Annotated in this window: 54 protein-coding genes and 2 pseudogenes (1 of these 56 running past the window's edge); 22 read left to right on the forward strand and 34 right to left on the reverse strand. The window is 73.2% G+C overall.

Going from position 1 to position 54,707, the window contains the following annotated elements:
* Positions 1-78: 78 nt before the first annotated feature.
* Both AB0J69_RS33325 and AB0J69_RS33330 read right to left on the reverse strand, forming a co-directional pair.
* Positions 79-1,149 (reverse strand): iron-siderophore ABC transporter substrate-binding protein, encoded by a 1,071-nt coding sequence (locus AB0J69_RS33325; RefSeq protein ID WP_364125472.1) that lies wholly within the window; start codon positions 1,147-1,149, stop codon positions 79-81.
* Between the two features lie 151 nt (positions 1,150-1,300).
* Positions 1,301-2,074 carry an AraC family transcriptional regulator gene (locus AB0J69_RS33330; RefSeq protein ID WP_364125474.1) on the reverse strand — a complete coding sequence of 258 codons (774 nt, stop codon included), beginning with the start codon at positions 2,072-2,074 and terminating at the stop codon, positions 1,301-1,303.
* Between the two features lie 85 nt (positions 2,075-2,159).
* Here AB0J69_RS33330 and AB0J69_RS33335 point away from each other — a divergent pair, with 85 nt between their 5' ends.
* The gene (locus AB0J69_RS33335) at positions 2,160-2,792 is read left to right on the forward strand and encodes a pyridoxamine 5'-phosphate oxidase family protein (RefSeq protein WP_364125477.1); all 633 of its coding nucleotides are present in this window, start codon (positions 2,160-2,162) and stop codon (positions 2,790-2,792) included.
* 399 nt (positions 2,793-3,191) lie between these two features.
* On the opposite strand, the gene AB0J69_RS33340 is transcribed toward AB0J69_RS33335, so the two are convergent.
* Together AB0J69_RS33340 and AB0J69_RS33345 are read right to left on the reverse strand one after the other, a co-directional pair.
* The gene (locus tag AB0J69_RS33340; RefSeq protein WP_364125479.1) at positions 3,192-4,211 is read right to left on the reverse strand and encodes a serine hydrolase domain-containing protein; all 1,020 of its coding nucleotides are present in this window, start codon (positions 4,209-4,211) and stop codon (positions 3,192-3,194) included.
* 66 nt (positions 4,212-4,277) lie between these two features.
* Positions 4,278-4,847, reverse strand: coding sequence for a hypothetical protein (locus AB0J69_RS33345; protein WP_364125482.1), 570 nt, complete (start codon positions 4,845-4,847; stop codon positions 4,278-4,280).
* Between the two features lie 181 nt (positions 4,848-5,028).
* Here AB0J69_RS33345 and AB0J69_RS33350 point away from each other — a divergent pair, with 181 nt between their 5' ends.
* Positions 5,029-6,933: an aconitate hydratase gene (locus tag AB0J69_RS33350; protein WP_364125485.1), complete on the forward strand. Its 1,905-nt coding sequence runs from the start codon at positions 5,029-5,031 to the stop codon at positions 6,931-6,933.
* Between the two features lie 140 nt (positions 6,934-7,073).
* Positions 7,074-8,633: a nitrilase-related carbon-nitrogen hydrolase gene (locus AB0J69_RS33355; RefSeq protein ID WP_364125488.1), complete on the forward strand. Its 1,560-nt coding sequence runs from the start codon at positions 7,074-7,076 to the stop codon at positions 8,631-8,633.
* A 210-nt stretch (positions 8,634-8,843) separates the two neighbouring features.
* Here AB0J69_RS33355 and AB0J69_RS33360 read toward each other — a convergent pair whose 3' ends face one another.
* From AB0J69_RS33360 to AB0J69_RS33395, 8 genes are all read right to left on the reverse strand, one after another.
* Entirely contained in the window at positions 8,844-9,860 is a 1,017-nt protein-coding gene (locus AB0J69_RS33360; protein WP_364125491.1) for an AraC family transcriptional regulator ligand-binding domain-containing protein, read from the reverse strand.
* A gap of 53 nt (positions 9,861-9,913) precedes the next feature.
* Positions 9,914-10,660 carry a hypothetical protein gene (locus tag AB0J69_RS33365; protein WP_364125494.1) on the reverse strand — a complete coding sequence of 249 codons (747 nt, stop codon included), beginning with the start codon at positions 10,658-10,660 and terminating at the stop codon, positions 9,914-9,916.
* Positions 10,661-10,752: 92 nt separating this feature from the next.
* Positions 10,753-11,721 (reverse strand): M48 family metalloprotease, encoded by a 969-nt coding sequence (locus AB0J69_RS33370; protein WP_364125497.1) that lies wholly within the window; start codon positions 11,719-11,721, stop codon positions 10,753-10,755.
* On the reverse strand, positions 11,718-12,083 hold the full coding sequence (locus tag AB0J69_RS33375) for a BlaI/MecI/CopY family transcriptional regulator (protein ID WP_364125500.1): 366 nt from the start codon (positions 12,081-12,083) through the stop codon (positions 11,718-11,720). The genes AB0J69_RS33370 and AB0J69_RS33375 overlap by 4 nt, the downstream gene beginning before the upstream one ends.
* Positions 12,080-13,387 (reverse strand): MFS transporter, encoded by a 1,308-nt coding sequence (locus tag AB0J69_RS33380; protein WP_364125503.1) that lies wholly within the window; start codon positions 13,385-13,387, stop codon positions 12,080-12,082. Before AB0J69_RS33380 ends, AB0J69_RS33375 begins: the two co-directional genes overlap by 4 nt.
* Positions 13,388-13,489: 102 nt before the next feature.
* Complete coding sequence (locus AB0J69_RS33385; RefSeq protein WP_364125505.1) at positions 13,490-13,669, reverse strand: hypothetical protein; 180 nt, start codon at positions 13,667-13,669, stop codon at positions 13,490-13,492.
* Positions 13,670-13,687: 18 nt separating this feature from the next.
* On the reverse strand, positions 13,688-15,505 hold the full coding sequence (locus AB0J69_RS33390) for an aromatic amino acid ammonia-lyase (RefSeq protein WP_364125508.1): 1,818 nt from the start codon (positions 15,503-15,505) through the stop codon (positions 13,688-13,690).
* A 157-nt stretch (positions 15,506-15,662) separates the two neighbouring features.
* Entirely contained in the window at positions 15,663-16,670 is a 1,008-nt protein-coding gene (locus tag AB0J69_RS33395; protein ID WP_364125511.1) for a nucleoside hydrolase, read from the reverse strand.
* A gap of 105 nt (positions 16,671-16,775) precedes the next feature.
* Between AB0J69_RS33395 and AB0J69_RS33400 the strand changes: the two genes are divergently transcribed.
* Positions 16,776-17,870, forward strand: a complete 1,095-nt coding sequence (locus AB0J69_RS33400) for a serine hydrolase domain-containing protein (protein ID WP_364125513.1) — start codon at positions 16,776-16,778, stop codon at positions 17,868-17,870.
* A gap of 263 nt (positions 17,871-18,133) precedes the next feature.
* On the opposite strand, the gene AB0J69_RS33405 is transcribed toward AB0J69_RS33400, so the two are convergent.
* The 7 genes and pseudogenes from AB0J69_RS33405 to AB0J69_RS33435 all read right to left on the reverse strand — a co-directional run bounded on the left by AB0J69_RS33405 (position 18,134) and on the right by AB0J69_RS33435 (position 23,207).
* Positions 18,134-19,312 carry a glycosyltransferase family 4 protein gene (locus tag AB0J69_RS33405; protein WP_364125516.1) on the reverse strand — a complete coding sequence of 393 codons (1,179 nt, stop codon included), beginning with the start codon at positions 19,310-19,312 and terminating at the stop codon, positions 18,134-18,136.
* Positions 19,309-20,175 carry a sulfotransferase gene (locus tag AB0J69_RS33410; RefSeq protein WP_364125519.1) on the reverse strand — a complete coding sequence of 289 codons (867 nt, stop codon included), beginning with the start codon at positions 20,173-20,175 and terminating at the stop codon, positions 19,309-19,311. The genes AB0J69_RS33405 and AB0J69_RS33410 overlap by 4 nt, the downstream gene beginning before the upstream one ends.
* Before the next feature lie 73 nt (positions 20,176-20,248).
* Positions 20,249-20,818, reverse strand: coding sequence for a CocE/NonD family hydrolase (locus tag AB0J69_RS33415; RefSeq protein ID WP_364125755.1), 570 nt, complete (start codon positions 20,816-20,818; stop codon positions 20,249-20,251).
* A 172-nt stretch (positions 20,819-20,990) separates the two neighbouring features.
* Positions 20,991-21,290, reverse strand: a pseudogene (locus AB0J69_RS33420) (DUF3237 domain-containing protein); the annotation flags it as partial.
* Entirely contained in the window at positions 21,287-21,640 is a 354-nt protein-coding gene (locus AB0J69_RS33425; protein ID WP_364125522.1) for a hypothetical protein, read from the reverse strand. The pseudogene AB0J69_RS33420 and the gene AB0J69_RS33425, both read right to left, overlap by 4 nt.
* Before the next feature lie 141 nt (positions 21,641-21,781).
* Positions 21,782-22,192 (reverse strand): ATP-binding protein, encoded by a 411-nt coding sequence (locus tag AB0J69_RS33430; protein WP_364125524.1) that lies wholly within the window; start codon positions 22,190-22,192, stop codon positions 21,782-21,784.
* Positions 22,193-22,298: 106 nt separating this feature from the next.
* Positions 22,299-23,207 (reverse strand): NAD-dependent epimerase/dehydratase family protein, encoded by a 909-nt coding sequence (locus AB0J69_RS33435; protein WP_364125527.1) that lies wholly within the window; start codon positions 23,205-23,207, stop codon positions 22,299-22,301.
* A 125-nt stretch (positions 23,208-23,332) separates the two neighbouring features.
* On the opposite strand from AB0J69_RS33435, the gene AB0J69_RS33440 reads away from it, so the two are divergent.
* A complete protein-coding gene (locus tag AB0J69_RS33440; protein ID WP_364125530.1) occupies positions 23,333-24,037 on the forward strand; it encodes a TetR/AcrR family transcriptional regulator in 705 nt (234 codons plus the stop codon).
* Positions 24,038-24,107: 70 nt separating this feature from the next.
* Here the strand turns inward: AB0J69_RS33440 and AB0J69_RS33445 are convergent, their stop codons facing one another.
* The 6 genes and pseudogenes from AB0J69_RS33445 to AB0J69_RS33470 form a co-directional block, all read right to left on the reverse strand.
* Entirely contained in the window at positions 24,108-26,285 is a 2,178-nt protein-coding gene (locus tag AB0J69_RS33445) for a xanthine dehydrogenase family protein molybdopterin-binding subunit (protein ID WP_364125532.1), read from the reverse strand.
* Entirely contained in the window at positions 26,282-27,265 is a 984-nt protein-coding gene (locus tag AB0J69_RS33450) for a xanthine dehydrogenase family protein subunit M (protein ID WP_364125535.1), read from the reverse strand. The genes AB0J69_RS33445 and AB0J69_RS33450 overlap by 4 nt, the downstream gene beginning before the upstream one ends.
* Positions 27,262-27,714: a (2Fe-2S)-binding protein gene (locus tag AB0J69_RS33455; RefSeq protein WP_364125757.1), complete on the reverse strand. Its 453-nt coding sequence runs from the start codon at positions 27,712-27,714 to the stop codon at positions 27,262-27,264. Before AB0J69_RS33455 ends, AB0J69_RS33450 begins: the two co-directional genes overlap by 4 nt.
* A 270-nt stretch (positions 27,715-27,984) precedes the next feature.
* Positions 27,985-28,248 (reverse strand): annotated as a pseudogene (locus tag AB0J69_RS33460) (Dabb family protein); the annotation flags it as partial.
* A gap of 215 nt (positions 28,249-28,463) precedes the next feature.
* A complete protein-coding gene (locus tag AB0J69_RS33465) occupies positions 28,464-28,925 on the reverse strand; it encodes a VOC family protein (RefSeq protein WP_364125538.1) in 462 nt (153 codons plus the stop codon).
* Entirely contained in the window at positions 28,922-29,509 is a 588-nt protein-coding gene (locus AB0J69_RS33470; RefSeq protein ID WP_364125541.1) for a DinB family protein, read from the reverse strand. The genes AB0J69_RS33465 and AB0J69_RS33470 overlap by 4 nt, the downstream gene beginning before the upstream one ends.
* A gap of 62 nt (positions 29,510-29,571) precedes the next feature.
* Here AB0J69_RS33470 and AB0J69_RS33475 point away from each other — a divergent pair, with 62 nt between their 5' ends.
* Positions 29,572-30,552: a YafY family protein gene (locus AB0J69_RS33475; RefSeq protein WP_364125543.1), complete on the forward strand. Its 981-nt coding sequence runs from the start codon at positions 29,572-29,574 to the stop codon at positions 30,550-30,552.
* An 18-nt stretch (positions 30,553-30,570) separates the two neighbouring features.
* Here the strand turns inward: AB0J69_RS33475 and AB0J69_RS33480 are convergent, their stop codons facing one another.
* From AB0J69_RS33480 to argG, 3 genes are all read right to left on the reverse strand, one after another.
* A complete protein-coding gene (locus AB0J69_RS33480; protein WP_364125546.1) occupies positions 30,571-31,380 on the reverse strand; it encodes an SAM-dependent methyltransferase in 810 nt (269 codons plus the stop codon).
* Positions 31,381-31,586: 206 nt separating this feature from the next.
* Positions 31,587-32,471, reverse strand: a complete 885-nt coding sequence (locus AB0J69_RS33485) for a hypothetical protein (protein WP_364125549.1) — start codon at positions 32,469-32,471, stop codon at positions 31,587-31,589.
* A gap of 252 nt (positions 32,472-32,723) precedes the next feature.
* A complete protein-coding gene (gene argG / locus AB0J69_RS33490) occupies positions 32,724-34,172 on the reverse strand; it encodes an argininosuccinate synthase (RefSeq protein WP_364125551.1) in 1,449 nt (482 codons plus the stop codon).
* A 113-nt stretch (positions 34,173-34,285) separates the two neighbouring features.
* Here argG and AB0J69_RS33495 point away from each other — a divergent pair, with 113 nt between their 5' ends.
* The 4 genes from AB0J69_RS33495 (at position 34,286) to AB0J69_RS33510 (ending at position 37,162) form a co-directional block, all read left to right on the forward strand.
* A complete protein-coding gene (locus AB0J69_RS33495) occupies positions 34,286-34,861 on the forward strand; it encodes a helix-turn-helix domain-containing protein (RefSeq protein ID WP_364125554.1) in 576 nt (191 codons plus the stop codon).
* 161 nt (positions 34,862-35,022) lie between these two features.
* Complete coding sequence (locus AB0J69_RS33500; protein ID WP_364125557.1) at positions 35,023-35,712, forward strand: TetR/AcrR family transcriptional regulator; 690 nt, start codon at positions 35,023-35,025, stop codon at positions 35,710-35,712.
* Entirely contained in the window at positions 35,709-35,954 is a 246-nt protein-coding gene (locus AB0J69_RS33505; protein ID WP_364125559.1) for a ferredoxin, read from the forward strand. Before AB0J69_RS33500 ends, AB0J69_RS33505 begins: the two co-directional genes overlap by 4 nt.
* Positions 35,951-37,162: a cytochrome P450 gene (locus tag AB0J69_RS33510; protein ID WP_364125561.1), complete on the forward strand. Its 1,212-nt coding sequence runs from the start codon at positions 35,951-35,953 to the stop codon at positions 37,160-37,162. The genes AB0J69_RS33505 and AB0J69_RS33510 overlap by 4 nt, the downstream gene beginning before the upstream one ends.
* A gap of 3 nt (positions 37,163-37,165) precedes the next feature.
* Here AB0J69_RS33510 and AB0J69_RS33515 read toward each other — a convergent pair whose 3' ends face one another.
* Together AB0J69_RS33515 and AB0J69_RS33520 are read right to left on the reverse strand one after the other, a co-directional pair.
* A complete protein-coding gene (locus AB0J69_RS33515; protein ID WP_364125563.1) occupies positions 37,166-37,591 on the reverse strand; it encodes a hypothetical protein in 426 nt (141 codons plus the stop codon).
* A gap of 136 nt (positions 37,592-37,727) precedes the next feature.
* A complete protein-coding gene (locus AB0J69_RS33520; protein ID WP_364125565.1) occupies positions 37,728-37,880 on the reverse strand; it encodes a hypothetical protein in 153 nt (50 codons plus the stop codon).
* Positions 37,881-38,016: 136 nt separating this feature from the next.
* On the opposite strand from AB0J69_RS33520, the gene AB0J69_RS33525 reads away from it, so the two are divergent.
* The gene (locus tag AB0J69_RS33525) at positions 38,017-38,364 is read left to right on the forward strand and encodes a metalloregulator ArsR/SmtB family transcription factor (RefSeq protein WP_364125568.1); all 348 of its coding nucleotides are present in this window, start codon (positions 38,017-38,019) and stop codon (positions 38,362-38,364) included.
* Between the two features lie 372 nt (positions 38,365-38,736).
* Here AB0J69_RS33525 and AB0J69_RS33530 read toward each other — a convergent pair whose 3' ends face one another.
* Together AB0J69_RS33530 and AB0J69_RS33535 are read right to left on the reverse strand one after the other, a co-directional pair.
* Positions 38,737-40,233, reverse strand: a complete 1,497-nt coding sequence (locus AB0J69_RS33530; protein ID WP_364125570.1) for an alkaline phosphatase PhoX — start codon at positions 40,231-40,233, stop codon at positions 38,737-38,739.
* A 178-nt stretch (positions 40,234-40,411) separates the two neighbouring features.
* Positions 40,412-41,065: a hypothetical protein gene (locus tag AB0J69_RS33535; RefSeq protein WP_364125573.1), complete on the reverse strand. Its 654-nt coding sequence runs from the start codon at positions 41,063-41,065 to the stop codon at positions 40,412-40,414.
* Between the two features lie 147 nt (positions 41,066-41,212).
* Here AB0J69_RS33535 and AB0J69_RS33540 point away from each other — a divergent pair, with 147 nt between their 5' ends.
* From AB0J69_RS33540 to AB0J69_RS33565, 6 genes are all read left to right on the forward strand, one after another.
* The gene (locus AB0J69_RS33540) at positions 41,213-42,448 is read left to right on the forward strand and encodes a sensor histidine kinase (RefSeq protein WP_364125576.1); all 1,236 of its coding nucleotides are present in this window, start codon (positions 41,213-41,215) and stop codon (positions 42,446-42,448) included.
* A complete protein-coding gene (locus tag AB0J69_RS33545; protein ID WP_364125578.1) occupies positions 42,448-43,125 on the forward strand; it encodes a response regulator transcription factor in 678 nt (225 codons plus the stop codon). Before AB0J69_RS33540 ends, AB0J69_RS33545 begins: the two co-directional genes overlap by 1 nt.
* Positions 43,126-43,156: 31 nt before the next feature.
* Complete coding sequence (locus AB0J69_RS33550; protein ID WP_364125581.1) at positions 43,157-43,888, forward strand: class I SAM-dependent methyltransferase; 732 nt, start codon at positions 43,157-43,159, stop codon at positions 43,886-43,888.
* A 118-nt stretch (positions 43,889-44,006) separates the two neighbouring features.
* Positions 44,007-45,281 carry an erythromycin esterase family protein gene (locus AB0J69_RS33555; protein ID WP_364125584.1) on the forward strand — a complete coding sequence of 425 codons (1,275 nt, stop codon included), beginning with the start codon at positions 44,007-44,009 and terminating at the stop codon, positions 45,279-45,281.
* A 101-nt stretch (positions 45,282-45,382) separates the two neighbouring features.
* The gene (locus AB0J69_RS33560) at positions 45,383-45,925 is read left to right on the forward strand and encodes a dihydrofolate reductase family protein (RefSeq protein ID WP_364125586.1); all 543 of its coding nucleotides are present in this window, start codon (positions 45,383-45,385) and stop codon (positions 45,923-45,925) included.
* Between the two features lie 213 nt (positions 45,926-46,138).
* Entirely contained in the window at positions 46,139-47,434 is a 1,296-nt protein-coding gene (locus AB0J69_RS33565; protein WP_364125589.1) for a BtrH N-terminal domain-containing protein, read from the forward strand.
* A gap of 118 nt (positions 47,435-47,552) precedes the next feature.
* Here the strand turns inward: AB0J69_RS33565 and AB0J69_RS33570 are convergent, their stop codons facing one another.
* On the reverse strand, positions 47,553-47,927 hold the full coding sequence (locus AB0J69_RS33570; RefSeq protein ID WP_364125592.1) for a BlaI/MecI/CopY family transcriptional regulator: 375 nt from the start codon (positions 47,925-47,927) through the stop codon (positions 47,553-47,555).
* Positions 47,928-48,080: 153 nt separating this feature from the next.
* Here AB0J69_RS33570 and kstD point away from each other — a divergent pair, with 153 nt between their 5' ends.
* The 5 genes from kstD to AB0J69_RS33595 all read left to right on the forward strand — a co-directional run bounded on the left by kstD (position 48,081) and on the right by AB0J69_RS33595 (position 54,410).
* Positions 48,081-49,847: a 3-oxosteroid 1-dehydrogenase gene (gene kstD, locus AB0J69_RS33575; protein WP_364125595.1), complete on the forward strand. Its 1,767-nt coding sequence runs from the start codon at positions 48,081-48,083 to the stop codon at positions 49,845-49,847.
* Positions 49,848-49,992: 145 nt separating this feature from the next.
* Positions 49,993-51,282 (forward strand): MFS transporter, encoded by a 1,290-nt coding sequence (locus tag AB0J69_RS33580; protein ID WP_364125598.1) that lies wholly within the window; start codon positions 49,993-49,995, stop codon positions 51,280-51,282.
* Between the two features lie 20 nt (positions 51,283-51,302).
* A complete protein-coding gene (locus AB0J69_RS33585; protein ID WP_364125601.1) occupies positions 51,303-51,644 on the forward strand; it encodes a hypothetical protein in 342 nt (113 codons plus the stop codon).
* Positions 51,645-51,683: 39 nt separating this feature from the next.
* Positions 51,684-53,912 carry a protein translocase subunit SecD gene (gene secD, locus AB0J69_RS33590; protein ID WP_364125603.1) on the forward strand — a complete coding sequence of 743 codons (2,229 nt, stop codon included), beginning with the start codon at positions 51,684-51,686 and terminating at the stop codon, positions 53,910-53,912.
* A gap of 111 nt (positions 53,913-54,023) precedes the next feature.
* Complete coding sequence (locus tag AB0J69_RS33595; protein ID WP_364125606.1) at positions 54,024-54,410, forward strand: VOC family protein; 387 nt, start codon at positions 54,024-54,026, stop codon at positions 54,408-54,410.
* 18 nt (positions 54,411-54,428) lie between these two features.
* Here the strand turns inward: AB0J69_RS33595 and AB0J69_RS33600 are convergent, their stop codons facing one another.
* Positions 54,429-54,707, reverse strand: the end of a protein-coding gene (locus AB0J69_RS33600) for a DUF2071 domain-containing protein (protein ID WP_364125609.1). Its footprint extends 429 nt past the window's final position; only the last 279 of its 708 coding nucleotides appear in the window; the start codon falls outside the window, past its right edge; its stop codon occupies positions 54,429-54,431.

Here is a 54,707-nt window from a genome sequence, read left to right on the forward strand (position 1 = left end):
GACGCCGCACGTGGGCGGCGTCCGGCGCGCGGTCGGTGTCGGCCGTGCGTTCGGGAGCGGGCGGGGGAGCGGGCAGGGTCACTTGACCTTGTCCGCGGCCTCGGCGAGCGCCTTGACGTAGTCCTCCAGCACCCACGAGATCGACAGCGGGGTCGGGTTCGCGGCGGTGCCCAGCGGCTTGCTGTCGGGCAGCAGGTAGACCGAGCCGCGCTCGACGGCGGGGATCTTCGACAGCAGCGGGTCCTTGCGGATCTTCGCGAGCAGCTCGCCCTTCTCGTCGCCGTACCCGGTGATGATGTCGACGTCGTCGAACACGTCGATCTGCTCGGCGCTGCGGCTCAGGGCGAACTTCTCCGTGCCCTTGGACGCCTCGGCGATGCTGCCCGGGATCGTCAGCCCGAGGTCCTCGAAGAACAGCGTGCGGGTGTCGTGCGTCGTGTAGAAGCCGATCTCGCTCACGTCGTTGGGGTCGACGTGCGTCATGAACATCGCCGACTTGCCCTTGAGCTGCGGGTACTTGGCGACGACCGCCTTGATGTCGGCCTCGATGTCGCCGATGAGCTTGTCGCCCTCGGCGGCCAGGCCGATGGCCTTGCTGTTCATCCGGATGATCTCGCGCCACGGGGTCGCCCAGGCGGCGTCCGGGTAGGCCACCACGGGCGCGATGTCGCTCAGGGTGTCGTAGTCCTGCTGGGTCAGGCCCGAGTAGGCGGCCAGGATGACGTCCGGCTTGGTGTCGGCGACGGCCTCGAAGTCGATGCCGTCGGTCTCGTCGAAGAGCACGGGCTTGCCGGCCTTGAGCTCCTCCAGGCGCTCCTCGACCCAGGGCAGGAGCCCGTCGCCGTCGTCGTCGCCGAAGTTCGCGGCCGCCATGCCGACCGGGACGACGCCCAGGGCCAGCGGGGCCTCGTGGTTGGCCCAGTTGACCGTGGCCACCCGCTGCGGCTTGGCCTCGATGGTGGTGGTCCCCAGCGCGTGCTTGATCGTCATGGGGAAGGTGCTCGCGCTGTTGCCGGCGCCGGCGGTGGCACTGGCGCTCGCGCCGGCGCCCGTGGTCTCGTCCTTGGTCTCCGAGGTGCCGCCACAGGCCGTGATGCCCAGCAGGACGGCCGCCACGGTGAGGATGCGAAGGCTAGGTGGACGCTTCAATCCCGTACTCCACTTCAGAATCCGCTGGTGCCCGGCCCTCGGATTAGTTAGGTAAGGCTTGCCTTTTCTATGGGCACCATAGGAGTAATAGGCGACTTGTCGCAATCAATCATTTGAGACATCGACTGTCGCGATCGGGACACGTGGGGCCTCAACGTGCCCGGAACGCCCCCGGTGTGAGCCCGGTCGTCCGGCGGAAGGCCGCGCCGAACGCGCTCGCCGAGCGGTAGCCGACCTCCTCGGCCACGGCGTCGACGTCCCACCCCCGGGTGAGCAGGCCGACCGCGTGCTGGGCGCGTACCGCCGCCACCCAGCGCGCGAAGCTGGTGCCCGTCTCCGCGTTGAAGGCCCGGCTGATCGTGCGGGCGCTCACGCCGAGGCGGGACGCCCAGTCCGCCAGCGTGCGCTGGTCGCCCGGGTCGTCGCGCACGGCGTCGGCGATCGGGCGCAGCAGGGCGGAGGTGGGCACCTGCAGGAGCAGCTCGTGCGAGGAGGGCGTGAGCACGTCGAGCACCATCGCCTCGGTCACCGCCCGCGAGCCGGAGGGCAGCTCGGTGTCGGTGAGCCGCTCCAGCAGCAGCCGCAGCAGCGGGGTGATCTCGACGCCGACGGGCGTGGGGGAGATCGGGGTGACGGCGCCGAAGGCGAGGAAACCGGCGCGGCACCAGGTGCCGGCCGTGGCTGACCCGGAGTGCAGGGTGCCGGCGGGCATCCACAGGCCCAGCGTGGGCGTGATCGTCCAGACCCGCGCCCCCACCACGGCGGTGGACGCGCCGCGCTCGTTCCAGAGCAACTCGTGCCAGGGGTGGGAGTGCTCGTTCCACGTAGTGTCGTGGACGAAGGTCTCGCTCCAGCTGAGGATCGTGTACGGCATCTCGGCCGGCCCGGCGGCCAGGGCGGGCAGCGTGCGGATCTGCCTGGTCATGGGAGGACGAGGTCCGGCACGGGCGGCATCGCCCCAGCTTAGTACCGCCCTGACAGTCCTGGTTAGGCTCACCTAAGATCGAGTGATGAACGCTTCTGAGATCCGTACGGTGGGGACCCAGGCCGAGCTCCGGGAGATCGTGAAAGAGCCGCCGCAGCCCATCTGGGACAAGGACATCGCCCGGATCGACGAGCACGCGCGCACGATCATCGCGCATTCGCCGTTCGTGCTGCTGGCGACCTCGAACTCCGACGGCACCTGCGACGTCTCGCCCCGGGGGGATCCGGCCGGGTCGGTGCTGGTCCTCGACGACCACCGGCTGGCGCTGGCCGACCGGCCCGGCAACCACCGGCTTGACAGCCTCCGCAACGTGCTGGACAACCCCCACGTCGGGCTGCTGTTCATCGTGCCGGGGATGAACGAGACCCTGCGGGTGAACGGGCGGGCGACGCTCGTGTCGGACGCGCCGTTCTTCGACGACCTGGTGGTCCAGGGCAAGCGGCCGCGCCTGGCGGTCCTCGTGGAGGTCGAGGAGCTGTACATGCACTGTGCGAAGGCGTTCCTGCGCTCGTCGCTGTGGAAGCCCGAGACCTGGCCGGACCGCAAGAGCCTGCCCACGCTCGGCCGGATCGCCAAGGACCAGCTGGGCCTCAAGGGGGTCTCCGCGAAGGAGCTCGACGCGGGGCTCGACCTGGACGCCGAGACGAACCGGTACTGACCTCTAGCCGGCCGCCGCCCTGGGACGCATCCGGACGGCCACGACCAGCGAGGACGACGACCGCGGCCATGACCAGGAAGGCGTCGGAGTAGGCGGCGCCCTCGTGCCCGGGAAACAGCGGGTTGACGGCGCCCGCGCCGCTCTGCTGTCTCGCGATCACCAGCGCGCCGAGCAGGGCCGGGCCGGTGCCGGCGCCGAGGTACTGGGCTCTCTGGAGACCCGATGCCGACGCCGACCCGGTCGGCCGGCAGCGTGCCCGCCGCGGCACTGGTGATCGGGGTCAGCACGAAGATGAAGCCGACGCCGAGCCCGAGGACCCCCGATCCCCGCGGGGACCACCGACGTGCCTCCCGCGCAGGCCGACAGGAACACGGCGAACAGCCTCCCGCGCCCGGGAGCTCATCGGGTGGGACGTGCCTTCTTCGGGCCGCCGGACAGCTCGGTCAGGAGGTTGAACCCGGGACGGTCCACGGAGGCCGCGGTGGCGGACAGCACGACCACGCCGGTCCCCGAGGCGCGGTGGAGCCCGAGCCAGGAGCGGAAGCCGCCCGTGCCGCCATTGTGCAGGGTGAAGCCGCTCCCGACCGTCAGGACGAGCCAGGCGGCACCGATGTGCACCCTGCCCTGGAAGGGGGCGACCGGGTCGAGCGCGGCGACGCCGGGTGCCGTGCCGTTCAGCAGCGCGCCGGTCAGCAGGGCCATGTCCCGGATGGCGGCGCGGGCGCCGCCGGCGGGCCCGAGTGCCTCGCCCGTCCACGGCTCCCGTGGCCGCCCCCGCTTGCTCCGGCCGGTCAGGGCCGTGGGGCGGAGCCGCTCCGGGTTCGCGGGCACGTAGAGGCCGCCGAGCTTGAGGGGGCCGGCGATCCGGTCGCGCACCAGGTCGGCGTACGTCGTGCCGGCGGCGCGGGCGATCGCGTGGCCGAGCAGCTCGAACCCGAAGTTCGAGTATCGCGGCGCCGGCTTGCCCACCTTGGCCCCCCGCGCCTGGGCCAGGAGCTGTTCGAGGTCCTCCCCGTACGGGTTCGTCCCGTGCCGCCACAGGGCGATGGTCCGCCGTAACGGGTGCATGGCGGCGGGAAGCCGGGGCAGCCCGGATCGATGCGTGCTGAGGGCGGCCAGGCTGATCCGCGCGGCGGGGACGTCGCCGATCGGCAGCACCTCGCCGAGGAGCGTGTCACGGCTGATCTCGCCCCGTGCCAGCGCGTCGACGTAGAGCAGCCCGGTGATCCCCTTCGTGATCGACCCGATCTCGAAGTCCGCCTCCATCGGGGCGCCGCGGCCGGCCACGGTCATCCCGGAGGACGTGACCGTGGCGACGGCGGCCACGGGGTGGCGGGCGGGGTCGAGCACCTCGTTCAGCTTCGCCGCGAGCCGATCGTCACCGTACGTCTCCGGCGTCATGCGCCGCGCCTCTTCCATAGAGGTCAACCTAGCTTGACCAAGGGCCGTCCGCGCTGGAGCGGATCCGGCCCGGAGGCCCGGCGGTCAGAAGCGGCGGCACTGGCCTTCCTTGTCGCCGCGCACGGAGTTCCCGCCACCGGTGACCTTCGAGCGGTTGTCCTCGCACTCCAGGTCGCCCTTGACGGCGTTGCGGTGGACCCGCAGGCCCCGGCGGTTGTCCTTGAGCTGGATGTTGCCGTCCACCCGGTTGCCGTCGACGCGTACGTAGCGGCGGTTGTCCTCGATCTGGATGTCGCCGTCGACCCGGGTCGAGGTCACCGTGACGCTGCCGCCGTCCTTCACCTGGATGTTGCCGTCCACCTTCGAGCCGCTGGTGACGGAGATTGCGCGGGCGCCCTCCGCCTGGATGTCGCCGTCGACCCGGACGCCGCGCGCCACGAGGGCGGCCCCGTCGCCGACCTTGACGTTGCCGCTCACCCGGGTGCCGAGGAGGGTGCAGGTGGCGCCGCCGGGCACGCGTACGTCGTCGACGCTGGTGGCGCGGATCGTGCCGGCACAGGTGCGCGTGTCGGCCGCGGCCGGTGTGGCCAGGGTGAGGCCGCCGAGGACGGTGCCCAGCACGGCGCCGGCCACGGTCAGTCCGATCTTGTTCATGTCATTCCCCTCGTCAGTCCCGGTGCGGGCCGTCCGCCCGGTCATGAGAAGGCTCTCGATCGGCCGTGGCTCCCACGTGAGAGGGACATTAGGGATTTCTCATGAAAGATCAGGACATCTTCCACGTCGTCGGCGAAGATCCGGTGAGTCGTCCGGCCCCGTCCGGGTAGCGGAGCCCCTCGTGAGCCAGAACGTGACCGAGAAGCTGATCGCCGCGCACCTGACCAGGGGCGAGATGCGGCCGGGCGAGGAGATCGGGCTGCGGATCGACCAGGCGCTGATCCAGGACGCCACCGGCACGATGGTGATGCTCGAACTGGAGGCCCTCGCCCTGGACCGGGTACGCACCGAGACGGCGGTCCAGTACGTCGACCACAACCTGCTGCAGACCGACGAGCGCAACATGGCCGACCACGTGTTCCTCCGCTCGGCCTGCCGGCGGTTCGGGATCTGGCACTCGCGCCCGGGCAACGGCGTGTCCCATCCCACCCACATGCAGCACTTCGGCGTGCCGGGCAAGACGCTGGCCGGCTCCGACTCGCACACCTGCGCCGCCGGCTCGCTCGGCATGCTGGCCATCGGCGTGGGCGGGCTCGAGGTGGCCATGGCCATGGCCGGGGAGCCGCTGTTCGTCACGATGCCCGAGGTCTGGGGCGTGCGGCTCACCGGTGAGCTGCCGCCGTGGGTGAGCGCCAAGGACGTGATCCTGGAGATGTTGCGGCGGCACGGCGTACGGGGCGGCGTGCACCGCGTCATCGAATACCACGGACCCGCGCTCGCCACGCTGACCGCGATGGACCGGCACGTCATCGCCAACATGGGCGCCGAGCTGGGCGCGACCACCACGGTCTTCCCCTCCGACGAGCGGGTGCTGGAGTTCCTGCGGGCCCAGGGCCGGGCCGGCGACTTCACCGAATGCGTGGCCGATCCCGGCGCCGGTTACGACGTGCACGAGGAGATCGACCTGTCCGCCCTGGAGCCGCTGATCGCCCGGCCCGGCTCACCCGGCAACGTCATCCCGGTACGTCACGCCGCGGGCGAGCCGGTCCACCAGGTCGTCGTGGGCTCCTCGGCCAACCCCGGCCTGCGCGACTTCGCCGTGGTGGCGGAGATCCTGCGCGGCAGGCAGGTGCACCCCCAGGTGTCCCTGGACGTGAACCCCACCTCGCGGCAGATCCTCATCGACCTCACCAAGATGGGCGCGATCACCGCGCTGATCGAGGCCGGCGCGCGCATCCACCAGACCGGCTGCCTGGGCTGCATCGGCATGGGCCAGGCCCCGGCCGTCGGCCGCAACAGCCTGCGTACGTTCCCCCGCAACTTCCCCGGCCGCTCCGGCACCCACGACGACTCCGTCTGGCTCTGCTCACCCGAGACCGCGGCCGCCGCGGCACTCACCGGCGCCATCACCGACCCGCGCGACCTGGGCCTCGACCCGCCGCGCGGGGAGCTGCCGGGCACGGTCAGCGCGGGCGCGGCGCTCCTGGAGCCGCCCCCGCCCATCGACCAGGCCCGCGAGGCGGAGCTGGTCAAGGCCCCGAGCATCGGCACGCTGCCGGAGCTGGATCCGCTGCCCGACTCGCTCACCCTGCCGGTCGTGCTCAAGGTGGGCGACGACATCTCGACCGACGAGATCATGCCGGCGGGTGCGCGGGCGCTGCCGTACCGCAGCAACATCGCGGCGCTGGCCGACTTCGCCTTCACCCAGATCGACGAGGACTACCCGCGACGGGCCCGCGACACGGGACCGCACGCCATCGTCGGCGGCCGCAACTACGGCCAGGGCTCCTCCCGCGAACACGCCGCCATCGTCCCCCGCTACCTCGGGCTCCGGGTCGTCGTCGCCAAGTCCTTCGCCCGCATCCACTGGCAGAACCTGGCCAACTTCGGCGTGCTCGCGCTCGAGTTCGCCGACGAGTCCGACTACGACAGGATCGGCCCCGAGCTGCGTTTCGAGGGCCTGCGCGACGCGGTCGAGCACGGCACGGAGCTGGCCGTGAACGGCATCGTGCTCAGGCACCGCCTCTCCGCCCGCCAGCGCGCCATGGTCCTGGCGGGCGGCTGGATCCCGCTGTTCAGGCAATGAGCGGCTGCTCCCGTCGAAGGTGAACCCGCGGGCCGCCCTTGACGCGTCAGGAGCCCTCTGCCCGGGCCGATCGGCTCGGTCATGGATGAGGAGAGCCTCGGTCACAGCCGCCGGGGCCGGGGCGAAAATAGCGTCGGCGCATGCATACAGAGCAGGTCGTACGTGGAAGCGGCACGGGTGACGGCACCGCCGGCGTGCCACCGGTCCCCGGCGCCGATCGGTGGCGCCGGGCCTGGCTGGCGGCGGGAACGTTGCTGTGGCTCCTCGCCGTCCACGGTCGTTACGACGTCGCGGTGGCGGCCTGGCTGTCGCCCGTTCTCCTCCTCAGGTTCGTCAGGACCGGCCCGGCCCCCGCCGGCCTGCTCGCGGTGTGGGCGGGGTCCGCGCTGGCGGGCCTGTTCTGGATGGTCGAGACCGCGGTGCCGATGACGCCGATCACCGTGCTCGGGATCATCGCCCTGGGCACCCTGACCGTCGTGCCGTACGTCGCCGACCGGCTCGTCACCCCGCGGGCGGGCATCGTGACGCGGCTGCTGCTGTTCCCGGCGGCGCTGGCGGCGTGCGAGTTCCTGATGACGCTCCTCAGCCCCTTCGGCACCGCGTTCGGCGTGCCGGCCGCGACCCAGCACGACAACCTGGCGCTGCTGCAGGCCGTGGCCGTGACGGGTCCGTACGGGGTGGGCTTCCTGATCGGCTGGTTCGCCACCGCGGCGAACCACGTCTGGGCGAACCCGCGGGCGCCGCGCGTGCTGTGGTCGTACGCCGCCGTGACCCTGGCCGTGCTGCTGGCGGGCGGGATCAGGCTGGCCTTCCCCGCGCCGGACGCCACCACCGTGCGGGTCGCGGGCATCAGCCCGGACACCTCGGCCACCCGCGAGCTGCGCGGCGTGATCGGCGAGAACCACACCCCCGAGGGGGTGGCCGGGCAGGATCAGGCGGCCGTGCGGGCCGCCTTCGACCGGGTCAACGTCAACCTGCTGGCACGTACGCGGGAGGCGGCGCAGGCGGGGGCGAGGATCGTGGCGTGGTCGGAGCAGGCGGCCAACGTCCTGGCGGCCGACGAGCCGGCCTTCCTGGCCCGGGTGGCCGCCGCCGCGCGGGAGAACCGGATCTACCTGCAGGCCGCCGTGTCCCTCTTCCTGCCGCGGGCCCCGTACGCCGCCAACCGGGTCTACCTGTTCGGCCCGGAGGGCGAGCGGGTCTGGGCGTACGACAAGGCCCATCCCATTCCGGGCCTGGAGGCGTACCCGGCGGGCGACGGCGTGGTGCCGGTCGCGCGGACGCCCTACGGCCGGCTGGCCACCGTGATCTGCTTCGACGCCGACTTCCCCGAGCTCATGCGCGTGGACGCGGACATCATGATCGTGCCCGCGCGCGACTGGGCGGAGATCGGCCCCGTGCACAGCCAGAAGGCCGGCCTGCGCTCGATCGAGAACGGCTACGCGATGGTCCGGCAGGCGGAGTTCGGCGTGTCGGGGGCCTTCGACGCGCAGGGGCGGGCGCTGGCCGTGCACGACTACGCCGGCGGCGACCGGCACGTCGTCTACTCCGACGTGCCCACGCGCGGAGCGGCCACGGTCTACCGCGTGATCGGCGACGTCTTCGCCTGGACATGCCTGGCGGGGACGGCCGTCATGATCGCCCTCCCGCCATGGCGCCTCCGGCCCCGCCGCCCCACCACCGCCACGCAGACCACGTAGCCGCCCGCCGCCCTCCGCCCGTCCTCCGGACGCCCGCCTCTGGGACGCCCGCCTCTGGGACGCCCGCCTCCGGGACGCCCGCCTCCGGACGCCCGACGTCCGACGCCGGTCGGCACCCGCGGGCGACGCCCATCGCGCTCGCGGCCCCGGGAGCGCCGGGCGGCGACCGCGCCGACGCTGTGCGTGCCGCGCGTCCCGGGGGTCCCGGGGTCAGTTTCGGGCCGCGAGGGCGTGCCGGTCGCGGTATTCGCCCGGCGGGCTGCCGACCCAGCGGGTGAAGGCCCGACGGAACGCGCTGGGCTCGGAGAACCCGAGCCGGGAGGAGAGCTCGTCCACGGACTCCGCGCCGCGGCGCAGGCCGGCGATGGCGAGATCTCTCAGGACCTCCTCCCGGATCCGGTGGAAGGAGGTGCCCTCCCGCCGCAGGAGGCGGCGCAGGTGCGGGACGCTGACCGACAGCCGGGCGGCGACGTCCTCGGCGCGCGCCCGGCTGCTCGTGTCGCCGCGTTCGAGGATGTTGCGGACCCGGTCGGCGGTCGTGGTGCCGTAGTCGCGATGGTGGATCAGATCGGCCGGGGACCGCTGGAGATAGCCCAGCAGCTCCTGCTCCTCCCGCACGACGGGGGCCGCGAGATGGCCGGCGTCGAAGGAGATGGCGGCCACCGGAGCGTCGAAGGACGGCGACCTGCCGAAGATGTGCAGGTATTCGGCGCTGTAGCCGGGCTCCGGGAAGGGCAGCTCCACCCCGGTGAGCGGGATCCGCCGGGCGGCCAGCCACGCCGGGAACCGGTGCGCGAAGGCGAGCATGATCTCGGCCGCCAGCGGCGGGACATCGGCGCCCGGCTCGGCGGCGATCTCGATCCGGCAGGTGGCGCCGTCCACGACGAGCCGGCTGCGCGAGTAGCCCGTGGTGATCGACGCGAACTCCACCAGCCGCTCGAGCGCGGTCCGCAGATCCGGGGCGTGGATCAGGCCCAGCGAGATCATCCGGAAGGTGCCCGGCAGCACAGGGCGCGGCCCGAGCAGGAGCAACTCGTCACCGGTGAGCCGCAACAGCCCCCGCAGCGCCGTGACCGCCTGCTCGCAGCCGATGTGGGTGGTGCCCGGCCGCGCCAGCTCGCGCCACAGCGAGGTGTCGCGGGTCGCCCGGCGTACGTCGATCCCGGCCGACTCGGTCGAGGCGATGGCCGCCCGGACGAACTGGACCGCGACGCCGTCCGCGGACATGCCCCACCCCCCTCGCCGCCGCCGACGCTAGCAGACGACCGTCCGGGTCCAGGTCAGGGGTGCTCGGGCACCGTCACAGGGGCGCTGAACGGGAGCACGAACAGCGGTCCCGTCACCACCGCGCGCTCGCTCCCCGGGCCGTAGGGGAGGTCGGCGATCTGCCGGCAGGTGCCGCGGTCCTCGATCCCGTACGTGGGGGCCTGGCCGTCGCCTCCGGAGTTGAAGCGGCCGACGAGCGAGATGCGGTCGCGTACGCGGCCCTGCTGATCGACGAAGAACCCGTGGATCGGCGCCGTCGCGGAGAAGCCGTCCGGCGTCAGGACCTCCTGCACCAGGTCCGAGATCAGGAAGTTCAGCGTCTCCCCGGCGGCGTCGGTCACCGTGCCTTCGAGCTCGCCGACGAACGGCGTGAAGATGCCCGGCGCGCCGGTGGCGAACCCCTCGGGGTAGGGGAGCGGCCGCTTGGCGAGCTGCGAGACCCGCCAGGTGCGCTGGAAGGTGCCGGTCCTGATCGTGTACGTGCCGTTGCGGCACTCGAAGGGGCGCAGCGTGAGCCCGGTGAGGTTGATCGTCTGCCGGACGATCGGGTTGCCGGTGGCGGGATCGCCGAACCGCGCCTCGTCGATGCGCGTGTCCAGCTTGCGCGGGGTCAGCTTCAGCACGAAGCCGGGGCCGATCGCCTTGACGTGGAACCGGCTCTCCTTGATCCTCAGGCCGGGAGCGCCTGGTTGCGCGTGGGCGGCGGTCGCGGGCAGGAGGCCGACGGCCAGCGCCGCGAGCACGATGATGGTGATCCGCATGACGGGAAACTCCCTCGCAGCCGCGGTGATCAGGCGATCCGATCATACGTTCGCGGGGCGGTTCCGTATATCGCCTTCCTGCTGCCGGCGCCTCAGAGGGGGAGCAGGAACAGGCTGACCGGGGTGCTCACCACGGTCAGGGCGACGAGCAGGAGCAGGGCCCGCACGGGCCACGGACTGTGCGGCGGCGCGCTGAGCCGGTCGATGCGCGCATCAAGATCATGCCCGCCCCTGCCGTCGGTGCCGCCCCTGGCATCCGTGCCGCCGGTGCCGCCGGTGCCGCCGGTGCCGCCGAGCGTGCCGGGCGGGGTGGCAAGGCGCTCACAGGAGCGGAACCGGCGCAGCGCGGTGGCCAGCGGGCGGCGGCCGTTGTCGCGCGCGGCGCGGTCGTCGGCGCGCATCTCGACGAGCAGCGCCACCGCGTCCAGCATCGCCCGGACCCGGCGGCTGGACGGGAGGGCGCGGTGCAGGGCGGCGAACGGCAGGATCACCAGGTCGTGGCGCTCGCGGGCGTGCGCGCGCTCGTGGGCCAGCACTGCCCGCAGCTCCTGCCCGGTGAGGAGGTCGAGGCTGCCGGTGCTGACCACGATCGCGGCCCTGCGCCCCGGCAGGCAGTACGCGGCCACCGCCGGATGCTCCACCACCAGCGCCTCCCGCAGGTCAGGATGCGGGCGGGCGATCAGGTTGAGCAGCGTCCGCTGCCGGCGTCGCAGGGCGGCCACGGAGCGGGCGCTGCGCGCGAACGCGACGGCGATCCAGGCGGTCGCCGCAAGACCGCCGGCGGTGCACAGCAGGTGCAGGGGGGTGAGCGCGGCGGGCAGCCGGCCGCCGGCCAGGTCGCGGGCGAAGGCGACCAGGGCGGGGACGATGCCGAGCTGGTAGGGGGCCAGGCCGATCGCGATGGCCGTGCCGACGGCCGACAGGACGAGGGTCAGGCCGACCGTCTGCCAGATCAGCAGCGACGTTCGCGGCGCCCGCCACGCGAGCCGCGAGCGCGGCATGACCGCCATGGCGACCAGGGCCGCCGCGAGCGTGAGGAGGTGGTGGGCGGCGTAGGTCATGACGTCTCCTGCCCGTCGGGCAGCGCCCGCCGCAACGCGGCGGCTTCCTCGGGGGTGACCGAGCGGGCGAAGTGGCCCAGCGCGGCGAGCCGGTCACCGGTCTCGCCGAGCGCCGAGAGCATCAGCTCGGCGACGTACGCCTCCCGCCCCGCCGCCGGCCGGTAACGCCAGGTGCGGCCGTCGTCGTCGCGTTCGCGCCGGATGAAGTCCTTGCGGACGAGCCGGTTCATCACGGTCATCACGGTCGTGTACGCGAGTTTGCGGTCGCTGAGCCGGTTGACGACGTCGCGTACGGTCAGCCACGCGTCGCTGCTCCACAGCACGTCCATGATCGAGCGTTCCAGCTCGCCGAGGCTGTTCACGCCCCCTCCTCCTGTCCTGCGGGTTCCAGCGCGGGCACGGCCAGGACGGCAGCGGCCGCCAGGGCCGCCGAGAGTGCCCCGGCCAGGTACGGTAGCGCCGTCCCGGCGTCGAACAGTAGCCCCGCGCCGGCCGGGCCGATGATCCGCGCCGCGGCGCCCGCCGACTGCCCGGTCCCCAGACGCGTTCCGCGTCGCTCCGGCGGCCCCGCGGCGGCCAGCAGGCTGGACACGGTCGGAGTGAGCAGGCCGTGCCCGGCGGAGAGCAGGCAGACGGCGACCATGCACTGCCACCAGGTCGCCGAAACCGGGACCGCCACCATGCACCCGGCCATCGTCACGGCCCCGGCCGCCGCGACCCGCGCATCGCCCCAGCGGCGGGCCAGCCAGGACACCAGCCCGGCCTGTACGGCGGCCATCGCCAGCCCGGCCGCCGCCAGCGCCAGCCCGATCGTGGTGGCGTCCCACCCGTAACGGTCCCGGCCGAGGAAGGCCAGCGTGGTCTCCATCCCCACGAAGGCGGCCATGGCCAGGAACCCGGTCCCGGCCAGCAACGCCACGGCCCTGCTCCCGCTCCCACCGGCCGCGGTGCCCGGCCGGGCGACGCCGAGGGGGCGGATCGGCCGGCGGCCGTCCCCGCTCACGCCGAGCCCGGCCCGCTGGGACGCGCCCCGCCCCTGATCGCCATCGGGGCGGGGCTGAGCCGGTGCGGCGCGCTGGTGATCGGGAAGGGGGTGTGGCCGGCGCGTGGCGTGGGATGCCCGTGCGGGTTCGGGGAGCCAGACGAAGGCGGCGGCGAGGTTGAGCGCGGCCAGGCCCGCCGCCGCATACGCGCAGGCCGCGAACCCCAGCGGCGCGAGCAGCCCGCCCAGGGCCGGCCCGACCACGAACGCCATCCCGATCGCGGCCCCCAGCTGCGCCATCGCCCCCGTACGCCGCTCGGCGGGCACCGCGTCGGCCAGGTACGCCTGGGCCACCGAGATGCTCCCGCCGCACGCCCCCGCGAGCAGCCGGCAGACCAGGAGCCCGGTCAGCGACGTGGCCAGGCCGGTGAGGGTCATGGACACGGCCGACCCGGCGAGGGCCAGCAGCACCAGGGGCCGCCGCCCGTACCGGTCAGACAGCCTGCCCAGCACGGGTGCGGCGACGAGCTGCGCCACCGAGTACGCGCTCATCAGCGCCCCGAACCACAAACCGCCGGCCCCCAGCTCGGAGGCGTAGAACGGCAGCGCCGGCAGGATCAGCGTGAAGCCGAGCAGATCCACGAACACCGTGGCCGAGATGACCAGCTGCGCCGAGCGCCGCATCACGTCCCCTTCCCTCCGGGCGGGGCCGTCTGTCCGGAGCCACCGCTACTACAGCGTGTAATGCTACAAGGTGTAGTAGTCGGTCCTCGCCGGAGCCCGCCCCTATCCCGGCCGCTCCGGAGCCATGGCCTGGTTGTACAGGAAGAACGCCGTGGCCCCGATCAGCAGGACGACGAGGACCACGAGCACGGCGCCCGCGACCAGCAGCACGCGCCGCGCCGCCGTGGGCTCTACCGGTTCGCCGTCGCCGGGCGGACGCGGCACCTGGGGCGGACCGGACATGGGAGCCTGGCCCCCGCCCTAGCACCCACCGCGGCCGGGACGGGCGCAGGTGACGGACAGGGGAGCGGACAGAGTGGCGGACAGAGTGGCGGACAGGGGGGCGGACAAGGGAACGGGCAGGGCGGCGGGGGCGGGCGCGGCGGTGGAGACGGTGGCGCGGCGGGGGAGGGGAGGCACGGCCGGGACCAGGCGGCGGTCGCGTACCAGCCAGATGGCCCGCTCCAGGTCGGGAGTCAGATACCGGTCCTCGCCCAAGGGCGCGATGTGCCGCCTGATCTCCGCCTGCAGGCCCCGCGTCACGGCGCCGAGCGGCAGGCCCGCCATCTTCCCGGCGATGAGGTCGATGCCCTGGGCCGCCATCAGGTACTGGACGGCCAGGACGATCTCGAGCCGGTCGAGGTTCTCGTGCAGGTTCCGGACCGAGGCCATCGCCATCGTGTTGTGGTCCTCCTGCCCGTCCTTGACCGGCCGGGACAGCGTCCCCGCAGGGGTGGCCCTGACCTGCATCTCCGGGATCAGCGCGGCGGCCACCGTCTGGACCTGCACCATCCCGGAGTTCAGCCCGACCGCCCCGCCGGCGAGATTGGCCGGCAGGCCGTAGCTCCACCTGGGGGACAGCAGCCGCCCCGACAGCTCCTGCGACAGGACCCCGACGTCGGCGATCTCCGCGTTCAGGGTGTCGGCGAGATGGCCCATCACGGAGCCGTCCCAGTTGCCGCCCATGACGAACTCGTAGCCCGGGCCCCGGTCGCGCTTGAAGATCAGCGGGTTGGAGGTGGAGGCGTTGGCCTCCCGTACCAGGGTCTGGCGGGCGTCGGCGAGCGCGTGCCGCAGCCCGGCCATGATGTGCGGGGCCGCCCGTACCGACACCGCGTCCTGGACGCGCGGGTGGTAGTTCGCCGGGTCGAGGCGCTTGCGGCCCTCCTCCGTCATCCAGCGCGAGCCCGCCACCATCGCGCGGAGCCGCGCGGCGACCGCGTTCTGCTCGGGGATGCGGCGCTCCCGGTGCGTACGCGCGTCCAGCGACCCCCGCTCGGCCCTGGTCGCCTCCATGAACAGGGCGAAGGCGCCCTCCGCCTGGTCGGCCAGCACGGTGGCCCGGTACACGGCGTGCATCAGCGAGGCGGCCAGCACGGTGCTGCCGCTGATGACCGGCAGCGCCTCCCCGGCCTGGAACACGAAGTCCCTGGGCAGCCCGGCCTTCGGCAACAGCACCGAGGCGGGCCCCTCCTGGCCCCGGTAGCGCACCGGCGCGTCCTCGCCGAGCGCCGCCAGGCCCGCCGCCGCCTGCGGCTGCAGGTCCCCGGTGCCGAGCGAGCCGATCTGCGGCATCAGCGGCACGACGCCGGCGTTGACCATGGCCAGCAGCCGCTGGGGCACCTCGGGCCGTACGCCGACCGTCCCCCTGGCCATCTGGTTCGCCTTGAGGATCATGGCCAGCCTGACCACGTCGTCGGGCAGCGGCTCCCCGACCCCGGCGGCGTGCGAGCGCAGGACGTTGCGCTGGAACTGCTCCGCCTGCTGCGACGAGAGCGGGCGGTCCTTCAGCGGCCCGAGCGCCTGGTTCCAGCCGTACACCCGCTGGTCGTCCAGGACCGCCAGCGCACCCGCCCGTGTCCTGGCCATGTTCGCCCGCGCGGCCGGCGAGAGCCGCACGGCGACGGGACGGCCCGACAGGACGGCGAAGGCGTCGCGGAGGGAGAACGAGTCGCCGTCCAGCTCCAGGCTCAGCACCGGCGGCGCGGGTGGCAGGGCCGGCTCCGCGACCGCCTGGCCGGGCACGCACAGGGCGGCGAGCAGGGCCAGGCCGGTGGCGGTCCGTCGTACGCTGGTCATCAACATGCCCCCCGGCGAAGATCGATGCCGTCCGTTATAGCCGGGGGCCGTGGCGGGCCGGGGACGGCTCAGCGCCGGTGAGACGAGTGCTGACCCGGTCTCGACCGGTCCGATGGCGGGCGATTACCCAAGTTACCCACAGTTGCCGGCGGTTTCGCTAAGTCCGGCCGTTCAGGGTGTCGAGGAAGCGCTGCTCGAACGCCGCGGTGCCGGCCGTCGTGCCGTACCTGAGCGGGCGCCCCGACGGCGACAGGAACGTGCGCCCGGCGGAGGGACCGCTCGGCACCACGTCGATCCGTCCGGAGGTGAACCCGACGTGCCCGGGGTGGATGGCGCTCATCGCGGCCAGCGGGTCCCACCAGTAGAGCAGGCCGGCCGCGATCAGGGGCTGGACCTCGGGATGGGTGACGATCTCCAGCACGGTGTCGGCGGCCGCGGTGCGGTGGTCGGCGCCGAGCCGGTCCAGGAACGCGCCGGTGATCAGCACCTCGTTGGCGGCGTCCAGCGGTACCATCCGCACCGCGCCCCGGCTCCGGGCCAGCACCTCGCGCACGGCCGCCGGGTCGAGCCAGTAGTTGAACTCCTGCGTCCCGTCGAACTCGGGCGGCGTGCCGCAGCACAGGTTGCCGGGGACGTTCACGGCGCCGCCCATGGAGGTCAGCCGGGAGGCCGAGTACGGCAGCGCGCCGGCCAGGTTGGTCAGCGGCCCGGTCGCGATGATCTCGGTCGAGGGGTCGGCGCGCAGCACCTTCCTGATCAGCTCCGGGGCGCGCACCTTCGACGGCGTCTCGTCCCCGGAGCAGCCGGGCGTGGCCGCCGTGAGCACCCGGTCGAAGAGCTGCCTCAGCTCGGCGGGGAAGGAGTTGACCCCCGTGGCCGTGCCGTCGGCGATCTGCACGGAGCGCAGGCCCAGGCGCTCGGCCAGGCACCTCGCGTGCCGGATCGCCCGGCCGGGTAAGCCGGCGCCGCTGCTCGTCACCGTGATCGCGCGCAGGTCGATGCGCCCGCCCCGGTGCTCCTGTGCGAGGTAGGCCAGCGTGGCCGCGTCGTCGAAGTCCATGTCGGTGTCGAAGATGACGGCGGGCGGCCGGGTGTGGGCCACCGCCGGAGCGGCCGCCAAGGGGGTGGCCACGGCCAGGACGAGGGAGAGCAGGAGCCTTCTCATGGATTTCCCGGGGGTGAGGCGATGCGGTCAGGGCTCCAGTCAAACCCGGATCGGCCGTTGTGGAGAATACCCTATAGGGGTATATTCGGGTGGAGGTGAGACATCGTGAAGGTCGAGGGGTTCGTCACTGACGGGTACGAGGCGGTGCGCGAGGTCTTCCAGAAACTGGTGGACGAGGGCAGGGAGACGGGCGCGGGCGTGTCCGTCTGGAAGGACGGGCGGGAGGTCGTCCGGCTCGACGGAGGGTGGGCCGATGCCGGGCGCGGCCGTCCCTGGGAGGCGAGCACGCTCGTGCAGCCGTACTCGCTGTCGAAGGCGTTCGTGACCATCGCCGCCCTGGTCGCGGTGCGCGACGGCGCGCTGGCCCTGGACGAGCCGGTGGCCACCTACTGGCCCGCGTACGGCGCCAACGGCAAGGAGACCACCACGCTGCGCCACGTGCTCACGCACCGGGCGGGCCAGCCCCGGTTCCCCGCCACGGCCGCCGGCCTGGACCTGCTGGACGACGCCGGGCTGCGCGAGAGCCTGGTGGAGGCGGCGCCGGAGTACGCGCCGGGGACCTCGTTAGGGGAGCACGCGCTGACCTACGGGCACCTGGTCGACGGCATCCTGCGCGCGGGCGCCGGCACGACGCTGGGGGAGGTGCACGCCGAGGTGGTGCGGCCCGCGCTGGGCCTGGACGCCTGGTTCGGGGTGCCGGACGGCGAGCTGGACCGCGTCGCCGACCTGGAGTACGCCGACCCCGCGTGGCCGCGCCTGCTGCACGCGGCGCCGTGGCTGCAGATCCCCGACGGGACCCTCGATGTCGGGCGGGCGAACTCCAGGGCCTGGCGGCAGTCGGTCTTCGGCGCGGTCAACCTGCACACGACCGCCACCGCCATGGCGCGGTTCTTCTCGGAGCTGACCGGCGCGGACGGCCGCGTGCACGCGCTGCTCGGCCCGCACCTGCACGCCGAGCTGCTCGCCTCGCAGGTCACGGACTTCGACGAGGTCTTCGGCACCCGGCTTACCTGGACGCTGGGCTTCGTCCGCGACCGCGGCAAGATCGCCAAGGGCGGGATCGGCGGCTCGGCCGCCTGGTGGTCGCTCCGGCACCACCACGGCTGCGCCTACCTGACGCGCCGCCTGGACGACCACTCCCGCGCCGCGGAGATCGCGGCCGCGCTGGGCGACGACCTCGCCGTGGTGGGCGAGGACTGAGCCGGCGCCCGGGGTAGGCCGACCCACCGGCTCCTCGTGCGGGGGCCGCTCGGGAAGGGCCGCTCCGAGACGGCGGCTTGGGCTGGGCTGGGCGGCGCGGGTTGGGCGGCTTGGGCGGGGTGGCGCGGGCCGGGCGGCGCGGGGTGCCGTGCTGAGGCAGCGGCCGGGCCCCCGAGGAGCCCGGCCGGGGCCGAGGAGCCCGGCCGGGAAAGGGCCGTCAGCGGGCCGCGCGGGCCCCGTCGCCGACCGAGCCGGAAAGGCCGTCAGGGGGCCGTCCGGGACCCGTCGCCGATCGGCCGGCCGGCGGCCAGGTCGGTGAACAGATCGTTCCAGAGCGGCATGACGACGTGCGGGGTGTAGCCGTGGGCGGTCTCCGCCGCCGCGGCGCCCATGCGCTGCCGCAGCTCACGGTCGGCCATCACCCGCCCGAGCGCCTCGCCCAGCGCGTCGACGTCGCGGGGCGGCACCAGCACCCCGTCCTTGCCGGGGGTGAGCACGTCGGCGGGGCCGGTGGGGCAGTCGAAGGCGACGATCGGCAGGGCGTGGCCCATGGCCTCGATCATCGCCATCGGCAGCCCCTCGATCCGCGAGCTCAGCGCGTAGATCGACGCCTTGGCCAGCTCCTCGTGGATGCGGTTGCTGCGGCCCATCAGCCGGATGCGATCGCCCAGGCCCGCCTCGTCGATGCGGGCCTGCAGCCGCTCCTTCGACGGCCCGGTGCCGAAGATGCGCAGCTTCCACCCGGGGTGCTCGCGGGTCGCGGCGCCGAAGGCGGGGATGAGCATGTCGAAGCCCTTTTGGGGCACCAGCCGGCCGACCGCGATCACCAGCGGGTTGCTCTGGTCGGAGTGCTTGCGCCCGTCCATGTGGACCGCGTTGGGGATGCGCACCACCGGGGTGCCAGGCACCAGCGCGTGGTATTCGCGGCGGCTGGTCTCGGTCAGCACGGCGATGGCGTCGAACGCGCCGTAGTGGCGGCCGATCTGCTCGCGTACGGCCTCGTGGTAGGAGGCCACGTTCATGTGCTCCTGGGCGACCCGGATGACGCCGGACGGGGCGCGGCGGGCCGAGATGAGGTTGAGCGCGGGCCGGGTGGTGACCAGGATGCCGTCGCGCAGGCCGGAGACGTAGTCGATGACGGCCGACTCCACCCGCTCGGTGAAGTATTCGGCGGCGAACTCGCCGTACGGGACGATCTTGCCGCGGGCGCGCCGCCACACCTTGCGGGCCAGGGAGTCGGCCTCGATGCCGGAGCGCTGGTCCACCAGCGCCGAGAGCGTGATCCGCCGGTCGATGGCGAACTGCGGCTCGTCCCGGCGGCGCACGACGCTGACGATCTCGACGTCGTGCCCCGCCTCCGCCATCGCGGTGGCCTGGTTGACCACGGTGCGGATGGTGCCGCCCATCCCGTAGGCGTGCAGGAGCATGTAGCGGATCTTCACGAGAGGTACCCCCAGCTCCGGCACATGCTCTTCAGCACGTCGGGGACCTCCTCCGGGCGGGGCAGCTCGCGTCCCCGCTGCACCGTGCCCGACTGGATCTTGTCCTTCCAGTCGCCCAGGCCCTTGGTCACGACCTCCGGCTTGCCGTAGGAGAGCAGCTCGGGTGCCCAGGGCAGCTTGAGGAAGTCGCAGATGCCACGCCCGATCTTCTCGGGCTCGGCGGTCAGCTCCTCGTAGCGGACGGTCAGGCCGGGCAACGCCGTACGTGCCCGCTGCACGGCCTTCATGTACCGCAGGGCGTCGGCGGCGGCCTCGGCCGGGGTGCGTTTGTCGGGGCTGGCCTCGTGCCAGGAGGTCGCGATCGAGGCGGGGTGGCGCAGCAGGAACACGAACCGGGCGTCCGGCCAGCACGCGGCCAGCCGCTCGTACGCGAACGCGTTGGCCGGGGTCTTCTCCACGATGAACCGCTTGCCGCTGCGTACCAGCTCGCGGTGGAGCACCCGGTCCCAGAGCAGATGCTCCAGGTCGGCCTTGTTGTGTCCCAGGGCCGCCATCGCCCTCTCGGCCAGCGAGGTATCGAATTCCACTCTCAGCCGGCGTACGTGCAGCTCGTGGGGAGCATGCAGGTCCGGGTGAGCGTTCAGCATCGCCCGCAGCAGCGTCGAGCCCGACCGGACCGGCGAGATGATGAAGACCGGCGCCGTCAGCAGGCGATCGGTCTCCGGGTCGGCCGGCGGCCGGAAAGGCGTTTCCGGCCGCTTCTCCGGCACCGCCTTCGCCGCTTGTCCTGCTTTACCTACTCGGTTGACCTGGAATCCTGTATACCTGGCCAGCGCGCCGTTGAATGTGCGCTGCCACTTCATGCCGTGTGAGGTTACCTGTCGTACCTGGAAATTGGCTGGAAGCGTGAGAATCGGAATCCTCGCAGCTCAGAGCCTACCTCTCGCGGGGGACGAGCGGCAGGGTGACGAAGGAGGAGGAGAAGACCCGCTGGTGCTGCACGACGAGGTCGGCCTCGGCGGCTCGGGCGGCGGGGCGGCCGGTCCCGGGGTTGCGGTCGAAGCGGGGGAAGTTCGAGCTGGAGATCTCCACCCGGATGCGGTGGCCGGCCTTGAAGACCTGGCTGGTGGCGACCAGATCGACGGTGTACGTCCCGGACGGTGTCGAGGTGCGTACGATGCCGTCGATCACGCTCATCGCCCGGCCGTCGGGATGGACGTTCACCAGCTTGGCCGTCCAGTCCGTGGCGGCCCCCGAGGTCTCGGCGCGCAGGGTCACGGACACCGGCCCGGTCACCTCGACGTTGGAGTCCAGCACCTCGGTGGTGTAGCAGAGCACGTCGGGCCGCAGCTCCACGTCGCGCTGGTCCTGCGGGCCGGCGTTCGTCGGGTCGGACAGCAGCGTCGGGCCGCCGACGGTCGGGACCGGGTCGCGCGGGTCGAAGGTGAAGGCGGCCGGCTCGTCCGCGGCGGGCGGCTCGGGGGCGAGCAGGCCGCCGGCGTGCAGGTGGTAGCGCGCCGAACGCCGCCCCGACGTCCTCGCCCGCCTCCGCCGCGTGCATCAGCCCGAGCGCCGCCTGCATCGCGCCCCGGTTGAGCACGGAGCCCAGCGCGAGCGCCCCGCCGTGATACTTGAGGCCGTCGTGGAAGTCGTGCGGCGTCATGGAGGCCACCACCTCCTCGCCCCGCGCGAGCCGGTCGAGCACCTCCGGCGCGCCGTACCGGACCCCGCTGGTGGCGATGTAGAGCAGCGCGCCGTCGTGGGTGCGCAGCGTGTAGCGGGTGTCGATGCTGATCGTGCCGTCGGCGTGCAGGACCTGCCAGTCGGCGCCGCCGGGCAGCACGGCGCCCGACAGGCGGGGGCCGTCGAACCTGCCGCCCACGATGTTGATGACGCGGCGCCGGCCCCAGTGCGAGTCGCCGAGGTCGAGGATGGGGTCGAGCTCGACGTGGAAGGTGGCGAGCGGTTCGAGGTTCACGATGCCGGGCTCCGATCAGCGCTCCGGGACGTGCGGGTGGCGTCCCAGGACGGGCGCTCGCTCAGCGCGGCCGGGTCGAATCCGGCCGTGCGCTTGTAGGAGGCGGCGATCTCGGCACGCTCCGCGTAGGGGACGACCTGCTCGATGTCGTCGAACCCGCCGGGCGCGCGCTCGTGGGCCAGCTTCATGACGACCTCCGGGCCCATCTCCCGGTTGGACAGTTGCAGCGCCGTCGTGGCGGGCCGCCGCTGCGCCTCGTACGCGTCCAGGTCGTCGTGGGCGGGCGCGTGCGCCAGCACCCGGGCGTCGATGATCGCCTGGGAGGCGCCGTTGGAGCCGATCGGGTACATGGCGCGCGCCGCGTCGCCGATCAGGCCCTCAGGGAGCGGCAGTGGTTCGCGTCCCTGGACGACGACGAGCGCGAGCGGCTGACCGGGCTGCTCACCCGCATCCTGCGCGCCCGCCCGTCCGACCTGCCCTGAGGCGGGTGGTCAGGGGGTGCAGCCGACGGAGAACCACACGACCTTGCCGCCGTCCGCCGCCGCGACCCCCCAGTCGTCGGCGATCGCCGCGACGATCTGCAGCCCCCGGCCCGAGATCGCGTCGGCGTCCGGGGAGCGCCGGCGGGGCACGCCGCCGCCCGGGTCGAAGACCTCGCCGTAGAGGCGGCCGTCGCGGTCCTCCAGGCGCAGCGCGTACGCCGACCCGCCGTGCCGGACGACGTTCGTGATCAGTTCGCTGACGATGAGCAGGCAGTCGTCCACGCTGCTCGTGAGGCCCCAGCGGGTGAGATCCGCGCGGACCAGGGAACGCGCCTCGCCCACACCCGCGGGCACGGAGGGCAACAGGTATTCGACCGTGCGGATCGGCGGGGCGGACAGGGACCCGGGGCGGAGGGGCATGTGCATCACATCTCTCGGGGGGTTGGGAGCGCTCCCAATTCCCACGATAAGCGCTCTCCTTCACTTTTGTGAATCCGCACTTTGAAAATCTCCGGCGGAGAGATCCTCAGGCCAGGTCCGCGGCGGCGAGCCAGGCGGTGATGGAGCGGTGCCGGGGACGCCAGCCGAGCAGGTCGCGGGCGCGGGTGGCGCGTACGCGGCTGTTCGAGCCCAGGGCGTGCCGGGCGAATTCGTGGTTCCAGACGTTGTCCGGCGCGTCCGGGTCCCATGACCGCGGGCCCGGCAGGCCGAGGGAGCGGGCGATCGCCCCCGCCATCGCGCCGAACGACTCCTCGCCGCCCTCGACGAAGTAGAAGGTGCCGGGTGGGGACTTCTCCAGGGCGAGCAGGTACAGGTCGGCCAGGTCGTCGACGTGGACGTTCGACCAGAGGTTGGCGCCCGCGCCGACGTGCCGGACGACACCGCCGGCGCGGGCCTGGCCGACCAGGGCGGCGATCAGCACGCTGTCGCGCCCCAGGCCGCGGCCCCGCCCGTAGACCAGGCTGGTGCACAGGACCGCGGAGCGCACGTCCCGGCCGGCGGCGGACAGGACCAGGCGGTCGATGTCCAGCCGCGCCGTGCGGAGGGGGTGGTCGGGCACCCAGCCGGAGTCGAGGACGTCCTCGGTGAAGACCTCGTCCGACCGCTCCCCGGTGGTGCCGGTGGCCACGATGCTGGAGCCGCTGGTGTGGATCAGGGCCTTGCCGGTGCCGGCCAGGGCGGCGACGAGGGTCTCGACGGCCGGACGGTGATCGCTGTCGGCCGCGTTGACGACGGCGTCGGCGCGGCCGGCCTGCCCGGCGAGCACGCCGGCGTCGTCCAGCGTGCCCACCACGGGCTCGATGCCCAGGCCGGCGAGGGCCGCGGCCTTGGTGCGATCGCGGGTCAGGCCGGTGACGGTGTGACCGGCCGCCAGCAGGCGCATGGCGACGGTGCCGCCGATGAGGCCGCTCGCTCCGGTGACGAAGACGTTCATCCGATATCCCATCTGCTCGGGTCGGACGAGCTTCGGCCCGGAGGGGGAACGGCCTCAACTTCGTTTGCCGTTACGGCAAAGCCGGACGCGCAAAGCCGATATCGACATCCGGTTATCATCGATTCATGGGTGATCGGGAAGAGGTCCGGCGGCGCATCATCGACGCCACGACCAAGCTGCTTCGGGACAAAGGCCGCGAAGGAGTGACGACGCGCACCGTCAGCGCGGCGGCCGGCGTGCAGGCACCCACGCTCTACCGCCTGTTCACCGACATGAACGGGCTGCTCGAAGCGGTCGCGGCCGACGGGTTCGCACGCTACCTCGCGCAGAAGCACGGCCAGACGCTCTCCGACGACCCCGTGGACGACCTGCGCCGCGGGTGGGACACACACATCGGCTTCGGCCTGGAGAACCCGGCCCACTACCTGCTCATGTACGGCCAGCCCACGCCCGGGTCCCGGAGCCGCGCCGCCGAGCAGGGGCTGGAGCGGCTGCGCATGCTGGTCGGACGCATCGCCGTCGCCGGCCGGCTCTCCGTCGGCGTCGAGGCCGCCGTCAGCATGGTGCACGCCGCCGGCGTCGGTCTCACGCTCAACCTCATCGGCACTCCTCCCGAGGAGCGCGATCCGGCCCTCCCCGACCGCCTGCGCGAGGCCATGATCGCGTCGATCACCACGGCGGGCCCGGCCGGCGTCCCCGGCGCGGCCCAGCGGGCCGTGGCCTTGAAGGCCGTCCTCGGCGAGGTGGCGGACCTGTACAGCCCGGGCGAGCGGGCCTTGCTGAACGAGCTCCTCGACCGCGCCGCGGACCACGCCCCCGCCGCCCGCTGACCCGGCCGGCCGGCGCCGGCAGATGGACGTCGGCTCCGGGCGTCCGTCCCTCTGCCGGCGCGTACGGTGATCAGAGCAGCTTGTCCTGGGTGAAGGGAACGTCCCTGAGGCGGCGGCCGATGGCGTGGTAGATCGCGTTGCCGATGGCCGCGGGCACGCCCGTCCCCGGCGTCTCGCCGAATCCGCGGACCCCGAGCAGCTTGCCGTCCGGCTCCGACCGGTCCACGAACAACGCCTCCACCGACGGCGTGTCCGCGCAGACCGGAACCAGGTAGGTGGACAGGTTCGGGTTGACGACCCGCGCCGTGTTCGGGTCCACCGTCGTGTGCTCCATCAGCGCGAAGCCGATCCCCCACGTCACGCCGCCGATGACCTGCCCGCGCGCGGTCCGGCGGTTGAGCACCCGTCCCAGGTCGTGCGCGGTCACCACACGGGTCACGCGCAACCTGCCCAGCCGCGGCTGGATCCGTACCTCCAGGAACACCGCGCCGAACGAGTGCCCGGCCGTGTTGTCCTGGCGTCCGGTCACCTCGACGGAGCTGCCGTGGCGGGTCACGACGTTGCGGTAGGTGTCCCTGCGATCCCGGTCGTTCCGGGCGAACAGGTGGCCGTTCTCGGTCACGACCTCCTCGGCGGGCACGCCGTGCAGCGGGGAGCGCGGGTCGCCGACGGCGAGCGCGATCACGGCGTCCCGCGCGCGCCGCGCCGCGTCGGCCGCCGGGCCGGCCACGCTGGGCATCGTGGACGACCCCGCCGACAGGGACGCGTCGGGGTACGTGGTGTCGCCGAGCAGCGTCGTGACGTGGCCGAGCGGCATGCCGAGCCCCTCGGCGACGACCTGGGTGAGCACGGTGTAGGTGCCGGTGCCGATCTCCTGGGTGGCTGCCCGCAGGGTGGCCCGCCCGTCGGGGCCGATCGCGAGGTGGACCTGGGACGGGATGTAGCCGTAGGTGTGGGTCTCGGTGGCCATGCCCCACCCGACGTACTCGTCGCCGTCCCTGGTTGTGCCCGGCCTGGGGCTGCGCCGGGCCCAGCCGAACGCCTCGGCCGCGGCCCGGTAGCACTCCAGCAGTTGCTTGCCGGCGTAGGCCTGGCCGGTCTCGCTCTGCTGGTCGACCTCGGTGTGGTTGCGGATCCGGAGTTCCATCGGGTCGATGCCGAGCTCGTAGCTCAGCTCGTCCATGGCGGTCTCGAGGCCGAAGTGCGCGGTCGTCTCCGGTGAGCGCATGTAGCTCGACGTCGGCAGGTCCAGCCGCACGCCCAGCTGCCGCACGTGGACGTTCGGGCAGGCGTACAGGCGGAGCGTGGAGTCGCTGCCGTTGTAGATGTTCTCGTCGATGCGGGTCACCTGTGCCGTCGAGGTGTCGACGATGGCGGTCAGCGCGCCCTGCCGGGTGGCGCCGAGCCGGAGGTGGTGGCGGTACTCGGCGCGGTGACCGTTGGAGGTGTACATCTGCGCGCGCGACAGCACCAGCTTCACCGGCCGGCCGGCGAGTTGCGCCGCCGCCGCGGTGAGCAGCGTGTGCGGATAGGTGGGGCCCTTGGCGCCGAAACCACCGCCCAGGTAGGGCGAGATGACCCTGACGCTCTCCTGACCCTTGCCGAACGCGAACGCCACGGCGTTACGGGCGAAGACCACGCCCTGGGTGCTCTCGTACAGGATCAGCGTGCCGTCCTCCCAGACGGCGGTGGTGGTGTGCGGTTCGATCGGGTTGTGGTGCTGCATCGGGCTGCTGTAGGTCTGGTCGATGCGCACCTCGGCCTGTTCGAGCGCCGCCGTGGCGTCGCCGCGGGCGGCCTCGTTGGGCCTGTTGCGGAACTTCTCCGGCAGGAACGCCTCGCCGAGCACGTCCGCCATCCGCGCGACCGGATCCTCCGCCCGGTAGCGCACCTTCACCAGGTTCGCGGCCTCCTGCGCCTGCTCCAGGGTCTGGGCCAGGACGTAGGCCACCGGCTGCCCGTGATGGTGCACCCGCGTGTCCTGCATGGGAATGAAAGGCCGGTTGTAGGGGAAGCTCGGCAGTCTCAGCCTTGGCATGTCGGCGTGGGTGTAGACCGCGACGACGCCGGGATGCGCCAGCGCCGCCCTGGTGTCGATCTCCACGACCTCGCCGCGGGCGATCGTGCTCATCACCAGGAAGCCGTGCAGCACACCGGCCACCTCGTTGTCCGCGGCGTAGCGGGCCGCACCGGTGACCTTCGCCCGGCCGTCCACCCGCGCCACGCCCTGCCCCACCAGCCCGCTCATCGAAGCCCTCCCAGATCGCTGAGGATGCTCACCAGCGCCCGCTGGACGAGCTCGACCTTGAACCTGTTCCCTTCGTACGGCTCGGCGTCCCTGACCAGGAGCCGGCCCGCCTCGGCGATCGCCTGCCCGGTGAGCGGCCGGCCCCGCAGCGCCGCCTCCACCCGGGTGTCCCGCCACGGGCGGGTGCCCACGCCGCCGAACGCCAGCCGTACGTCCTGCACCACGCGCCCCCTCGTCCGCAGCGCCGCCGCCACCGACACCACCGCGAACTCGAACGTGGCCCGGTCGCGCAGCTTCAGGTAGCGCGACTCCCCGGCCAGGGCTGTGCGCGGCACGTCCACCCAGGTGATCAGCTCGCCCGGCCGCATCGCGGTCTCCCGGTCCGGCGTGGCCCCGGGGAGGAGATGGAAGTCGGCGATCGGGACGGCCCGCTCGCCGCCCGGCCCGAGCAGGTGCACGGTCGCGTCCAGCGCGACCAGCGCCACCGCCAGGTCCGAAGGGTGCGTGGCGATGCAGTGGTCGCTCCCGCCCAGGATCGCGTGTCCCCGGTTGTGCCCCGTGATCGCCGGGCAACCGCTGCCCGGGACCCGCTTGTTGCACGCCGAGGCCGCGTCCCGGAAATACCCGCACCTCGTGCGCTGCAACAGGTTCCCGCCGATCGAGGCCATGTTCCGTACCTGAGGGGAGGCCGAGGCCAGCAGCGCCTCCGACAGCACGGGGAACTCCCGCCGGACCCTGGGGTGCTCGGCGACCTGGCGCATCCTGGCCGACCCTCCGACGCGCAAGCGCCTGGAGTCGACGGTGACATCGTCGGTGCCGAGGCGGTTGACGTCGACCAGGTGGTCATGGGCCTCCGCGCCGTCCCGCATCAGGTTCAGCAGATCGGTGCCGCCCGCCACGAAGGTCGATTCGGGGGTGCTCGCGGCGATCCGTACCGCCTCGGCCGGGCTGCCCGCGACCGTGTAACCGAAGGCCCTCATCGCCGTACCTCCTTCGCGGCGTCGGCGACGGCGGCGACGATGTTCTGGTACGCCGCGCACCGGCACAGGTTCCCGCTCATCCACTCGCGGATCTCCGCCTCGGAACCCGCATGCCCCTCGTCGATGCAGGCCACGGCGGACATGAGCTGACCGGGAGTGCACGCCCCGCACTGGAACGCGTCGTGCCGGATGAACGCCTCCTGCACCGGGTGCAACTCCTCGCCCCGCGCCAGCCCCTCCACCGTGGTGACCTCGGCGCCCTGCCGCATCACCGCCAGCGTCAGGCACGACTTGACCCGCTCGCCGTCGACCAGCACCGTGCACGCCCCGCACTCGCCCCGGTCACAGCCCTTCTTGGTGCCGGTCAGGCTCAGCCGCTCGCGCAACGCGTCCAGCAGCGTCACCCTCGGTTCGAGGACGACCTTGCGCAGCTGCCCGTTGACCGTCATGGCGACCTCCACCGACGCCCCGGGGGCGACGGCGTACGCCTGGGCGGCGGCGGTCTGGGGAGCCGCGGCAGCGGGAGCGGCGGCGATGCCCGTCCCCCCGGCCGCGGCCGTCCCCGCCGCGGTCACCGCGATGGCCTTGAGCACGGTCCGGCGGGTGTGCACGGGCCCCTCGGATAAGGGATCGTGCTCCGCCGGCGGCTCCAGGAGGCGTTGACGCAGTTCGGCGATCCTCGCTGCCGTCCCCGGATCCGGGTCGTCGGTCAGATCGAAGGAGACGACGTCCTCGACCAGCGGCAGTGCGGTCCGGTCGGCGCGGCGGCGCGCGGGATGCGTCAGATACTCGCGGTAGCCGTCCAGGTCTTCGATCACGAAGATGGCGCCCCACTCGTACGCACCGCTCCCGTCGCGGCCGACGGCGAAGGATCTCACCGACGGGATGACCCTGCCCTGGTCACGCAGGCTTTCGAGAGCCTCCGCCCGCTGCCGCGGTGTTGTATCCGGCCTGAAGGTGAACCGGCTGCCGTGGTAGATCATCTCGCTCCCTTCTTCGTACGGATCGATCTGGCGGCATGCGAAAGCCCCTGCGGTGTGGATCAGCCGGGTGCAGGCGCCTTCTCGGGCGAGCGGGCGATGCGCCGCTAGCGTTGGTAGCAGTATTCCGTTATCAAGTATCCATTGTCAACCAGTGCTAACGGGAATGTGTTAGCGCAGTGTCATCCCGGGGGCGCGAGCTCGTGTGTCCGGGAGCGTCAGTCCAGGCAGAACTCGTTGCCCTCGGGGTCGGCCATCACGATGAACCCGCCGCTCATCGGGGGCTCGGGCTCGTGGCGGCGGATCCGCGTCGCCCCCAGCGCGACGAGCCGCTCGCACTCGGACTCCAGCGCGGCCATCCGCTCGTCCCCCTGCAGCCCGGGAGCCGCGCGGACGTCGAGGTGGACGCGGTTCTTGGTCACCTTGTCCTCCGGCACCTGCTGGAAGAACAGCCGGGGGCCGTGCCCGTCCGGGTCCTCGATGGCCGACCTCGTATTGCGCTGCTCCTTCGGCACGCCGACCCGCTCGAGGAAGTCGTCCCACGCGGCCAGCGGGTCGGCGCCCTCGGCAAGGTCGACCCCGGGCGGGCCGGGGTGGACGTAGCCCAGGACGTCGCGCCAGAAGGACGACAGCGCCTGCGGGTCGTGGGCGTCGAAGGTGACCTGGATGTGCCGGCTCATCGGGTTGCTCCGTTCGTCGGGGTGTTCGTGTGCAGGTAGAGGTCGCGCAGCAGGCAGACCTCTGACAGATGGTGGATCAGCTCGCGGTTGACGTGCAGCACCAGATCGGCCATCGGCGCGTCGGGGTAGGGCTCCTTCTCGCCGACCGGTGCCCGGAGCGCGGCCTCGCCGAGGCCGCGCACCCCCGCCAGCCAGCGGTCGAGCTGGGTTTCGAGTTGGCGGAGCGCGGTGGCCGCGCTGCCGGCGTACTCCCAGCTCTCGTACGACGCCGCCGGCGCGCCGAAGTGGGCCGCGTTCCGCGCGGCGAGCACGCCGACGACGACGTGACCGAGCCGCCAGGCGATCGTGGTGAAGGCCGCGGGGACCGGCTCGGGGTGGGCGTAGTCGATCGTGAAGTCCCCGGCACCGACCTGCACGGGAGCGGTCGAGCTGCCGCGCGGCCGCACGCTCCAGGCCTCCGGTACCGGTGACCAGAAGTACTCGTCGTCGGTGAGGCCGTCGAGCCTGGCCCGGAGCTGATGGCTCCAGTGGAACTCGAACTGCTCGCGCAGTGTCCGGTTCCAGTCGAGTTCGTCTGCGTCCATGGAGCCACTCTCACACCCATGGCGGACAGGATCGGTCCGCTATCTCTGGCAAGGTGAGTGACATGCGAGCGGCGAACGGTGACGAGCGGGGCACGACGGAGCGGGTGCTCACCCTGCTCGGGCTGCTGCAGCAGCGCCAGGTCTGGACCGGCCCCGAGCTCGCCGACCGGCTCGGGGTCACGTCGCGCACGGTGCGCCGCGACGTCGAGCGGCTGCGCGCGCTCGGCTATCCGGTGCATTCCGGCCAGGGCGTCGGCGGCGGCTACCAGCTCGGCCCGGGGCAGGACCTGCCGCCGCTGCTGCTCGACGACGAGGAGGCGATCGCCACCGCGGTCTCGCTGCTCGCCGGGGCGGGTGGCGCGGTCGCCGGCGCCGGCGACGCCGCGCTGCGGGCGCTGACCAAGCTCGACCGGGTGCTGCCGGTCCGGCTGCGGCACGAGGTGCGCGCGCTCTCCGGCTCGGTGGAGTCCTTCGGCGGCGGCCGCACGCCGGTCGACCCCGAGGTGCTCATGACGCTGGCCAGGGCCTGCCGCGACGAGGTCGAGGCCGCCTTCGACTACCCGTCGGGGGGAGAGGTTCGACAGCGGCGGGTCGAGCCCTACCGGCTGGTGGCCTCCGACCGGCGCTGGTACTTGCTCGCCTACGACCTCGACCGCGACGACTGGCGCAACTTCCGCGTGGACCGGATGACCGGGGTGATCGCACGGACCTGGCGTTTCAGCCCGCGCGCGGCGCCCGACGCGGCGGCGTACGTGCAGGAGAACGTGGCCAGCCGGGTCTACCCGCACCAGGCGCGCTTCCTGGTGCACGCGCCGGCCGACACGGTACGCGCGCAGATCTCGGCGTCGGCGGGCGTCGTACGGGAGCGCGGGAGCGAGCGCTGCGAGGTGCTCAGCGGCGCCGGCAGCCTCGACCGCGTGCTGGTCTACATGCTCCTGCTGGGGCACGACTTCGAGGTGCTCGACCCGCCGGAGCTCCGGGGGCGCTGCCGCGAGCTGGCCGGGAAGCTGCTGTCGGCCGGTGCCGGCGCGGAGGGGTTGTGAGCCGCGGACCCGGCCGGGTCAGGGGATGCGGGCCACGGCCCCGTAGTTGCCCGACGTGCTCGGCTCGTCCCCGCAGGCGAGGTCGCCGCCGGCGGGGCGCCACTGGGGGACCCAGACCAGCCCGGGTTCGACCAGGTCGAGCCCTTCGAGCAGGGCCGCCACCTCCTCGCGGGAGCGGATCGCGAGATGGGGCAGGGTCATGGCGAGCAGGTCGCGGATGGCGGGCAGGAGCTCCGGCGGGATGCCGTCGAACGTGGTGTGCAGCAGGCAGAGGAAGCTGTCCGCCGGCGCCGTGTGCCGGATGCGCTTGACGACGTAGTGGGCGTGCTCGTCGTCGTCGATGCTGTAGGCCGACAGCACCAGCACGGCCATGGGCCGGTCCCAGTCGAGGAACGTCTGCACCACGTGGTCCCGGAGCATCTCGTCGATCTCCCGGATGTCGCCCTCCACCACGCGCACCAGGTCGGTGAAGGGCTCGATGGTGGCCTGGGCCATGGCCACCACCATCGGGTTGCTCTCGACGTACAGGACCCGCGGGGCCGGGCCGGCGGCGTTGCGCGCCATGTCGTGCAGGCGGTGCCCCGCCGAAAGGCCGCTGGGGATCCCGCTGCCCACGATCATGAATTGGTCGACGCCTTCGCCGGCGGCTAAATGGCTAATCACCCGGGAGAGGAACTCGAGCACCGAGCGGGCCGCGGTCGTGAGGGCGGGGGCCGCTTGATCGAAATGGCGTACCGTGTCCTTGTCGACCAAGAAGTTGTTCTTGCCACCGGCCGCCGCGTCGAATATCCGCGTGATTCTGGCCTGCGTGGTTTCGAGCTTGGCCAAGTTTCGGACAGCACGCTGGTGCATGAGCGTTGCCCCTTTCCCCTCGCCGCCGACCTTTTCTCGGTTAGCGATCTATGGACCTCACTCGATGACTCGAACCATATGTTCCAACAATTCCAGTCAATGACAACACGATAGACCGGTTATCTTGGGAAATGTTTGTTACCAGAATCACCGTGGCAAGGTATCCAGACCGGCTTCCCACGTCAGGCCGCCTGCTTGTCCACGGCAGACGCCACGGCGGCGGCGCCGTCCTCCACCGGGATCCGGTCCCCGAGCTCCGCGGCCCTGCGCCGGTAGGAGGGGTCGGTCACGGCGGCTCGGAGCGCGGTGGCCAGCCGCTCGGGGGTCAGGTGTTCGGGGGTCAGGTGCCGCACGTCCCCGACACCCAGCACGCGGTCCTCGATGAGCCCGGGCGCGCCCGTCCGGAGCGCGCCGCGGAGCTCGGCCTCCCGCAGCGCGCGTACCGCGAGGCCGGTGAGGTGGTCGGCGCGTCCGGCGAGGCCGGTGAGGTGGTCGGCGCGTCCGGCCGTCTGGCTGCCGGACCCGATGAGGACCGGCGGCGGCCCCGCGTCCAGGAAGTCGCCCAGCGGCGCGTCCGGCGCCCAGCCCGGCGGGCGCTCCGGCCACCAGTAGCCCGCCACCTCCAGCCCCTCGCACCAGTCGGCGGGACGGGGGAGCACGAGCGGGCTGTAGCCATGGAAGACCGACCGGCCGGTGGCCTCGCGCCGCCGGTAGACGGCTCGCGAGGTCATCGGCGGCGACCCGAGCAGGGCGCGCAGCTTCCTGGCCGCCCCCGAGTGCGCGGGTGACGGCACGGGGAACGCGAGCCGGCCCGCCGTCCGGTTCCCCCACCTGCCCAGCGAGCGGCCGAAGGCGCTGATGGCCGGGGGGAAGTCGCCGGCCGGCTCCACCGGCTGCAGGTGCACTCCCATGCTCGGCACGCCCATGGCCTCGAGCATGCCGTCGGTGACCTGCCGGCTGTACGCGGCGACCGCCACCCCGTGGCCGGCGTCGCGTAACCGTACGCCCAGTCCGGTGCAGGGGGCCACGTCACCCCGGGTGCCCACTCCGACGATCAGGACTCGCATACGGCACTCCAGCCTCGTTGCTCGCATGGTAGAGCGGCGGAGTGCCGTTTCCCTAGGGCCGGCACCGGCATCGCTATGGCCGACACCGGCTTTCACGGGCCGGCACCGGCCTTCCCTGGGACCGGCACCGGCTTTCCTGGGACCGGAACCGGCTTCACGGGGGCCGGAACCGGCTTCCCCGGATCGGACCGGTCGACCGGTGCCGCTCTGAGAGAGCGGGAGTCAGTCGGTGCCGACCCGGGAGGGCGGGGATCAGTCGGTGCCGGCCTCCATGGCCGCGTGGTCGAGCAGCTCGTCGTCCCCGGCGGCCTCGCCGCGGGAGGCGATCGCCTCGGCGCCGCCCTCGGGCATGGCGCCGATGAGCCCGGTCGGCGCGGCCTGCGTGGCGCCCAGCAGGGTCGCGTGCGGGCTGCCGACCATGCCGAGCCCCGCGTACTGCTCCAGCTTCGCGCGGGAGTCGGCGATGTCGAGGTTGCGCATGGTGAGCTGGCCGATGCGGTCGAGCGGCCCGAAGGCGGAGTCCTCGGTGCGCTCCATCGACAGCTTGTCCGGGTGGTAGCTGAACGCCGGCCCCGAGGTGTCCAGGATCGAGTAGTCCTCGCCGCGCCGCAGCCGCAGCGTCACCTCGCCGGTGACGGCCGCCCCGACCCAGCGCTGCAGCGACTCGCGCACCATCAGCGCCTGCGGGTCGAGCCAGCGGCCCTCGTACAGCAGCCGGCCCAGCTTCCGCCCCTCGGTGTGGTAGCCGGCCAGGGTGTCCTCGTTGTGGATGGCGTTGACCAGCCGCTCGTAGGCCGCGTGCAGCAGCGCCATGCCCGGCGCCTCGTAGATGCCCCGGCTCTTGGCCTCGATGATCCGGTTCTCGATCTGGTCGGACATGCCCAGGCCGTGCCGGCCGCCGATGGCGTTGGCCTCCAGGACCAGGTCGATCGCCGAGGCGAACTCCTTGCCGTTGATCGTCACCGGCCGCCCCTGCTCGAAACCGATCGTGACGTCTTCAGCGGGGATCTCGACCTCGGGGTCCCAGAACCGCACGCCCATGATCGGCTCGACGATCTCGATGCCGGCGTCGAGGTGCTCGAGCGACTTGGCCTCGTGGGTCGCGCCCCAGATGTTGGCGTCGGTGGAGTAGGCCTTCTCCGTGCTGGACCGGTAGGGCAGGCCACGGGCGAGCAGCCACTCGGACATCTCCTTGCGGCCGCCGAGCTCGCTGACGAAGTCGGCGTCGAGCCACGGCTTGTAGATCCGCAGGGACGGGTTCGCCAGCAGGCCGTAACGGTAGAACCGCTCGATGTCGTTGCCCTTGAAGGTCGAGCCGTCACCCCAGATCAGCACGCCGTCGTCGAGCATCGCGCGCACCAGCAGGGTGCCGGTGACGGCCCGCCCGAGCGGGGTGGTGTTGAAGTAGGTCCGGCCGCCGGAGCGGATGTGGAACGCCCCGCAGGCCAGGGCCGCGAGCCCCTCCTCGACGAGGGCGGCCCGGCAGTCGACCAGCCGGGCGACCTCCGCGCCGTACGCCGTGGCGCGCCCGGGCACCGAGGCGATGTCGGGCTCGTCGTACTGGCCGATGTCGGCGGTGTAGGTGCACGGCACGGCACCCTTCTCGCGCATCCAGGCGACCGCCACAGAGGTGTCGAGGCCGCCGGAGAAGGCGATCCCGACGCGTTCGCCGACAGGGAGGGAGGTGAGCATCTTGGACACGAGTAGAAGTATATACATAAGACTGCATGACCATTCAAAGCCGGGGTGCCCGCGTGTCTCCCGGTGCAGGTGGGGCATCCGGACAATGCTGTCCGGTTGGTACGATGGCCGCCATGCCTGCCGAGCGCCGACCCAACAGGGGACCCAGTGCCGCCGCCGAGAACCGTGCGGCGCTGATGGCGGCGGCTCGCGAGGTCTTCGCCACCGCCGGCTACGAAGCGCCGCTCAGCACGGTCGCCCGGGAGGCCGGGGTCGGGCAGGGCAGCCTCTACCGGCACTTCCCCGATCGCATCAGCCTCGCGCTGGCCGTGTTCGAGGAGAGTGTCGCCGAGCTGGAGGCGCTGGCCGCCACGCCCGGCTCGACCCTCGACGACGTGCTGACGGTGATCACCGAGCAGACCATCGCCTCGACCGCGTTCATCACGATGGTGAGCGTGCCGGACCGGCCCGATCCGCGCATCATCGAGGTGCGTGACCGGGTGGCGCGGGTGCTGGAGGGCAAGCTGCCGCAGGCGCGCGCCGCCGGCCGCGTCCGCGCGGACGTGACGGCCGACGACCTGGTCCTGGTCGTCGGCATGCTGGCCAGCCTGCTGTCGAAGCTCCCGGCACCGGAGCGGGTCGCGACCGCCGGCCGGCTGTGGGACCTGCTCCGCCGGGGGATCGACGGGGCGGCGGCGCGGCGGGGCTGAATCGACGGGGCGGCGGCGCGGCGGGGCTGAGCGCCGCGACCCCAGCCGAAGGGCCGCTCGACCGTCGGCAAAGTTTAAAGCAGTTGCTTGACTTAGCCTGACGTGCTTGGTTTGCTGAATTCGCCGCAATCCGACTAAAAGGGGTCAAGGTTCGTCAAGGCATGAGTGAGACGCGGCGCGGCGAGCGGGTCAACGCCACGCGGGAGCAGATCCTGGCCGCCGCGGAGCGGCTGTTCGCCGAGCGCGGCGTGTACGCGGTGTCCAACCGCCAGGTCAGCGAGGCCGCCGGCCAGGGCAACAACGCCGCCGTCGGCTACCACTTCGGCACCAAGGCCGACCTCGTCCGCGCCATCGTGCGCAAGCACTCCGAGCCTGTCGAGCTCCTGCGCCGCCGGATGCTGGCCGAGGCCGGCGACTCCACCGAGATCCGCGACTGGGTGGGCTGCCTCGTGCGCCCGCTCACCGGGCACCTGGCGGAGCTGGGCAGCCCCACCTGGTACGCCCGCTTCGGCGCCCAGGTGATGACCGACCCCGGGCTCCGCCAGATCATGGCCGAGGAGGCGTTGACCTCGCCCACGCTGCAGCGCATCGTCGAGGGACTGCGGCAATGCCTGCCCGACCTGCCGGCCGAGGTACGCGCCGAGCGCGCGGACATGGCCGCCCAGCTCATGGCCCACATGTGCGCCCAGCGCGAGCGCGCGCTCGCCGAGGGCCGGCCCACACCCCGCGCGACCTGGCACGACGCCGCGACCGGGCTCATCGACGCGATCGTCGCGCTCTGGTCGGCCCCCGTCACGCGCGACGCGGGGACCGGCGGCAACAGCGACGAACAGGGAGGAACACGGTCATGAAGATCACGGTGGACGAGGAAAAATGTTGCGGCGCCGGCCAGTGCGTGCTGCTCGCGCCGGACGTGTTCGACCAGCGCGAGGAGGACGGCATCGTCCTCCTGCTGGAGCCGGAGCCGGCCGCGGACCGGCACGCAGTGGTCCGCGAGGCCGCGGCCGTCTGCCCCGCCGGTGCCATCGAGGCCAGTGAGATCGAGGCGCGTGAAATCGGGGCCAGTGAGAACGAGGCCGGTGAGGACGCGTGACCGGCACCCCGGCCGAGGCCGCGATCCCCGAGTTCCCGGGCGTCAGGGCGGCGGGATGCCCGTTCGACCCGCCACCGGCGCTGCAGGCCCTGCAGGAGGACGGGCCGCTGGCCAGGGTGCGGCTGTGGGACGGCAGCACGCCGTGGTTCGTGACCACGTACGCCGAGCAGCGGGCCCTGCTGGCCCACCCGGACGTCAGCGCCGACGTCACGCGGCCCGGCTACCCGATCCCCACGCCCCGCACCGGCGGCGGCTCGCTCAGCTTCATCCTGATGGACGACCCCGAGCACGCCCGGCTGCGCCGCATGGTGCAGGGGGCGTTCACCGTCCGGCGGGTGGAGACCATGCGCCCGGCCATCCAGCGGATCGTGGACGGGCTCATCGACGACCTGCTGGCCGGGCCGAAGCCGGTGGACCTGGTCGAGGCGTTCGCGCTGCCGGTGCCCTCGCTGGTGATCTGCGAGCTGCTCGGCGTCCCGTACGCCGACCATGACTTCTTCCAGGACAACAGCAAGACCATCATCAAGCGGAATGTGACCCCGGAGGAGCGGGCCGCCGCCGGCGGCCGCCTGTTCGAGTACCTGGACCGGCTGGTGGGCGAGAAGCTCGCCGAGCCCGCCGACGACCTGCTGTCGAAGGTGGCCGCGCGGGTCGAGGCCGGCGAGCTGACGCGTCCGGAGGCGGCCCAGATGGGGGTGCTGCTGCTGATCGCCGGGCACGAGACCACCGCGAACATGATCGCGCTCGGCACGCTGGCGCTGCTGCGCCACCCCGGCCAGCTCGATCTGCTGCGGGAGAGCGACGACCCCCAGGTGGTCGCCGGGGCGGTGGAGGAGCTGCTGCGCTACCTCAACATCACCCACAGCGGCCGCCGCCGGGTGGCGCTGGCGGACATCGAGATCGGCGGCCAGGTCATCCGCGCGGGCGAGGGCCTGATCATGCCCAACGACATCGGCAACCGCGACCCCGGGGTCTTCCCCGACCCGGACGCGCTGGACCTGCGGCGCGACGCCCGCCGCCACGTGGCCTTCGGCTTCGGCGTCCACCAGTGCCTCGGCCAGCCCCTGGCCCGGGTGGAGCTGCAGGTCGTCTACGGCACCCTCTACCGGCGCATCCCCACCCTGGCCCTGGCGACCGAGCCGGACCGGATCCCCTTCAAGCACGACGGCCAGGTCTACGGGGTCTACGAGCTGCCCGTCACCTGGTGAGGCCTAGTGGTGGTGCAGGGCGGGCGCCAGCAGGTACTGGTAGAGCTCGTAACCTGCGAACGCGACCACCGGCAGGCCGACCGCGATCAGCAGGCGGCGCGGCAGCGGCGGACGGCCGGCGGGCAGGTCGATGTCCTTGATCGGCATGATCGGCACCTCGGCCAGCGGCTTCGGATCGGGCGCAGCCGTGAGCTCCGGGTGGCGCGCCAGGTAACCCGACGGGAACGAGGTGAGATGGAAGGCGCCGCACGCCGGGCAGCTCGTCCCCGACCAGGGCGGCTGCACGGGCACTCCGGAGCTGAGCCAGATCTCGACCTCGTTGCCGTGATCGTCGGACAGGTGGCGGACGATGTAGTCCTCCTCCCAGACGTACAGGCAGCGCAGGCATTCGAAGGGCCAGGATTCGCGGGATTCGAACCCGTCGCGCACGAGGAACCGCCCCCGGGCAGGCGAAGAGTGTTCGACTCGAGTGTCCGCCCCGTGCCCCCATGCAAGACGGGGGGTTGTGCCACTTCCCGCCACAGAATGCTCACCTGGTGTCAGGTTAGGAGGCCGTCCCGCGTCCTCAGCCGGTGCGCACCCCGGACTGGATGTTCTCCACCACCTCCTGCGGGCTGATGTCCGCCGCCTGGGCGGCGCTCTGCAGGTCCTGCGCGGTGATGTTGGCGGCGTTGCCGTGATCGTCGTTGGGCTCCCCGCAGCCACAGCTCAGACACATGTCTGTCTCCCTTCTCCTGGCGGGCGTTATAGCCGGGCAGCCGGGGCCGAAACGGGCACGTGTCCCACCCGTACCAGAAGTTTGCCGGTGAAGGGGTCAGGATCCGTCACCGTCGATCACTATCTAAACTGGCTCGGTGCAGCCCGACGAGATCACGCTGACCGATCAGGACGACGAACACTGCCACCCCGAGATGGTCCCCGAGCCGCTGGCACGATCAGAGGCCGAGCGGCTCGCGGGTGCGCTGAAGGCGGTCGCGGATCCGACCCGGCTCCAGTTGCTCAGCATGATCAGCGGCAGCGCCGCGGGGGAGGCGTGCGTCTGCGATCTCACCGCGCCGCTGGGGCTGACGCAGCCCACGGTCAGCCACCATCTGAAGATCCTCGTCGACGCCGGGCTACTGACGCGGGAGAAGCGCGGCAAGTGGGCGTGGTACTCGATCGTTCCCGAGCGGCTCGACGCCCTGCGCGGCCTGATCCCCTGACTCCCGCGTGGCGTCGCGACAGGCCATCAGGCGGGCGAACAGCTCCCGTCCTTCCGCCGTGGCGCGATGGCCGAGCGGGGCGCTCCCGCCGCACGGCTCGATCAGGTTCGCCTCTCGCAGGATCTCCAGGTGATGCCGTTCGGAGTCGCAGGAGTCACCGTCCTGGCCGGCGAGCACGAGGCTGAGCAGGCGCAGCCGTACGGGGTCGGCCACGGCCTGCAGGCGCCGGGCGTACGCGATGGCGGTGGTCCGGGGAATGGGCCGGCCCGGTCGCGGGCCGGCGCATCCGCCGGTGGGAAGGAGGGGCAGCAACCCCTCTTTCATAGACACACGTCTATCTTTGTTGTCCCCGAGGGGGTTGTCCAGCCGCGGTTACAGCGGCCCGCGGTGCCAGGGGCCGCGGATGGCGTACGTACGGCCCGGGGGGTCCAGCGCGGCCGTGTCGCCGAGCTGGTTGACGAACAGGACCGAGCCGTCCGGGCTGAAGCACGCCCCCGCGAACTCGCTGTCGTCGGCGATGTTGACCGCGAACTCGAACGGCTGCCCCCTCCGCGGGTCCAGCCCGATCAGCCGGTTGACGTTGACCAGGCCCGGAGCCAGCGGGTGCGGGTCCGCGTCGGCCGGGCCGGCGTCGTCCTCGCACAGCACGATGCCGCCCCGGGGGGTGAACGTGAGGTTGTCCGGCGAGTCCAGCTCCTTGCGGCCGGGCGACTCGTACACGAGCACGAGCGTGCCCCCGTCCCGCCGGCCCGGGATGTACTGCCAGACCTGGCCGTAGCCCTCCAGGTAGCCGTCGGCGTTGGGCGGGTCGCCGTTCTTGGCGTCTCCGCCGCTGGTGGAGTTGAAGAAGACGCTGCCGTCGCCGTACCAGCAGCCTTCGAGGCGGTTGAACTTGGCGCCGCCCTTGGCCAGGCCCTGCTGGGTGCAGGTCGGGGCGCCGCCTTCGAGGTCGGGGTCGGGGTCGTCGATGCGCACCCACTCGACCGGCAGGCGGGCGCCCATGGTCTGGCCCTCGCGGCAGTCGTAGCCGTCGACGCCCTTGATCTTGAGCATCTCCAGCACGCCGCCTTCGGCCAGGTCACGCGGGTCGCGGGGGCGGAAGCGGTAGAAGCCGTCGGGCTTGCCGGAGTCGTCCTCGGTCTCGTAGACGTACCCGGTGCGCGGGTCCACCGCGACGGCCTCGTGGGAGAAGCGGCCCATCGCCGTCAGCGGCTGGGAGGGCGCGGGGTGGCCGGGCCGGGGGCCCTGCAAGGGCACCTCGAAGATGTAGCCGTGCTTGCGCTGCCAGCCCTGCGCGGGGCCGGCGGTCGTCTCCTCGCAGGTCAGCCAGCCCCGGTCGTGCAACATCCGGCCGCCCGCGCAGTTGATGATCGTGCCGTTGAGGCTGACGAAGTGGCGCAGCACCTCACCGCTGCGTAAGTCGACCTCGAGGGTGGTGGTGCCGGCCACGCCCAGCTCGTCGTAGCGCTCCGAGCCCTCGACGTGCACGCGGCCGAGCGGCGAGCCGGGGGTGGTGCGCACCTCGTGGTTGCGGATCAGGCGGGCGGTGTGGCGGTGGGTGCCGGGGAAGGCGGCCATGCCGTCGTGGGCGATGGGGGTGGCGACGCCGTCGGTCATGGGGGTGCCGGTCCTGCCCAGCACGACGTACGAGAAGCCCGCGGGGAGGGCGAGCAGTTCCTCGCCGGTGTTCCTGGAGGGGGTGCGGCGCAGCGGGCCGTACCCCGTCTCGCCGGGGTCGGCGGCGGGACGGCCGCCGTCGGCCCAGGACGCGTGGGCGGCCAGCGTCTGGATGGCGACGCCGCTGGCCAGCACACCGCCGGTGGTGGCCAGGCCGCGGCCGAGGAAGGATCGTCGATCAAGCTCGGTCATGGTGCTCCCCTCGGGACGACTTATAGACATGCATCTATATGTCGCATGGGATGAACGAGTGCTTACGAAAGCGTAAACGGCGTCTTGCGCGCAGAGAGGGCCCATTTATGCCGTTCGTCCGGCCGGCCCGCCCCCGGCCTGCGGTCGGGCGGGGCGGGCGGGTGCGGGCGAGTGAACGTCAGCGGCGCGCACGCGCCAGCGCGACGAGCGCCGGGAGGGAGGGGATCACCCCGGCGGCGAGCGCGGCGGCCACGGACACCAGCAGCGGCGGCAGGAACAGGGCTCCGGCGGCGCACCCCGCGCCCACCGCCGTCATGGCCAGCCCGCCCAGGCGCTGCGCCCGCCCCCATCCCGGCACGGGAAGCCGGGCACTGATCCTGGGCAGGGCCAGGCCGAGGCCGGCCAGCAGGAGCCCGATCGCGACGGCCATCCCCCGCTCCAGGGGGACGTCGTGGCCGGCGGTGCGCAGCAGCAGGCCGCCGTGCAGAACGGTGAGGAACGGCGGCAGCAGGACGAAGAGGACGTTCATCGACCTCGTCTGCCGGCTCGGGGACGCGACGAGCAGCGGAGGGAGGTGGGGGCGCAGCCGGTCCGCGACCGCGGTCGCGCCCGCCATGACGATGCCGATCACCACCAGGGTCGCCGGCAGAGCCGCCGCCAGGATGAGCCTCGGCACCCGGACGCCGGCCCGGCGCGGGGTGGCCTCCCGGGTCGTCACGAGCTCGGGCAGCGAATCCCACACCGCCCAGGAGATCGCGATCATCGCGGCCAGGCTGAGCAAAGACACCATGATGCCGGGCCACGGTGCCCGGAGCCGTTCTGCGGTACGCATGCGATGATCGTAAATTTACGCGATCAGGGCCGAACATCCCGCGCGGGGCACGTACCGGTCATGTCCGTGAGCATGACCCGGGTCATGCTCACGGACATGACCATCGGCACGCTGTCCTGCGGGAACGGGATGGTTATGCTCCCGGATATGCGACAGGCGCGATCGATCCGGGACCTGGCCGGCTGGGTGGGGTTCTCCGCCGGCCGCCCGCCCCTCGTGTTCGGGCTCTTCTTCTGGATCTCGGTCGCCGTCAGCGCCGCGGTGTTCGCCGGCGCCCTCCCGGTCGTGGGCGACCTGCCGCCGGACAGCCGGCTGCTGCACCAGGTGCTCCTCTACGCGGGCACCGCCGCCCTGTTGCCCGGCGCCGTCCTGTGGACGCTGCTGCCGTGGCGGCCGGGGGCGCCGCTCGCGCGCAGGGCGGTGACCGTGGCGTTCCTGGCCGTGACGCTGCTGCTCATGTCGGCGGGCGGGGCCGCGGCCCTGCTGATCGTGGGGCTGGCGGTCGCGAACGCGCTGGTCGTGCTCGGGCTGCGCGGCGCCCTCGGCTACGCCGTCGTCGCCGCCCTGCTCAACGTCGTGGTCGGGCTGCTCAACCCCCGCCAGTCCGTGCTCGCGGCGGTCGCCAACGGCACGGTCATGCTGCTGCTGTGCCTGGTGCTCCTCGTGGCCGTGGTCGCGATGTTCGACTCCCAGCGCCGGGCGGAGGAGACCCGCCGCCTGCTGGCCGACCTCGAGCGGGCCCACGCCGAGCTGGGGCGGCACGCGGCACGCTCGCGCGAGCTGGCCGTCGCCGAGGAGCGCGCGCGGATGGCGCGCGACATGCACGACTCGGTGGGCCACTACCTCACCGTCATCAACGTGGGCCTGGAGAACGCCCGGCGCTACCGCACCGTACGCCCGGAGGCCGCCTGGGACGAGGTCAGCCAGGCGCAGGACCTCACCCGGGAGGCGCTGACCGACACCCGCCGCTGGGTACGCGCGCTCAAGCCGCTGCGCATGGACGGCCTCACCGGACCCGCCGCCCTGCGGGCACTGACCGAGTCGTTCGGCTCGGGGGACACCGGCGTCGCCTTCACGGTGACGGGCACCTGGCCGGACGTGGACGAGAACCGCGCGCTGGTCTGCTACCGGGTCGTCCAGGAGGGGCTCACGAACGCGCTGCGCCACTCCCGGGCCCGGCACATCGAGGTCGCGCTCGACTGCACGGCCGAGCGGCTGGAGGTGACGGTCTCCGACGACGGCGCCGGCGCGGAGCCCGGGGCCACCGAGCACGGGTTCGGGCTGCACGGCCTGCGCGAACGCCTGCGGGACGTGGGCGGGGAGCTGGACGTGGCCGGCGCCCGCGGCGAGGGGTTCACGCTCAAGGCGACGGTGCCGGTGTGATGGCGACGGTGATCCGCGTCCTGCTGGTGGACGACCACATCCTCATGCGCGAGGGCCTGCGCAAGCTCCTGGAGATCGAGCCCGGCATCGAGGTCGCCGCCACCGCGGCCGGCGGCGAGGAGGCGCTGAGCTGGCTGGCCGGGGCCGCCGGCGGCGAGCGGCCGCAGGTGGCCCTCGTCGACGCCCGCATGCCGGGGATGGACGGCGTGGCGCTGGTCGCCCGGCTGCGGGCGGAGTTCCCCGAGGTCGCGCCGGTGATCCTGACCACGTTCGACGACGACGACTACATCTTCGGCGGGCTCCGCGCGGGCGCGAAGGGCTACCTGCTGAAGGACACGCCGCCGGACGAGCTGGTGGCCGCGATCAGGCGGGCCGCGCGGGGGGAGACCGTGCTGGGCGGGGCGGCGACCGAGCGGCTCGTCAGCGTGCTGCGCGAGACGACCGCCCCCGTCCCCGAGCGGGAGCCGGACGCGGTGGAGCCGCCGTGCGGCCTGTCCGCACGCGAGTACGAGATCGCGCTGCTCATCGGCACAGGCGCGGCCAACAGGGAGATCGCGCGCCGGCTGCACATCACCGAGGGCACCGCCAAGAACCACATCTCGAACTGCCTGCGCAAGCTCGGCCTGCGCGACCGCACCCAGCTCGCGGTCTGGGTGTCCCGGAACCCTCACCCGTAACCCGGATCAGGCCCGCGCGTATCGTGGCCGCATGGCTGACGCGATCTTCGAGCACCCCCGGCTGGCCGCCGTCTACGATCCGCTGGACCCCGACCGCGGCGATCTGGAGGTCTACGCCGCGATCGCCGCCGAGCTCGGCGCGCGCAGCGTGCTCGACGTCGGCTGCGGCACCGGCACGTTCGCGCTGCTGCTGGCCGGCCGCGGCCTCGAGGTGACGGCGGTGGACCCGGCCGCGGCCTCGCTCGACGTCGCGCGGGGCAAGCCGGGCGCCGAGCGCGTGCGCTGGGTCCACGGCGACGCCACCGCGCTCCCGCCGGTGCGGGCCGACCTGGCCACGATGACCGCGAACGTGGCCCAGGCGATCGTCGAGCCGGCGGACTGGCGGGCCACGCTGGCCGGCGTGCGCGCGTCGCTGCGGCCTGGCGGGCACCTGGTGTTCGAGACCCGCGACCCGGCCAGGCGGGCCTGGCTGGAGTGGAACCGGGCGGCGACGTACCAGGTCGCCGAGCTGCCGGGGCTGGGCCGGGTAGAGCGGTGGTACGACCTGCTCGACGTCAGCGGGCCGCTGGTGACCTTCCGCGGCACGTGGGTGTTCGCCTCCGACGGGCAGGTGCTCACGTCGGACTCCACGCTGCGCTTCCGCGAACGCGACGAGGTCGAGGCGGACCTGTCGGCCGGCGGCTACACCCTGGAGGAGGTACGGGACGCGCCGGACCGGCCCGGCCGGGAGTTCGTGTTCCTGGCCCGGCGCCCCGAGGACTGATCGGGGAGAACCCCTACGCCGCCGGGCGCAGCCCGCGATGGGCCGCCCGGCGGACGCGCGCCCCCGAGTGCGGCGGGGATTCTGGGGGCTCACCGTCCCATCCCAGAACGGGGTCACCATGTTCCGTCTATTCGTGGCAGGCGTCCTGGCCGCCACCCCTGCCGCCATTCCGGCCGCCACGCCTGCCGCCACTCCGGCCGCCCACCCGGAGGTCGTCGACTGGCTCAGGCAGAACGCCCGGCCGCAGGTCACCCGGGAGATGATCGGCGACGCGACCGTCGTCGGCCTGGGGGAGTCGTCCCACGGCACCCACGAGGAGTCCACGCTCAAGTTCCGCACCCTGCGCCTCCTGGTGACCGAGCTGGGGTTCCGCTCCATCGCCTGGGAGGAGGACTGGACGACGGGCGTACGGGTCAACCGCTACGTCCTGACCGGCGAGGGCGACCTCGACGCCCTGATGCGCGAGCTGACGACCACCTGGCAGACGGCCGAGGTCCGCGAGGTGCTGGCCTGGCTGCGCGCGTACAACGCCGGCCACGACGACAAGGTCCGGTTCGTCGGCGTGGAGTACTACGCCACCCGCTCCCTCGCCTACGACGCCGTCTCCTCCTACGTGACGAAGGTCGCCCCCGCCCTGCTCGGCAAGCTGGGCCGGCACCTGGAGCCCATCCGCCCCCGCCACGAGGACACGCACCAGAACCTGATGTGGTACCTGGACGTGACCGACAAGAGCTCCTACATCCGCCACGCCCGCGCGGTGTACGAGCTGGTCGCGCGCCTGCCCCGGACCAGGCAGCAGCGGCTGGCCGTGCAGCACGCCCGGCAGATCCTGTCCTGGTACGAGGGTTTCAGCCTCCGGGACAACTACGCCTACCGTGACAGCCGCGCGGCTGAGAACCTGCGCTGGTGGCAGCGCTACACGGGCGACAAGGTGGCCTACTGGGCGGCCTCCGCGCACACGGCCGCCGCGCCGCGCCTGCGGGTGACGCTGGGCGAGGAGGCGATCACGTTCGACAGCGCCGGCTCCCACCTGCGCCGCTGGTACGGCGACCGCTACCGGTCCGTCGGCGTCCTGTTCGACCACGGGACGCTGAACGCGGGGCGCGGCTGCGGCACCGCCCCGGCGCCGGTGCCGCGCCCGGACCCCGGCTTCGCCAACCGCGTTTTCGGCGCCGCCGGCCTCGACGAGTACGCGGTGGACCTGGGCGCCGACGCCCCCGGGCCGGTGCGCGCGTGGCTGCGCGGGCCGGCGAAGGTACGCGGGTACGCGGCCTACGAACCGGCGCGGCCGCAGGGCTCGTACATGTCCGGCGGCTCGCTGGCGCGGTGGTTCGACGTGATCGTGCACCGCCAGGTGATCACGCCCTGTACGCCCCTGCCCGCGCGGCCTTGAGGACCCGGCCTTGAGAGCCCTTAAGAACATCGTCGGGATTCGGTAAGCGGCCCGGGCCAGGCTACATTCCATCAGCCAGGCCGACCGAGAAGGAGATCATCATGAGGAAGCTCGTCGAATCGACGTTCGTCACGCTGGACGGCGTCATCGGTGACCCGCACGTCTGGGGTGCGCCCTACTGGGACGAGGAGCACCAGGGCTACGGCACGAAGCTGCTGTTCGGGGCCGACGCGCTGCTGCTGGGCCGCGAGACGTACGAGGGGTTCGCCCAGGTCTGGCCCGGCCGCTCCGGCGACCCGTACACGGACCGGATCAACAGCATGCCCAAGTACGTCGCCTCCACCACGCTCAAGGACGCCGACGCCTGGAACGGCACCCTCATCCAGGGGGACGTCGCCGCCGCCGTCGCCGAGCTGAAGCGGCAGCCGGGGGAGAACATCCTGAAGTTCGGCACCGGCTCGCTCGACCGCACGCTGATCGAGAACCGGCTGGTCGACGAGTTCCACTTCTGGATGTTCCCCACCATCGCCGGCGGCGGCGACCGGCTGCTCGACGGCCTGGTGGACCTCACGCACCTCGACCTGCTGGAGACGACCCGCTTCAAGTCGGGCATCATCGTCCTCACCTACGGGCTCAAGCCCTAGGCCGACCGGCGGCGGTGTACTAATATCCGCTGCACGGCGGCACTCTCCCGCCGAACCTCCAGAGCGGGTCCCCACGCGACCCGCCCGACGCGGGGGCAAAGGGGACGTCAGGCGCCTCGGGAGCCGCGCTCCGACCGGTCCGCGTTCTTTCGCGGCCGCCACGGGCCGCGGGCGTGGGCCGGGCCCTGGCGATGGCCGCGGGAAGAGCCGTACATGACCAGCAAGAAGCAGCTCAAGGCGCGCATCCGGGCGCGGATGGCCAAGACGGGCGAGAGCTACACCACGGCCCGCCACCACGTCGTCGGCCCCGCCGTCGGTGCCGCCGCGACCGCCACCGACGGCGGGTGGCGCTTCTCGGGCGGGCGGCACCCGTCCAGCGCCGCCATCGCCGCCGTCCTGCTCAACCAGGGCGCCGTCGTCAGCGAGCCGCTGGTGTTCCTGGCGGGCGGGGGCATCGGTGCCGGGTACATCCTGTGGGAGTTCAAGCACGACGGGTCCCGGCACGTGACGCTGGGCTTCCGCAACCAGTGGCAGTACCACGACCGCTGGATGGCCAAGACACTCGGCCGCCTCGGGGTGCCGTACGAGGAGCACCGCACGTCCGGGGTCCGCGCGGCGAGCCGGCGGCTGGCCGCGGAGCTGGACGCCGGCCGGCCGTGCGTGGTCCTGCCCGACCGCTACCACCTGGGCTACTGGCACCTGCCCGCCTCCCTGGACGGGCACGGCGGCCACCCGGTGGTCGCCTACCGGCGCGACGCGGACGGGGTGTTCCTGGACGACCGGGGCCGGGCGCCGATCCACATCCCCCAGGAGCGCTTCGACGCCGCGCGGGCCCGGGTCGGCTCGTACGGGAACGTGCTGCACGTGCTCGGCGAGGCCGAACCGGACGAGGCCGCCCTGGCGGGCGCCGCCCGCGAGGGGCTGCGCGACTGCGCCGAGCACCTGTCGGCCGCCTCCGACTCCTTCTCGCTGCCCGCCTGGCGCAAGTGGGCCCGGCTGCTGACCGACACCCGCAACGCCAAGGCGTGGCCGAAGGTCTTCGCCGACCGGCAGGGGCTGGCGGACGCCCTGCTGTCGGTCTGGGAGGGGGCGGAGCCGGTGGGCATGGACGGCGGGAACCTGCGCGACCTGTTCGCGGACGCGCTGGACGAGGCCGCCGCGCTGCTGGAGCGGCCCGCGCTGGCGGAGCTGGCCGGCCGGTTCCGGGAGATCCACGCGCTCTGGCACGACCTGGCGGAGGCGGCGTTGCCCGCCGAGGTGCCGGAGTTCGCGCGGATCCGGGAGCTGACCGCCGCGATCAAGGAGAGCGTCATGTCGGACGGCACCGCCGGCGACCCGGCCGCCGCGCAGGCGTCCCGCGAGCTGTGGGCGGCCCGCGCCGCCGCCAACGACTCCCTCGCCGCGGCCGGCGACCCGGTCCCGCTCTTCGCGGCTCTCGGCACCCGCCTGAGCGCCGTCCACGAGGCCGAACGGGCGGCCGTCGCCCGCCTGGCCGAACTGACGGCCTGACGGGGACGGGGCGGGCGTGCCGTCCGGCACGGGGCCGGCCCGCCCGCCACGATCCGGCTGAATTCGCGGCGCGCCGGTGGACGGGCGGCTACTACGGCTGCTCGTAGGGTCGGTGCCGCTAGGAGGCGTGGCCCTTGGGCGGGTAGACGCGCAGGGCCGCCTCCAGGGCACCGGCCTCCTCGGGCGTGAGCCGTTCGAGGAAGTGCACCAGCGTGGCCGCCCGGTTGCCGCTCCCGGCCAGCGACTCGCGCATCATCTCGGCGGTGTACGCCTCCTTCGACGAGACCGCCTCGTAGATGTAGGCCCGGCCCACCGCCTCGCGCTTGAGCAGGCCCTTCGTGTGGAGCTTGTCCATCACGGTCATCACCGTCGTGTACGCGAGGGTGCGCTCCCGGCACAGGTGCTCCAGGACGTCCCTGACCGAGGCGGGCTGCTTGACGGCCCACAGGTGATCCATGATCGTGGACTCGAGCTCTCCCAGGCCGCGCGCCATCTGACAGGCCTCCCTCCAACCGCGCCGCGCCCAATGCTACCGGCGATCGTAGACGTCCGCCGGGACATGCGGTTGACACCGAAACCAACCAAGCGCATGCTTCGGTACGGCGAGGGGGCCACCAGGCTCTCCCAGAGGTGAGGGGATCGATCGATGGGACCTGCCGTGCCGGCCCCCGAGGGCCTGACCGCCACCGGGCACAGCCGCCGCACCCTGCTCGTCGCGGGCGGGATCCTGGTGACCGGAGCGGCGCTCGGCCAGACGCCGGCGTACGCCGAGGCCGACTACGACGTCGTGGTCGTCGGGGCCGGGGCCGCGGGGATGACCGCCGCGCTCACCGCGGCCAAGCGGGGCCTGCGTACCGTCGTGCTGGAGAAGGCCCCCACCTTCGGCGGCTCCGCGGCCCGGTCGGGGGCGGGCATCTGGATCCCGTGCAACGAGGTGATCCTCGCCGCCGGCGTGCCGGACACGCCCGCCAAGGCCGCCGCCTACCTCGCGCGCGTCGTGGGCGGCACGGTGCCGGTCGAGCGGCAGCAGGCGTTCCTCGCCGCCGGACCGGCCATGATCTCGTTCGTCATGCGCAACAGCCCGCTGCGGTTCCGGTTCATGCAGGGCTACTCCGACTACTATCCCGAGTTCCCCGGCGGGATGCCGGACGGGCGCTCCATCGAGCCGGACCAGCTCGACGGCCGCGTCCTCGGCGCCGAACTCGCCCGCCTCAACCCCCCGTACATCCCCACCCCGGCCGGCATGGTCGTCTTCAGCGCCGACTACAAGTGGCTGACGCTCAGCGCGGTCCACCCGAAGGGGATCGAGGTGTCCGCCGCGTGCCTGCTGCGGGGCACCGAGGCGGCGCTGCGCGGGGAGCAGCCGCTCACCATGGGGCAGGCGCTGGCCGGCGGGCTCCGGGCCGGGCTGCTCGCGGCCGGGGTGCCGGTGTGGCTCAACACGCCCCTGCTCGACCTGCACGTCGAGGCGGGCCGGGTCGCGGGCGTGGTCACGTCCGCCGGCCTGGTCAGGGCGCGGCACGGGGTGATCGTGGGGTCGGGCGGGTTCGAGCACAGCGCGGCGATGCGGGCCGAGTTCCAGCGCCAGCCCATCGGCACGGACTGGACGATCGGCGCCAAGGAGAACACCGGCGCCGGCATCGAGGCCGGCGAGCGGGCCGGCGCCGCGCTGGACCTGATGGACGACGCCTGGTGGGGGCCGGTGATCCCGTTGCCCGACGAGCCGTACTTCTGCCTGGCCGAGCGCACCCTGCCGGGCTGCGTCATGGTCAACGGCAACGGCGTGCGCTTCGCCAACGAGGGGGCGCCGTACAGCGACATCGTGCACACCATGTACGACCGCAACACCCCGTCCGCACCGCACATCCCCGCCTGGCTGATCGTCGACCAGAACTACCGCAACCGCTACCTGTTCAAGGACGTCGCGCCGCTGCTGCCCTTCCCCGACGCCTGGTACGACAGCGGCGCCGTGCACCGCGCGTGGTCCATCGAGCAGCTCGCGGACCGGATCGGGGTGCCGAGGGCGGCCCTGCGCGCCACGATCACCCGCTTCAACGGGTTCGCGCTGGCGGGCCGGGACGCCGACTTCCACCGCGGCGACAGCGCCTACGACCGCTACTACGCCGACCCGTACGTCAAGCCCAACCCCTGCCTGGCACCCCTGTGGCTGCCGCCCTTCTACGCCTTCAAGATCGTTCCCGGCGACCTGGGCACCAAGGGGGGCATGCGCACCGATGCCCGCGCCCGCGTCCTGCGGGCGGACGGCTCGGTGATCCCCGGCCTGTACGCGGCCGGGAACGCCAGTGGCGCCGTCATGGGCCACAGCTACGCCGGCTCCGGCTCCACCCTCGGACCGGCCATGACCTTCGGGTACGTCGCCGCGAACGACCTGGCCGGCGCCCCCGTCGCCTGAAAACCACACGACTTCGGACCTGGCCTCCTAGTAGCGTCGATCGACGAGGTGCGCCGTCCGCCCGTCGGAGGCAGGTCATGAAGTCCACCAGGGTCGTCGTCACCGGAGCCGCGAGCGGGATCCGGCGCGTGCCGGGCTGACGGGCATGGGCGTGGGCGCGGCGCGGACGTTCCTGCTCTGGACGTTCCTGCGGGCCATGTCCCACCGGGGCTACGTGCTCGCCTCCAGCCTCTACTTCGTCGTCGTCGCCCGGCTCTCCGCCGGTGAGCTGATCCTTCTCGGCACGGTCGTGGCCGCCACGATGCTGGTCTCCGACATCCCCGCCGGCGCCTGGTCGGACACCGTCAGCCGCCGGTGGTCGCTGGTCGCCGGGCACGGGCTGCTGGCCGCCGGCATGGTGATGACCGGCTTCGTGACCGCCTTCCCGTGGATCGTGGTGACGCAGGTGCTGTGGGGGCTGGGCTGGGCGCTGTCGGCCGGCGCCGACGTCGCGTGGCTCACCGACGAGCTCACCGGGCCGGATCGCGCCGCCCGACGGCCCGCCGATGATTCCGCCCGGCGGCCCGCCGGCGACCCCGCCGGTGACCCAGCCGGGCCGGACGGCGTCGCGCGGGTGCTGGCCGCCGCGGCTCGCTGGGAGCTGGCCGGTGGGGCGGCGGGGATGGTGGTGTTCGGGGTGCTCGGCTGGGCGGCCGGTCTGTGGGTGGCGATCGTCGTCTCGGGCGCGGGCATCGCGCTGGCCGGCCTGTACGTCGCCGCCCGCTTCACCGAGCGCGGCTTCACCCCCGTGGCCCACCACCGGCGGGCCGCCTCGCTGTCGATCCTCCGGGGCGGTCTCGCCCTCGCCCGCCGGGACCGCGAGATCCGGCTCGTGCTCGCCGCCACGATGATCGTCAACGGCGCCACGATGATCACCTGGATCTTCCCCAGGCAGCTCGTCGCCCTCGGATTCCCGGCCGGCGATCCCACGCTCTGGTACACGGGTCTCGGGATCCTCGCGTCGCTGGCCGGGGTCGTCGCGCTGCGGGCCGTCGAGGGCCGGATCGGCGGCGCCGGCGTCGTACGGCGGGCCTACGTGCTCGCCTGCCTCGCCGGCGTGCTGGGCCTGCTCGTGCTCGCCTGGGCGCCCGTCGCGCTGCTCGGCGGGCTCGGCATGCTGCTCGTGACCGGGATCTGCGATCCCCTCACCCGGGTCGCGAGCGTGGTCTGGGTCAACCGGCGCGCCACGAGCGACGTGCGGGCCACCGTGCAGTCGTTCCTCTCGCAGGCCGAGACCGGCGGCGAGATCGTCGGCGGGCTGGCGCTGGCCGCACTCGCCCAGAGCGCCGGCCCGGTCGCCGCCCTGCTGGCCGCGGGCCTGCTCATCGCCTGCGCCGGCGCCGTGATCGGTGCGCGCGCATCGAGGCGCCCTCCGACGCCGGACGGGCTAAGGTGAGCCTCGAAGGGAGGGGGTCCATGCGCACCAGGCTGCCCGCCGCGCTGCTCCTCCTCCTGTCCTGGTTCCTGCCGGCCGCCGCCCACGCGCAGCCGGTCCAGCAGGTGACCGCCGCGCACGCCGCGACCTGGCGGGCCGAGCAGCAACATTCCGGGGTCCGGCAGGTCCCGCACCCGGTCCCCGCCGTACGCGCCTGGGCCGGCCCGAACACCGTGACCGGCGCGGCCGCCGTGCCGGGGTCCGGGCTGCCCGGCTTCCGGTCCCCGTGGGCCGTCCTCGTCTCCGACCGGGGCGCCGACGCCCCTGAGGCCCGCAGGCCGCCCGCGGCGGCGGCGCGGGCGCCTCCCTCCACAGTGCGCTGAAGATCCCTTTTCCGCACTTCCGAGCCTGTGGAGGCTTCCATGTTCCGTGCGCCGTTCTGGCGCGCGGTGGCGGCGTGCGCCGTCATCGCGATCTCATTAGCGATCACCCTTACCGCCGCCCCGCGCCTGGGCCTCGACCTGCGCGGCGGCACCCAGCTCGTCTTCGAGACGAAAGACTCGCCGACCGTCGAGGCCGACGCCGCCGCCACCGACCGGGCGCTCAACGTGCTGCGCCAGCGGGCGGACGCGCTCGGCGTGGTCGACCCCACCCTGGTCCGCTCCGGCGAGCGGCGGATCATCGTCGAGCTGCCCGGCGTGCTCGACCCGCGGCAGGCGGCCGAGGTCATCGGCCGTACCGCGCAGCTCGCCTTCCGTCCCGTGCTCGGCGCGGCCGAGCCGGGCGACCGGTCGGCGTTCCGCGACGAGAACGGCGGCCTGCTGAAGCTCGGGCCCGCGGCCATCACCGGCGACGGGGTGAGCGATGCCGCCGAGCGGAGCGACCCCCAGCGCGGCCCCGGCTGGTGGGTGAGCATCGACTTCCGCGAGGACGGCGCCTGGCAGCGGCTGACCGGGGAGGCGGCCTGCCAACCCCCCGACGACCCGCGGCGCAGGGTCGCCATCGTGCTCGACAAGGAGATCATCTCCTCGCCGCCGCTCGACCCGTCCGTGCCCTGCCGTACCGGGATCCCGGGCGGCAGCGCCGACATCACCGGCTCGTTCACGCACGAGGAGGCGCGCGACCTGGCCGTGCTGATCAAGGGTGGCGCGCTGCCGGTGCCGCTCCAGCTCGTCGAGCAGCGGACGGTCGGCCCGACGCTCGGCGCGGCGGCCATCGACGCCAGCGCCAGGGCGGCGGTCGCCGGGCTGGTCCTGACCGCCGTCTTCATCGTGGCCGTCTACCGCCTGGCCGGGCTGCTGTCGGCGCTCGCGCTGGCCTGCTACGGCCTGATCTCGTACGCGGCGCTGGTGGCGATGGGCGCGACCTTCACACTGCCGGGGCTGGCCGGGTTCGTGCTGGCCATCGGCATGGCGATCGACGCCAACGTGCTGGTCTTCGAGCGGGCCAGGGAGGAGTACCAGCAGGCGCCCCGCCGCGGGCTGCGGGCGGCGCTCGACCGGGGCTTCCGGAACGCCTGGAGCGCGATCGCCGACTCCAACGTCACCACCCTGATCGCCGCCGGGCTGCTGTTCTGGCTGGCCTCGGGCCCGGTCAAGGGCTTCGGCGTGACCCTGGCCGTCGGCGTGCTCGCCTCGCTCGTCTCGGCCCTGCTCATCACCCGCGTGCTCGTCCAGGCCGTCATCGGCCGGATCGGGCCGCGCGTGTCGGGGCTCGGCTCGGCCGGGACCGTCCGGACGTGGCTGGCGGGCCGGAACCCGCAGCTCATGCGGGCCGGGAAGGTGTGGCTGGGGATCGCGGGCGGGCTGGCGGCGGTGGCCGTGGCCGGGCTGGTCGCCCGCGGCCTGAACTTCGGCGTCGAGTTCACCGGCGGGCGGCTGGTCGAGTTCGCCACCTCCAGGCCGATCTCGGCCGACGCCGCCGGGCAGGCGGTGGCGCGGGCCGGCTTCCCGACGGCGGTGGTGCAGGCGGGCGACGACGGGGTCTCGGTACGCGCCGCGCGGCTCGGCATCGAGGACGTGGCCAGGATCGAGCACGCGCTCGAAGGCCAGGCGGGCGAGGTGACCAAGCGGCGCGAGGAGTTCATCGGCCCGAGCCTGGGCGAGGAACTGCGCCGCAACGCCCTCGTCGCGCTCGGCGTGGCCGTGGCGATGCAGCTGGTGTATCTGGCGGCCAGGTTCCGGTGGACGTTCGGCGTGGCGGCCGTGCTGGCGCTGCTGGTGGACGTGGCCGTGGTGGCGGGGCTGTTCGCGTGGCTGGGCAAGCCGGTCGACGGCGTGTTCCTGGCCGCGATGCTGACCGTCGTCGGCTACTCGGTCAACGACAAGGTGGTGGTGTTCGACCGGGTCAGGGAGCTGTGGACGGCCCGCGTGCCGTTCGCGGCGGCGGTGAACGGGGCGATCCTGCAGACGCTGCCGCGTACCGTCAACACCGGGCTCGGGGCGCTGTTCATCCTGCTCGCGTTGATGGCCTTCGGAGGCGACTCGCTGCGTGACTTCGCGATGGCTCTGGTGGCCGGGATCGTGACGGGCACGCTGTCGTCGGCCTTCGTGGCCGGGCCGGCGGCGATCCTGCTCGGCAGGTTCGACCGCCGCCCGCCGCCCTCTCCCGCGTCCGCGAAGCCGCAGGTGCGGAGGGGTGCGGTGGTGTGAGGACACCGGGCCCGCGCGCCCACCGGGCGCCCGTGTCCTGAGCCGGGATGCGCGCCGGCGTCCCTGGCCGGCGGCGCGCATCCCGGGCCGTGATCGGGGAACAGGTCCGGCATGGAGGTGCTGAGCAGCCGCGTGCTGCTGCGCCCGGGTGACCCCGCGCGCAGCCGCCGCTTCTACGCCGAGACCCTCGGCCTGGCCGTCTATCGCGAGTTCGGCCCGCCCGACCATCCGGGCGTGGTCTTCTTCCTCGGGCAGGGCTTCCTGGAGCTCTCCGGGGCCGCGCGGGACGGGGCCGGGCCGGGGGTCTCGCTCTGGCTGCAGGTACGCGACGTGGCTCGCGAGGAGGAGCGGCTGCGGGCGGCGGGCGTCACCGTGCTGCGCGAGGCCCGTCTGGAGCCGTGGGGGCTGGTCGAGCTGTGGATCGCCGATCCCGACGGCCACCGCATCGTCCTGGTGCAGGTCCCGCCCGATCACCCCTTGCGCCGCGACACCCGCTGACCGCCCCGCCGACGGGGGTCACCAGGTCCACATCCCCACCCGTACCGGGACCCCGGAGGAGGCGTGCACGACGGGAGGGCCCTGCGGGGCGGGCAGGCCGGCGGCCTGGACCAGGTCCTGGTCGAGGCGGGTGAGCTCGGCCCGGCGCAGCGGCCAGGGCGGGTGCTCCACCCGCGCCCGGGCCGTCCGGCCCGCCACGACCGTGAACAGCCGGTAGCGGGCGGTCAGGAACAGCGCCAGCTCGTCCACCTCGCCGGCCGGCAGCAGCGGGCCCGTCGCCACCTCCGCGTCGCACCG

The organism is Nonomuraea sp. NPDC049709, from assembly GCF_040674815.1.
In the GTDB taxonomy this organism is placed as follows: domain Bacteria; phylum Actinomycetota; class Actinomycetes; order Streptosporangiales; family Streptosporangiaceae; genus Nonomuraea.

What these genes read in the sequence shown, in the direction of transcription:
- kstD (WP_364125595.1), top strand. Translation starts at nt 48,081, where the DNA reads ATGGGACCTGCCGTGCCGGCCCCCGAGGGCCTGACCGCCACCGGGCAC.
- AB0J69_RS33410 (WP_364125519.1), bottom strand. Translation starts at nt 20,175, where the DNA reads ATGAAGTGGCAGCGCACATTCAACGGCGCGCTGGCCAGGTATACAGGA.
- AB0J69_RS33435 (WP_364125527.1), bottom strand. Translation starts at nt 23,207, where the DNA reads ATGAACGTCTTCGTCACCGGAGCGAGCGGCCTCATCGGCGGCACCGTC.
- AB0J69_RS33345 (WP_364125482.1), bottom strand. Translation starts at nt 4,847, where the DNA reads ATGAACAAGATCGGACTGACCGTGGCCGGCGCCGTGCTGGGCACCGTC.
- AB0J69_RS33535 (WP_364125573.1), bottom strand. Translation starts at nt 41,065, where the DNA reads ATGCGTACCGCAGAACGGCTCCGGGCACCGTGGCCCGGCATCATGGTG.
- AB0J69_RS33500 (WP_364125557.1), top strand. Translation starts at nt 35,023, where the DNA reads ATGAGTGAGACGCGGCGCGGCGAGCGGGTCAACGCCACGCGGGAGCAG.
- AB0J69_RS33505 (WP_364125559.1), top strand. Translation starts at nt 35,709, where the DNA reads ATGAAGATCACGGTGGACGAGGAAAAATGTTGCGGCGCCGGCCAGTGC.
- AB0J69_RS33485 (WP_364125549.1), bottom strand. Translation starts at nt 32,471, where the DNA reads ATGCGAGTCCTGATCGTCGGAGTGGGCACCCGGGGTGACGTGGCCCCC.
- AB0J69_RS33385 (WP_364125505.1), bottom strand. Translation starts at nt 13,669, where the DNA reads ATGTCCGGTCCGCCCCAGGTGCCGCGTCCGCCCGGCGACGGCGAACCG.
- AB0J69_RS33580 (WP_364125598.1), top strand. Translation starts at nt 49,993, where the DNA reads ATGGGCGTGGGCGCGGCGCGGACGTTCCTGCTCTGGACGTTCCTGCGG.
- AB0J69_RS33370 (WP_364125497.1), bottom strand. Translation starts at nt 11,721, where the DNA reads ATGACCTACGCCGCCCACCACCTCCTCACGCTCGCGGCGGCCCTGGTC.
- AB0J69_RS33450 (WP_364125535.1), bottom strand. Translation starts at nt 27,265, where the DNA reads ATGAGGGCCTTCGGTTACACGGTCGCGGGCAGCCCGGCCGAGGCGGTA.
- AB0J69_RS33380 (WP_364125503.1), bottom strand. Translation starts at nt 13,387, where the DNA reads ATGCGGCGCTCGGCGCAGCTGGTCATCTCGGCCACGGTGTTCGTGGAT.
- AB0J69_RS33545 (WP_364125578.1), top strand. Translation starts at nt 42,448, where the DNA reads ATGGCGACGGTGATCCGCGTCCTGCTGGTGGACGACCACATCCTCATG.
- AB0J69_RS33395 (WP_364125511.1), bottom strand. Translation starts at nt 16,670, where the DNA reads ATGAGAAGGCTCCTGCTCTCCCTCGTCCTGGCCGTGGCCACCCCCTTG.
- AB0J69_RS33360 (WP_364125491.1), bottom strand. Translation starts at nt 9,860, where the DNA reads ATGTCCGCGGACGGCGTCGCGGTCCAGTTCGTCCGGGCGGCCATCGCC.
- AB0J69_RS33475 (WP_364125543.1), top strand. Translation starts at nt 29,572, where the DNA reads ATGCGAGCGGCGAACGGTGACGAGCGGGGCACGACGGAGCGGGTGCTC.
- AB0J69_RS33520 (WP_364125565.1), bottom strand. Translation starts at nt 37,880, where the DNA reads ATGTGTCTGAGCTGTGGCTGCGGGGAGCCCAACGACGATCACGGCAAC.
- AB0J69_RS33560 (WP_364125586.1), top strand. Translation starts at nt 45,383, where the DNA reads ATGAGGAAGCTCGTCGAATCGACGTTCGTCACGCTGGACGGCGTCATC.
- AB0J69_RS33540 (WP_364125576.1), top strand. Translation starts at nt 41,213, where the DNA reads ATGCGACAGGCGCGATCGATCCGGGACCTGGCCGGCTGGGTGGGGTTC.
- AB0J69_RS33330 (WP_364125474.1), bottom strand. Translation starts at nt 2,074, where the DNA reads ATGACCAGGCAGATCCGCACGCTGCCCGCCCTGGCCGCCGGGCCGGCC.
- AB0J69_RS33495 (WP_364125554.1), top strand. Translation starts at nt 34,286, where the DNA reads ATGCCTGCCGAGCGCCGACCCAACAGGGGACCCAGTGCCGCCGCCGAG.
- AB0J69_RS33425 (WP_364125522.1), bottom strand. Translation starts at nt 21,640, where the DNA reads ATGTACCCGATCGGCTCCAACGGCGCCTCCCAGGCGATCATCGACGCC.
- AB0J69_RS33465 (WP_364125538.1), bottom strand. Translation starts at nt 28,925, where the DNA reads ATGAGCCGGCACATCCAGGTCACCTTCGACGCCCACGACCCGCAGGCG.
- AB0J69_RS33565 (WP_364125589.1), top strand. Translation starts at nt 46,139, where the DNA reads ATGACCAGCAAGAAGCAGCTCAAGGCGCGCATCCGGGCGCGGATGGCC.
- AB0J69_RS33390 (WP_364125508.1), bottom strand. Translation starts at nt 15,505, where the DNA reads ATGACCAGCGTACGACGGACCGCCACCGGCCTGGCCCTGCTCGCCGCC.
- AB0J69_RS33340 (WP_364125479.1), bottom strand. Translation starts at nt 4,211, where the DNA reads ATGGAAGAGGCGCGGCGCATGACGCCGGAGACGTACGGTGACGATCGG.
- AB0J69_RS33585 (WP_364125601.1), top strand. Translation starts at nt 51,303, where the DNA reads ATGCGCACCAGGCTGCCCGCCGCGCTGCTCCTCCTCCTGTCCTGGTTC.
- AB0J69_RS33455 (WP_364125757.1), bottom strand. Translation starts at nt 27,714, where the DNA reads ATGACGGTCAACGGGCAGCTGCGCAAGGTCGTCCTCGAACCGAGGGTG.
- AB0J69_RS33430 (WP_364125524.1), bottom strand. Translation starts at nt 22,192, where the DNA reads ATGCCCCTCCGCCCCGGGTCCCTGTCCGCCCCGCCGATCCGCACGGTC.
- AB0J69_RS33335 (WP_364125477.1), top strand. Translation starts at nt 2,160, where the DNA reads ATGAACGCTTCTGAGATCCGTACGGTGGGGACCCAGGCCGAGCTCCGG.
- AB0J69_RS33470 (WP_364125541.1), bottom strand. Translation starts at nt 29,509, where the DNA reads ATGGACGCAGACGAACTCGACTGGAACCGGACACTGCGCGAGCAGTTC.
- AB0J69_RS33445 (WP_364125532.1), bottom strand. Translation starts at nt 26,285, where the DNA reads ATGAGCGGGCTGGTGGGGCAGGGCGTGGCGCGGGTGGACGGCCGGGCG.
- AB0J69_RS33555 (WP_364125584.1), top strand. Translation starts at nt 44,007, where the DNA reads ATGTTCCGTCTATTCGTGGCAGGCGTCCTGGCCGCCACCCCTGCCGCC.
- AB0J69_RS33570 (WP_364125592.1), bottom strand. Translation starts at nt 47,927, where the DNA reads ATGGCGCGCGGCCTGGGAGAGCTCGAGTCCACGATCATGGATCACCTG.
- AB0J69_RS33365 (WP_364125494.1), bottom strand. Translation starts at nt 10,660, where the DNA reads ATGCGGATCACCATCATCGTGCTCGCGGCGCTGGCCGTCGGCCTCCTG.
- AB0J69_RS33595 (WP_364125606.1), top strand. Translation starts at nt 54,024, where the DNA reads ATGGAGGTGCTGAGCAGCCGCGTGCTGCTGCGCCCGGGTGACCCCGCG.
- AB0J69_RS33550 (WP_364125581.1), top strand. Translation starts at nt 43,157, where the DNA reads ATGGCTGACGCGATCTTCGAGCACCCCCGGCTGGCCGCCGTCTACGAT.
- AB0J69_RS33440 (WP_364125530.1), top strand. Translation starts at nt 23,333, where the DNA reads ATGGGTGATCGGGAAGAGGTCCGGCGGCGCATCATCGACGCCACGACC.
- AB0J69_RS33530 (WP_364125570.1), bottom strand. Translation starts at nt 40,233, where the DNA reads ATGACCGAGCTTGATCGACGATCCTTCCTCGGCCGCGGCCTGGCCACC.
- secD (WP_364125603.1), top strand. Translation starts at nt 51,684, where the DNA reads ATGTTCCGTGCGCCGTTCTGGCGCGCGGTGGCGGCGTGCGCCGTCATC.
- AB0J69_RS33355 (WP_364125488.1), top strand. Translation starts at nt 7,074, where the DNA reads ATGCATACAGAGCAGGTCGTACGTGGAAGCGGCACGGGTGACGGCACC.